46 protein-coding genes (1 of these 46 only partly in view) are annotated in these 57671 nt (G+C 46.9%); 25 read left to right on the plus strand and 21 right to left on the minus strand.

The genetic code is table 11. The annotated features are described in order from the left end of the window. The 3 genes from QUA58_RS05575 to murJ all read right to left on the minus strand — a co-directional run. Positions 1 to 1741 (minus strand): DUF4347 domain-containing protein (locus QUA58_RS05575; protein WP_333276434.1); only part of this gene is annotated, 1741 nt, incomplete at its 3' end. A gap of 249 nt (positions 1742 to 1990) precedes the next feature. Then, positions 1991 to 2878: a sulfotransferase gene (locus QUA58_RS05580; protein ID WP_333249371.1), complete on the minus strand. Its 888-nt coding sequence runs from the start codon at positions 2876 to 2878 to the stop codon at positions 1991 to 1993. A gap of 452 nt (positions 2879 to 3330) precedes the next feature. Beyond that, a complete protein-coding gene (gene murJ, locus QUA58_RS05585; protein ID WP_333249372.1) occupies positions 3331 to 4944 on the minus strand; it encodes a murein biosynthesis integral membrane protein MurJ in 1614 nt (537 codons plus the stop codon). A 67-nt stretch (positions 4945 to 5011) separates the two neighbouring features. Between murJ and QUA58_RS05590 the strand changes: the two genes are divergently transcribed. From QUA58_RS05590 to QUA58_RS05630, 9 genes are all read left to right on the plus strand, one after another. Then, positions 5012 to 6184 (plus strand): DUF3095 domain-containing protein, encoded by a 1173-nt coding sequence (locus QUA58_RS05590; RefSeq protein ID WP_333393279.1) that lies wholly within the window; start codon positions 5012 to 5014, stop codon positions 6182 to 6184. Positions 6185 to 6247: 63 nt separating this feature from the next. Beyond that, the gene (locus tag QUA58_RS05595; protein ID WP_333393280.1) at positions 6248 to 6916 is read left to right on the plus strand and encodes a glutathione S-transferase family protein; all 669 of its coding nucleotides are present in this window, start codon (positions 6248 to 6250) and stop codon (positions 6914 to 6916) included. Between the two features lie 290 nt (positions 6917 to 7206). Continuing rightward, the gene (gene sfsA, locus QUA58_RS05600) at positions 7207 to 7947 is read left to right on the plus strand and encodes a DNA/RNA nuclease SfsA (RefSeq protein ID WP_333393281.1); all 741 of its coding nucleotides are present in this window, start codon (positions 7207 to 7209) and stop codon (positions 7945 to 7947) included. Between the two features lie 302 nt (positions 7948 to 8249). Further along, positions 8250 to 8411, plus strand: a complete 162-nt coding sequence (locus tag QUA58_RS05605; RefSeq protein WP_333393282.1) for a hypothetical protein — start codon at positions 8250 to 8252, stop codon at positions 8409 to 8411. A 109-nt stretch (positions 8412 to 8520) separates the two neighbouring features. Next, the gene (locus QUA58_RS05610) at positions 8521 to 9843 is read left to right on the plus strand and encodes a 3-isopropylmalate dehydratase large subunit (protein ID WP_333393283.1); all 1323 of its coding nucleotides are present in this window, start codon (positions 8521 to 8523) and stop codon (positions 9841 to 9843) included. A 34-nt stretch (positions 9844 to 9877) separates the two neighbouring features. Further along, complete coding sequence (locus tag QUA58_RS05615) at positions 9878 to 10786, plus strand: hypothetical protein (protein WP_333393284.1); 909 nt, start codon at positions 9878 to 9880, stop codon at positions 10784 to 10786. Beyond that, positions 10783 to 11547 carry an HIRAN domain-containing protein gene (locus tag QUA58_RS05620; protein WP_333393285.1) on the plus strand — a complete coding sequence of 255 codons (765 nt, stop codon included), beginning with the start codon at positions 10783 to 10785 and terminating at the stop codon, positions 11545 to 11547. Before QUA58_RS05615 ends, QUA58_RS05620 begins: the two co-directional genes overlap by 4 nt. A 335-nt stretch (positions 11548 to 11882) precedes the next feature. Beyond that, on the plus strand, positions 11883 to 12581 hold the full coding sequence (aqpZ, locus tag QUA58_RS05625; RefSeq protein ID WP_333393286.1) for an aquaporin Z: 699 nt from the start codon (positions 11883 to 11885) through the stop codon (positions 12579 to 12581). Positions 12582 to 12710: 129 nt separating this feature from the next. Further along, positions 12711 to 13199 carry a gluconokinase gene (locus QUA58_RS05630; protein ID WP_333393287.1) on the plus strand — a complete coding sequence of 163 codons (489 nt, stop codon included), beginning with the start codon at positions 12711 to 12713 and terminating at the stop codon, positions 13197 to 13199. A 77-nt stretch (positions 13200 to 13276) separates the two neighbouring features. Here QUA58_RS05630 and QUA58_RS05635 read toward each other — a convergent pair whose 3' ends face one another. Then, positions 13277 to 14269: a carbohydrate kinase gene (locus QUA58_RS05635; protein ID WP_333249387.1), complete on the minus strand. Its 993-nt coding sequence runs from the start codon at positions 14267 to 14269 to the stop codon at positions 13277 to 13279. 241 nt (positions 14270 to 14510) lie between these two features. Continuing rightward, complete coding sequence (locus QUA58_RS05640; RefSeq protein WP_333393288.1) at positions 14511 to 14705, minus strand: hypothetical protein; 195 nt, start codon at positions 14703 to 14705, stop codon at positions 14511 to 14513. Positions 14706 to 14716: 11 nt separating this feature from the next. On the opposite strand from QUA58_RS05640, the gene QUA58_RS05645 reads away from it, so the two are divergent. The 7 genes from QUA58_RS05645 (at position 14717) to QUA58_RS05675 (ending at position 20368) form a co-directional block, all read left to right on the plus strand. Beyond that, a complete protein-coding gene (locus QUA58_RS05645) occupies positions 14717 to 14992 on the plus strand; it encodes a photosynthetic electron transport-dependent transcriptional regulator PedR (protein WP_333249391.1) in 276 nt (91 codons plus the stop codon). Positions 14993 to 15026: 34 nt separating this feature from the next. Beyond that, the gene (locus tag QUA58_RS05650) at positions 15027 to 15308 is read left to right on the plus strand and encodes a hypothetical protein (RefSeq protein ID WP_333249598.1); all 282 of its coding nucleotides are present in this window, start codon (positions 15027 to 15029) and stop codon (positions 15306 to 15308) included. Positions 15309 to 15431: 123 nt separating this feature from the next. Next, positions 15432 to 16709 carry a histidine--tRNA ligase gene (hisS, locus tag QUA58_RS05655; protein WP_333393334.1) on the plus strand — a complete coding sequence of 426 codons (1278 nt, stop codon included), beginning with the start codon at positions 15432 to 15434 and terminating at the stop codon, positions 16707 to 16709. Positions 16710 to 16981: 272 nt separating this feature from the next. After that, positions 16982 to 17731 carry a Uma2 family endonuclease gene (locus QUA58_RS05660; protein ID WP_333249393.1) on the plus strand — a complete coding sequence of 250 codons (750 nt, stop codon included), beginning with the start codon at positions 16982 to 16984 and terminating at the stop codon, positions 17729 to 17731. A 96-nt stretch (positions 17732 to 17827) separates the two neighbouring features. Beyond that, the gene (locus tag QUA58_RS05665) at positions 17828 to 18928 is read left to right on the plus strand and encodes a DNA cytosine methyltransferase (protein ID WP_333393289.1); all 1101 of its coding nucleotides are present in this window, start codon (positions 17828 to 17830) and stop codon (positions 18926 to 18928) included. Positions 18929 to 19154: 226 nt separating this feature from the next. After that, positions 19155 to 19580 (plus strand): deaminase domain-containing protein, encoded by a 426-nt coding sequence (locus QUA58_RS05670; protein ID WP_333249396.1) that lies wholly within the window; start codon positions 19155 to 19157, stop codon positions 19578 to 19580. A gap of 107 nt (positions 19581 to 19687) precedes the next feature. Then, positions 19688 to 20368, plus strand: a complete 681-nt coding sequence (locus QUA58_RS05675; RefSeq protein WP_333309588.1) for a hypothetical protein — start codon at positions 19688 to 19690, stop codon at positions 20366 to 20368. 26 nt (positions 20369 to 20394) lie between these two features. Here the strand turns inward: QUA58_RS05675 and QUA58_RS05680 are convergent, their stop codons facing one another. Both QUA58_RS05680 and QUA58_RS05685 read right to left on the minus strand, forming a co-directional pair. Continuing rightward, positions 20395 to 21600 carry a class I SAM-dependent methyltransferase gene (locus QUA58_RS05680; RefSeq protein ID WP_333393290.1) on the minus strand — a complete coding sequence of 402 codons (1206 nt, stop codon included), beginning with the start codon at positions 21598 to 21600 and terminating at the stop codon, positions 20395 to 20397. 227 nt (positions 21601 to 21827) lie between these two features. Then, positions 21828 to 23012 (minus strand): NAD(P)H-quinone oxidoreductase subunit H, encoded by a 1185-nt coding sequence (locus tag QUA58_RS05685; protein WP_333249402.1) that lies wholly within the window; start codon positions 23010 to 23012, stop codon positions 21828 to 21830. A 58-nt stretch (positions 23013 to 23070) separates the two neighbouring features. On the opposite strand from QUA58_RS05685, the gene rsmH reads away from it, so the two are divergent. From rsmH to QUA58_RS05700, 3 genes are all read left to right on the plus strand, one after another. Then, on the plus strand, positions 23071 to 23973 hold the full coding sequence (gene rsmH, locus QUA58_RS05690) for a 16S rRNA (cytosine(1402)-N(4))-methyltransferase RsmH (RefSeq protein WP_333249404.1): 903 nt from the start codon (positions 23071 to 23073) through the stop codon (positions 23971 to 23973). Between the two features lie 563 nt (positions 23974 to 24536). After that, on the plus strand, positions 24537 to 26207 hold the full coding sequence (locus tag QUA58_RS05695) for a SpoIIE family protein phosphatase (protein ID WP_333249406.1): 1671 nt from the start codon (positions 24537 to 24539) through the stop codon (positions 26205 to 26207). Between the two features lie 509 nt (positions 26208 to 26716). Then, entirely contained in the window at positions 26717 to 27139 is a 423-nt protein-coding gene (locus QUA58_RS05700; RefSeq protein ID WP_333249408.1) for an anti-sigma regulatory factor, read from the plus strand. Positions 27140 to 27494: 355 nt separating this feature from the next. Here the strand turns inward: QUA58_RS05700 and QUA58_RS05705 are convergent, their stop codons facing one another. Together QUA58_RS05705 and QUA58_RS05710 are read right to left on the minus strand one after the other, a co-directional pair. Continuing rightward, positions 27495 to 27920 (minus strand): ketosteroid isomerase family protein, encoded by a 426-nt coding sequence (locus tag QUA58_RS05705; protein WP_333249409.1) that lies wholly within the window; start codon positions 27918 to 27920, stop codon positions 27495 to 27497. A 339-nt stretch (positions 27921 to 28259) separates the two neighbouring features. Continuing rightward, the gene (locus QUA58_RS05710; protein WP_333249411.1) at positions 28260 to 29222 is read right to left on the minus strand and encodes an orange carotenoid protein N-terminal domain-containing protein; all 963 of its coding nucleotides are present in this window, start codon (positions 29220 to 29222) and stop codon (positions 28260 to 28262) included. A gap of 209 nt (positions 29223 to 29431) precedes the next feature. On the opposite strand from QUA58_RS05710, the gene queG reads away from it, so the two are divergent. Together queG and QUA58_RS05720 are read left to right on the plus strand one after the other, a co-directional pair. Next, the gene (queG, locus tag QUA58_RS05715; protein WP_333249413.1) at positions 29432 to 30400 is read left to right on the plus strand and encodes a tRNA epoxyqueuosine(34) reductase QueG; all 969 of its coding nucleotides are present in this window, start codon (positions 29432 to 29434) and stop codon (positions 30398 to 30400) included. Positions 30401 to 30600: 200 nt separating this feature from the next. Then, the gene (locus QUA58_RS05720; RefSeq protein ID WP_333249415.1) at positions 30601 to 31233 is read left to right on the plus strand and encodes an HAD-IA family hydrolase; all 633 of its coding nucleotides are present in this window, start codon (positions 30601 to 30603) and stop codon (positions 31231 to 31233) included. A gap of 549 nt (positions 31234 to 31782) precedes the next feature. Here QUA58_RS05720 and QUA58_RS05725 read toward each other — a convergent pair. The 3 genes from QUA58_RS05725 to QUA58_RS05735 form a co-directional block, all read right to left on the minus strand. Then, positions 31783 to 32610, minus strand: coding sequence for an SWIM zinc finger family protein (locus QUA58_RS05725; RefSeq protein WP_333249417.1), 828 nt, complete (start codon positions 32608 to 32610; stop codon positions 31783 to 31785). Between the two features lie 249 nt (positions 32611 to 32859). Further along, positions 32860 to 36213, minus strand: coding sequence for a DEAD/DEAH box helicase (locus QUA58_RS05730; protein ID WP_333393291.1), 3354 nt, complete (start codon positions 36211 to 36213; stop codon positions 32860 to 32862). 171 nt (positions 36214 to 36384) lie between these two features. Next, on the minus strand, positions 36385 to 36543 hold the full coding sequence (locus tag QUA58_RS05735) for a hypothetical protein (RefSeq protein ID WP_333393292.1): 159 nt from the start codon (positions 36541 to 36543) through the stop codon (positions 36385 to 36387). A gap of 76 nt (positions 36544 to 36619) precedes the next feature. On the opposite strand from QUA58_RS05735, the gene QUA58_RS05740 reads away from it, so the two are divergent. Next, entirely contained in the window at positions 36620 to 38773 is a 2154-nt protein-coding gene (locus QUA58_RS05740; RefSeq protein WP_333249422.1) for a polyribonucleotide nucleotidyltransferase, read from the plus strand. Here the strand turns inward: QUA58_RS05740 and QUA58_RS05745 are convergent. Further along, positions 38728 to 38982, minus strand: coding sequence for a hypothetical protein (locus QUA58_RS05745; RefSeq protein WP_333393293.1), 255 nt, complete (start codon positions 38980 to 38982; stop codon positions 38728 to 38730). The two genes, QUA58_RS05740 and QUA58_RS05745, sit on opposite strands and share 46 nt — an antisense overlap. 188 nt (positions 38983 to 39170) lie before the next feature. On the opposite strand from QUA58_RS05745, the gene QUA58_RS05750 reads away from it, so the two are divergent. Together QUA58_RS05750 and QUA58_RS05755 are read left to right on the plus strand one after the other, a co-directional pair. Further along, entirely contained in the window at positions 39171 to 39359 is a 189-nt protein-coding gene (locus QUA58_RS05750) for a hypothetical protein (RefSeq protein ID WP_333249423.1), read from the plus strand. 31 nt (positions 39360 to 39390) lie between these two features. Beyond that, positions 39391 to 39768, plus strand: a complete 378-nt coding sequence (locus QUA58_RS05755; protein ID WP_333393294.1) for a hypothetical protein — start codon at positions 39391 to 39393, stop codon at positions 39766 to 39768. A gap of 108 nt (positions 39769 to 39876) precedes the next feature. Here QUA58_RS05755 and QUA58_RS05760 read toward each other — a convergent pair whose 3' ends face one another. From QUA58_RS05760 to QUA58_RS05790, 7 genes are all read right to left on the minus strand, one after another. Beyond that, the gene (locus QUA58_RS05760; protein ID WP_333393295.1) at positions 39877 to 41142 is read right to left on the minus strand and encodes a Rid family detoxifying hydrolase; all 1266 of its coding nucleotides are present in this window, start codon (positions 41140 to 41142) and stop codon (positions 39877 to 39879) included. 144 nt (positions 41143 to 41286) lie between these two features. Continuing rightward, the gene (gene msrB, locus QUA58_RS05765; RefSeq protein ID WP_333393296.1) at positions 41287 to 41781 is read right to left on the minus strand and encodes a peptide-methionine (R)-S-oxide reductase MsrB; all 495 of its coding nucleotides are present in this window, start codon (positions 41779 to 41781) and stop codon (positions 41287 to 41289) included. A 252-nt stretch (positions 41782 to 42033) separates the two neighbouring features. Continuing rightward, positions 42034 to 47331 carry a response regulator gene (locus QUA58_RS05770; RefSeq protein ID WP_333393297.1) on the minus strand — a complete coding sequence of 1766 codons (5298 nt, stop codon included), beginning with the start codon at positions 47329 to 47331 and terminating at the stop codon, positions 42034 to 42036. Positions 47332 to 47382: 51 nt separating this feature from the next. Then, positions 47383 to 48201 carry an HNH endonuclease gene (locus tag QUA58_RS05775; protein ID WP_333393298.1) on the minus strand — a complete coding sequence of 273 codons (819 nt, stop codon included), beginning with the start codon at positions 48199 to 48201 and terminating at the stop codon, positions 47383 to 47385. Positions 48202 to 48342: 141 nt separating this feature from the next. Then, positions 48343 to 51438, minus strand: a complete 3096-nt coding sequence (locus QUA58_RS05780; protein WP_333393299.1) for a methyl-accepting chemotaxis protein — start codon at positions 51436 to 51438, stop codon at positions 48343 to 48345. Between the two features lie 147 nt (positions 51439 to 51585). Next, positions 51586 to 52119 (minus strand): chemotaxis protein CheW, encoded by a 534-nt coding sequence (locus tag QUA58_RS05785; RefSeq protein WP_190661936.1) that lies wholly within the window; start codon positions 52117 to 52119, stop codon positions 51586 to 51588. A 698-nt stretch (positions 52120 to 52817) separates the two neighbouring features. Beyond that, the gene (locus QUA58_RS05790; protein ID WP_333393300.1) at positions 52818 to 54059 is read right to left on the minus strand and encodes a response regulator; all 1242 of its coding nucleotides are present in this window, start codon (positions 54057 to 54059) and stop codon (positions 52818 to 52820) included. Positions 54060 to 55824: 1765 nt separating this feature from the next. On the opposite strand from QUA58_RS05790, the gene hmpF reads away from it, so the two are divergent. Further along, complete coding sequence (gene hmpF, locus QUA58_RS05795; protein ID WP_333249440.1) at positions 55825 to 57570, plus strand: pilus motility taxis protein HmpF; 1746 nt, start codon at positions 55825 to 55827, stop codon at positions 57568 to 57570. Here hmpF and tilS read toward each other — a convergent pair. Continuing rightward, on the minus strand, positions 57567 to 57671 hold the 3' end of the coding sequence (gene tilS, locus QUA58_RS05800; RefSeq protein WP_333393301.1) for a tRNA lysidine(34) synthetase TilS. The gene runs 1041 nt beyond the window's last position; the window shows 105 of its 1146 coding nt (coding positions 1042-1146); its start codon lies beyond the right edge, outside the window; the stop codon is at positions 57567 to 57569. The genes hmpF and tilS overlap by 4 nt on opposite strands.

The following is a 57671-nucleotide window of genomic DNA, read 5'->3' on the forward strand; positions in this document are numbered from 1 at the left end:
TCTCTGCGGTAGCGGTGACGGTGATGGCGGTTGTTCCTGCTTCTGTGCCTGCGTTACTGCTGACTGAGAGGTTGACGGGGTTGCCTAAAATCGTACCGTAAACATCGTTATTGTCTTGGTTATTGCCGACACCGTTGGCAGAGGTGGTGGCAGCGGGAGTGCCAGCTTGGTTGGCTGCGGTGTTGCTGGTGAAAGTTGCTCCTAATCCAAATGAGGTGACAATAGGTAGCGCAGTTGGCATTCCCTGGTTGTTGCCGTTAGCGTTGGTGAGGGACTGCATGGCGAAAATTGCCCCACCTTTGCCTTGACCGGGGCTCGCGCCTGTGCCGCCTGTGGCTGTGTTGTTCGTAAAAGCGGTGTTATTAAGCGTTAAAGCCCCTTGGCGGATGAAGATGGCACCACCTAAACCAGCACCGCTGCCGCCGTAGCGGTAACCGCTGCCGCCGCCGCCAAAGTTGCCGCCGTTGGTGCTGTTACTGCCGCCGCCGCCGCCGCCATAGCCACCTAAACCAAAACTGGTGTTGCCCCAGCCGCCGCCGCCGCCACCAAAACCGCCTCTGCCGCCCGCCAAGCCAGCGCCAGAGGCGGTGCCACCGCCGCCGCTGCCCACGTCACCGTTGCCGGCGGCGCCGCCGCCAAAGATGCCGCCGACGCCGCCCAAGCCACCGGTCAAGCCACCGTTGCCACCGGCTCCACCGGGGTTGGTGCCGTCAAAACCGTTGCCGCCAAAGCCGCCGCCGCCGCCGCCGCCGCCATCAAAACCGCTGATGTAACCGCCGCCGCCGCCGCCAATTGCTTGATTGCCATTAAACGCAATATTATTAAGTGCAACCGTGCCGTTATAAACAAACAAACCGCCACCCATCCCGGCAGCAGCACCCCCCCCACTACCACTACTTCGACCACCATTTCCGCCTTGGGCTCGTCCGTTAGTGATAGTCATGTTGGAGAAACTGACGATTCCCGAATTGACAAAGAAGGGACGAACATCACCCGCATCATTGATGCTGTTGTTATTGATATCCCCGCTTACGATGAAACCGCCACCAATAAAGGCAATATTGCTGTTAATGGGAACATTAGGAGTTCCTGTAAATCGGACATTTGTTTGGATAGTAATAGTGTCATCGCCACCTGCGGCATTCGCATCTAAAATTGCTTTGCTCAATGTGCCTGCTACAGTGCCGGTGCCATCATCGGTTGCGACTGTGACATCAAAGTTAGCCAGGGTATAGTCATAATCTTCCATCGCCTGCCGATTAAACGGCACGGCGGATTCAATCTGGCCCGTTACTATTTCTAAATCCCAGTCGCCGCCTTTAACGGCATTTCCTGTTAAGTCGTTAGAGGCTGCGACATCTGCTCCGGTGAGTTCGCTCAATCGCTTGACAAAATTATTGCCAGTTTCTCCGGCAGCTGCATCGCATCCATATAATAGGATGTCGCCGTTTTCTGTGAGGCCATTTCCCCACTGTTTTAGCTGAGTGTTGAAATTTTCTATATCATTCCCATTCAGTACATCTGAACCAAGTTTTAGACTGCCTTCGCTGCCGTGTGAAAGGATATGCACTGCTTCAATATCTTTTTGATTAGCCAAGGCATTGGTAATTTGCTCGATGCCGCTCAAATTTTCATTTAAAATGAAAATTTGAGCGGCATCGATGTTTTGAATCAGGCTTTGATAGTTCTGTACAGAAGGATCTACGAAAATGATTTGTTGGTTGGTGGTTGGTAAGTTCATGGTTGTTGAAATCCTTGAGATTTATGGTTTATATTTAAGTCCGGTGGCATTGGAATTGATATTACCCACAGTCGGGACATGACGCCGTGCCCATTGGTGTCAACTTAAGCTGTCAGCCCGCCAGTTTTCTCGCTCGCCCGCCAGTCCGCCAGGGAATGAATTCCCTGTCTCATAGCTAAAGTCCTCTAAAAGAGGACTAATGAGTTTTTCAGTCCTCTTTGAGAGGACTTGCGCTTTGAGGCAGGGGTTTCAACCCCTGCCGGAATGTGGCTTCGCGACAATGGCGCTGGCGCGGCTGTTTGTGGCATCTGTCCAAAAAGATAAGCTATCAAATCGCTCGAACAAATCGGGGGGTAAAATTGTTTTTCTCGGTTTAAACTCGACTTTGGCACGCACTTGATGCAATCCTTTTGTTTGTAGTCTCTTATCGAATTCTGGTTCGTGATATTGAACATTCTCGAAATCATGCTCGAAAAGTTCTTCGCCCAAAAATTGATAAATTAGCGACATTATTTTAGCGGGGTTTATAGTTAACAGCTCGTAATCTACCAGTAGAATAGATGCACTTTGTTCGCTGTAGAATGCTTCTTTGAGAGCGTTGTAAGCATAACCAACTAAACGGGAACCCTGACTTAATGCTTCGGTGCGGCTGTAGACTGTCGCCCGTTCCGCTGGATTGTTAAATAACCGGGAAATATCAAAGGCGTTGCGCCGAATCAGTATCTCGATGCTGTCCATAATCCAGGCGATGTTTCTGACGCAGCAGATGACTTTTGCTTCGGGAAATAGTTCCTGAACTAATGGTAATTTGCTGCACCACAGGCGATTGGTGTCGAAGATAATTTCTTTGTCGGCTTGCGGGTGGTAATAAGCCGAAAAGATGCTCATAATCAGCGCCCGTTTTTGTTCGGGGGAAATGAACGCGGAAAACTCGTTGTCTTCGCTCATGGCTTCCAGCATTCTCTCCACTAATCCCCCCACTGGGCTAGTCATAGCAGCGTGAAACCGGGGATTTTGTCGTAGTAGTGCAGCCAGCAAAGTAGACCCTGAGCGTGGTAGTCCTGATATGAAGTGGGATCTCACTGGCTTCGCGTAGGAATGAATGTAAATAACATAGATGCAATCCAAATGTATCATACTAAAGACATATCTTTTATAGCATATTTTTATTTATACTCCGCAACACAACTCTGCTGGTTTACGATATCTTTACAATCTAGACATCGTGGGTTTACTTTCCCTGTCTCTATCATTGCTTCGGGCCCCTGCCTCTGTAAAGTCGGAAAAGTCGGATCTTAAAGTCGGAAAAGTCGGATCTTTTCCATGTGGACATAATTTAGACCTCCCTCAGAGGCTGTGGGTATGAGGGCGTATTTTTTTTGTAAGAATTTTATTGGCTGTTTTGCCAGACAGCATTAAGGTTGACGATATCTTTACAATCTAGACATCGCCGTTGTTAATTATTGGGGAATTTTTAACCGCTGATGCGGGCGGATGGACGCGGATGGACGCGGATAATTGTTGATTTGGGTGTAAGGCCGATCGCACTTTGTCTCAAATTCCTGGAATCGGCCGCAAATTTCTGATATTTATTTGCGAAAACGTCCCCGAATGCGATCGACAAACATATCAACTTCCGGCAACTTCATCTGACTGACAAACACCGCAAAAACTGCTAACCCTACAAAACTTGCCACACTCAACTGCACTAATTGAATTACCACACCTTCAGTACCCAAAACTCTTTGACAGCCTTGCAGAGTAGCCAAGGTGACGAAAGCAGTTAGACAACTGCCAGAAGTTAACCCCAGAAAAGGCAAACTCCACTCCCCCCAAGGCAGACCACCCAGCTTTTTATCTAAAAAGTACAAAAGCATAATCATCGAAACAAGATTCACTCCCACCGTCGCCAAAACTAATCCGGGCGCGCCAAAAGCTCCTACCAACAAATAATCCAAAAGACCGTTTAAAAAGATATTGATAATACTGATGCGAAAAGGGGTTTCCCCGTCTCCCAAAGCGTAAAATACCCGTACCAAAACGTCGCGTCCCAAATACACAAACATTCCAATACTGTAAGCCATCAATATCGGCGTCACAAACTGCGATGCTGACCGATCGAAAGCATAGCGTTCGTAAACAACACGGACGATCGGGCCGGCAAGTGTTACCATTAAAGCGCTTAGGGGCAGCATCGTAACGCCGGTCAAAATTAAAGATTGACGAATTCGATCTTTTAATTCCGGCCAGTCTTTGGGTTCGGCAAGGCGAGAAAAGATTGGCAAAAATGGTACTAAAATTACATTAGAAATGATGCCTAAAGGAGTCATAACCAACAAGCCGCTGTAACCCATCGCAGATGCAGCTTGAGGGATGTAGGATGCAAAAAATAGGTCAGTATAGACATTAATTTGCAGCATTCCCGATGATAAAGTAGCAGGAACCATCACCTTAACTACTTCTTGTACTCCGGGACGTTTAAAATTGAACCGCAAACGCAATTTTCCCAAGCCCGCGCGCGACTGCGCCACCAGTTGCACCAACCACTGCAAAACTGCTCCCGCTAAAGTTCCCCAAGCTAACACTAAACCGCCCATTAGTGCGTACCCAGGCTGAGTAATTTTTTCTCCGAGTTGCAGGGCGAGAATCGCCAAACCGCCGACAAGTGCAACACTAGAAAATAAAGGACTAATCGAAGGCAACCAGTACATATCGGCGGCGTTGAGAGTGCCGAAACCAATACCGATTAAGCCTGAAAGTAATGCCATCGGTGCCATGATCCGAAATTGTTGGACAGCAATTGCTTTGATTGCTAAGCCTTCTGCTGTTCTATTTAATCCCGGTGCTACCAAATCTATCAGCGGATCGGCGAAAATAATTAAAGCGACTGTTACTAACAAAAGTATGCCGCCGACTAAGGTGGTGATAGTCTCGACTAAGGGTGCAGCTTCTTTTTTGTCGCGGCGGGCTAAAACGCTGACTATGGCGCTGTGAAAAGGCCCGTTGATGCCTCCGAGTAAAATAAATAAGAAACCGGGTATGACGTAGGCGTAGTTGTAGGCATCGACGGCGACACCGACTCCAAAGGCTGCGGCGATCGCAATTTGGCGCACCAACCCGAAGACTTTACTAATCAGAGTGGCGACTGCGACAATGCCGGCAATCCCTGCTAGGGAACGAGAGGGCTTCTGCGGTTCAGACACAAATAGTTACAAATGCTAGTGATAAAAGGCTTCACTAAGTTTAATAGCAAATCTGGAAAATCATAACATGAATTCAGAAAATTTCTATTCCGCATTACCTTTACTGGACAATTTTCTCAAGATTACCGATCTGGGTAATTTTGTTGACGTACCTGATGATTGGTACATTGTTGTCACAGATATTCGCGGTTCTACCAAAGCGATTGAAGCTGGAAAATACAAAGAAGTTAACTTATTGGGAGCTTGTTCGATCGCTGCTGTTTTGAATGTAGCAGGCAAAATAGAAATTCCCTTTATCTTTGGTGGCGACGGCGCTTCTCTGTTAATGGGGCCATCGCTTTTACCCGCTGCTAAGATTGCTTTGCTTGCCACTCAACAAATGGCTAAGACTGAATTTGACATGGATTTGCGAGTTGGGGCTGTGCCGGTTAAAGTTGTGGTAGCAGCTAATTACCCGGTTAAAATAGCTAAGTTTAAAGTTTCCGAAAATTACAGCCAAGCTGTTTTTATCGGGGGCGGCTTAACCCGTGCGACTGAACTTATTAAAGACCCTGCTGCTGGTAATATTTACAGTATTAAAAATCAGGGCGTTTCAGAAACAGCCGATTTTTCAGGATTGGAGTGCCGGTGGCAGGATATTCCCAGCAAGTACGGGGAAATAGTAACGCTGCTGGTAATGGTGCGATCGGATTTCGATCGGCAAAGTCATCTATTTTATAGAAATATTTTAGAAAAAATTGAATACATTTACGGCAAGGAAGATTGTTTAAATCCTATTAATGGTAAAAATCTTAATTTGACATTGAATAGCAAAAAGCTAATTAAAGAAATTCAAGTTAGGGCGAGCAATGCTAGTTGGCTAGACCGCCAGATAGATTTATCAAAAATACAGTTAGAGACGGCGCTTGGTTCGCTGCTAATGAATTTGAAAGTTAAGACAGAAGAGTTAGATTGGGGAGTTTATAAAGATATTGCGATCGCAGCTACGGATTACCGAAAATTTGATGATATGTTGCGAATGGTAATTTCGGGCAATGGGTGGCAGCGAAAAAAATTGACGGTGTACTTGGAAAAGAATTACCGAGAAGGCAAGCTGGTTTACGGTTTGCACGTTGCTGACAGAGCGTTGATGACTTGTTTGGTGTTTGAACGCAACGGCCGCCAAGTACATTTTATAGACGGTGCTGATGGAGGTTATACTTTAGCTGCAAAGGATATGAAACAAAAAATGCAGGATTAAAGTCTTTACTACAAATCTTTTATGCTATGATATTTCAATCTAAAATCTCAAATCTAAAATTGCATGACTGTGCTGAAACTTTATCACAATCCCCTCTCTACTAACTCTCGCCGCGTCTGGATTGCTTTGCTGGAAAAAGAAATTGAATTTGAATTAGTGCCGCTCAAATTAAACGGCGATCAATTTCAACCAGAGTTTTTAGCAATTAGCCCTTTTCACCACGTCCCTGTTTTAGCTGATGGCGATTTTCATTTAATAGAAACTCTGGCAATTCTTGATTATCTGGAAGCTAAGTATCCCGCGCCCGCACTGTTGCCGCCGGATGCTAAGGATTTGGCGATCGCCCGCATGGTACAAATGGTCACAGTCAACGAATTGTCACCCGCAATGAGTCCTTTGGTACGCCAGACTTTCGGCGGCGCAGGAGAGCCGGAAAAGCTGGAAAAAGCTGGGCAGCAAGTGGCGGCGGTACTGAGGTTTTTTGAGGATTTGTTGGGCGATCGACCTTTTTTTGGCAACAGCAGCGCGATTACCCTCGCAGATGTTGTGGCGGGTGTTTCCGTGCCTTGGCTGCCCGAACTAGGCGTGTCTTTGGACAATTACCCCAAATTGCAGGCTTGGTCGGATCGCTTAAATTCCCGCCCTTCTTGGCAGCAAACGCAAGCCAGTCCCGAACTTGTGGCAGCTTTTAAAGCGCAGATGAAACAGTTGATGAAACCTCAGCAAGGTTAGTTTGTGCAGAGATTTATTGCCGGAAATTTTGATTGACAATGCAGCCGCAGATGCGAGGCAAATAAACACAGATTAACGCAGATGCAATTCAAGATAAGTTTCATTTGTTGTAGCAGGTTTAATGGTCGATGATATCGTTTTCGGTAGCATCGGAATGATTTAACCACAGAGAACACAGAGTACGCAGAGGGAGAGAATATATATCTGAATTATTCCGCTGTTACCGGATTTTATATGACCAATGACTAATGACTAATGACCAATGACCAATGACCAATGACTAATGACTAATGACTAACTTAATTTACAAATATCCGCCTTTATTACCAGGCACTTTAATCAAGCGGTACAAGCGTTTTTTTGCCGAAATTGAATTAGATTCGGGAGAAATTATCACCGCGCACTGTCCGAATACTGGCCCGATGACTGGTGTTTTGATTCCGGGTAATCCTGTCCTAGTATCTGCCAGCGACAATCCCAAACGCAAGTTGGCTTATACTTGGGAATTAATTAAGGTTTGCGATACTGTACCTGTTTGGGTGGGAGTTAATACTGGGCTGCCAAATCGAGCGATTAAATTAGCTTTGGAGTTGCGATTGTTTCCTGAGTTGGGCAATTACAGTTTAATTCAGCCGGAGGTTGTTTACGGTATCGATAAAAAAAGTCGTGTTGATTTTTGGCTGACTGGTGGAGAAAAACAGATTTTTCTGGAAGTGAAAAATACAACTTGGGTCAAAGATACATTAGCTTTATTTCCTGATACAGTGACGGAGCGGGGACAGAAACATTTGAGAGAGTTGATCGATGTGGTGCGGCAGGGTTCGAGGGCTGTAATGCTGTATTTTATTAATCGGGGAGATTGTACGGATTTTGCTCCCGGAGATAGTGCCGATCGCCTTTACGGACAATTGTTCAGACAGGCTGTGGCTGAAGGTGTGGAAGTTTTGCCTTGTCGGTTTGATGTGACGCCGGAAGGTGTGCGCTATTTGGGCTTAGCAAAAATGGATTTACTAACCGCTAACGAAAACTGAAGTGCTGGATCGACTGCTGGTTTACAGCACAAAACGAGAATTCTAATCAGCCACCGTCTCCGAGTTATATCGTATCCGGTTGCATAGGAATGATCTTAACAGTTAACAGTCAACAGTTAACAGTCAACAGTTAACAGTTAACAGTCAACAGTTAACAGTTAACAATTAACATCATGTATAGCGATCCTAAATCATTTGCATAGTTCTTGTAGGGGCAATCCCCCCGTGGTTGCCCAATCTCTCGGAGGCGGGCACGGGGGCACCGCCCCTACATATCTGCATGAATGATTTAGGATTGCTATATGAGTGCAACCGGAATTGATATTATGGAGGAACACTGGTATTTTTGTATTGATAAATTACTGATTTATGGAAATTTGCAGAGACAGTATATTGCTGCTTTTGCACGAATTTATTATGGCTTAAAAAAAAATATAACTACCGCTATAGTTGGTGAAAAATAGGGAAATTGATTGTTATTTTAATGTTTGCTTAATAAATTAGCTGTCAGTATCAGGCGATGTTTCGTACAATACAGTTATGTAGCATCTAAATTAAAAGAGCGATCGAACTATGGGAATGACCCTGACCGAAAAAATCTTAGCCAAAGCATCAGGCCGCACTAAAGTCGAGCCCGGAGAAAACATTTGGGTAGAAACAGACGTGTTGATGACCCACGATGTCTGCGGGCCGGGCACCATCGGCGTTTTCAAACGCGAATTCGGCGAAAATGCTAAAGTCTGGAATCCAGACAAAATCGTCTTAATTCCCGACCACTACATTTTCACCAACGACGAACGCGCTAACCGCAACGTCGATATTCTCCGCGATTTTGCCGCAGAACAAGGGATAAAATACTTTTACGACATCACGGATCGATCGGACTTCAAAGCAAATCCCGACTACAAAGGAGTTTGCCACATCGCCCTAGCCCAAGAAGGCCACACGCGGCCCGGCGAAGTGCTCTTCGGCACAGATTCCCACACCTGCAATGCCGGCGCTTTCGGACAATTTGCCACGGGTATCGGCAATACGGACGCGGCATTTATTATGGGAACCGGCAAACTGTTAATCAAAGTGCCGGCAACTATGCGCTTTGTACTCAACGGCGAATTGCCCGATTATTTGTTAGCAAAAGATTTGATTTTACAAATTATTGGCGATATCAGCGTCGCCGGTGCTAACTACCGGACAATGGAATTTGCCGGCGATACAGTCGAACGTTTGACGATGGAAGAACGGATGACTCTGTGCAATATGGTGATTGAAGCTGGCGGCAAAAACGGCACGGTGGCTGCGGACAAAACCACCTTTGATTACGTTAATCCCCGGACTAATGTGCCCTTTGAGGCATTTTACACTGATGCTGATGCTAGTTTTTATAGCGATCGCACCTACGATGTCAGCAAATTAGAACCAGTCGTCGCCAAACCGCACTCCCCCGACAACCGCGAATTGGCCCGCAACTGCCGCGATGTCAAGATCGATCGAGTTTACATCGGTTCCTGCACCGGTGGCAAAACCTCCGACTTTTTGAATGCAGCCCGCATTCTCAAAGGAAATCAAGTCAAAGTTCCGACGTATTTAGTACCGGCCACTCAGAAAGTTTACGAAGATTTGTTTGTCACAAAATACGAGGGTCAAACGCTTTCGGAAATCTTCTTAGCTGCCGGCTGCATCGAACCCGCAGCCCCTTCTTGCGCCGCTTGTTTGGGTGGCCCGAAAGATACTTTCGGGCGGATGAACGAACCGGAAATTTGCGTGTCTACAACTAACCGCAATTTCCCCGGCCGGATGGGGAACAAAGAAGCGCAAGTTTATCTGGCTTCGCCTTACACGGCGGCCGCGTCTGCCCTGACTGGGTATGTCACCGATCCGCGCGAATTCCTGCGTTAGATAGTTGCTTTTAGCATTCTTTAAGGTTGACACAATGGCTGAAGAGTTCCCTATTATTGTAGTTCCAGAAGCAGCCTATGAGCTATCTGAAACCGAGACTATGGGAACTAAGTACAAGTTTTGGTTTGACCATCCAAATTTAGGGCGTTGCTTGTACAAACAGTCTCGACCGAATACAGGTGAAGATTGGGCGGAAAAAATTGCAGCCGAGTTGTGCAAATTGCTCGGACTGCCCCATGCTCAATATGAACTGGCAACTTGGAGAAGTCAACGCGGAACTGTCTCACCATCATTTTTGCCCGATGGTGGCAGTTTCATTCCTGGAAATCAAGTTTTGTCTGCGAGCGCACCGCACAGAGTTAATATTGTGTTGAATGCGATCGCAGGCAATTCTGTTAATTTGCCCCTCGATTGGGTTCCGCCAGTCGGGATAGAAACAGCAGTAGAAACTTTTATCGGATATTTGCTATTAGATGCCTGGATTGGCAATACAGACCGTCACTCAGAGAATTGGGGTGTATTAGATAAACCCGAAAGCGCTCCTACTTTAAATATCGCCAGATATCTAGCACCAACTCACGACCATGCCTCTAGTTTGGCAGTGCGGATATCTGATGAACAACGGCAAAATAGACTAATTACAAAAGATACTGGCTATTCTGTCCAAGCTTATGCTAAAAGATGCTTTTCTCAGTTATATGCTAGCGATAATAGACCAAAGCCTCTCAAGACTTTTGAGGCATTCCGCTCCGCAGCGCTAGACTATCCCCAAGCAGCCCAAGTTTGGCTTAATTGCCTTACCAGGATTTCAGCTAATGATCCTCTAGCCATTTTTAACCGGATACCGCGCGATCGCATTTCACAAATTACGATTGACTTTTCTCAACAACTACTTAAATTTAACAGAGAAAGGCTACTTGAATTGACAGGAGATTTGCTTTGAAAACACTATTTTTGGCTTGGCAAGACCCGGGCAGCAGTTCTTGGTTTTCGATCGCAAAATTGACATTTAACGGTAAAGAATACCAGTTCAATTATACAAATGGTGTTCTAGAAGCTCAACATAAGTGCAGGTTTGAACCCTTGCCATCTTTCCCTGATTTCAATAAGGTTTACACTTCACAAAAACTGTTTCCCTTGTTTTCCAATCGAGTGATGCCGCGATCGCGCCCTGACTACCCTGAATTTGTACAGTGGTTGAATATCCCTCAACACGAAGATGACCCAATTGCTTTATTGGCCCGCAGCGGAGGGAAACGGGTAACTGATAATTTTGAGGTATTCCCCTGTCCCGAACCGGATGAAAATGGACGTTACCGCATCCATTTTTTTGCACATGGACTGCGACACCTTCCCAAGCCGGCAATTGAACGGATTAATGGGCTTCAAGCGGGCGAACTTTTGTATTTAGCCCACGAATTTCACAATCCGCACGATTCCTCTGCTTTGCTTCTGTGTACTGAAGATCGCTGGATTGTAGGCTATTGTCCGCGCTATCTTTGCGGGGATATTTTTCAAATTATCTCGCAGCATCAAGAATTGGTTCGCGTAGAAGTCGATCGCCTCAACCAACCCCCAACGCCGCTACAGTTCCGCTTGCTGTGCAAAATGACCGCCGATTGTCCGACAGACTTTCGCCCCTTCCAAGGTTGGAGATACCAGCCGTTTAGCAGTGATGTTTTAGCTGAAAGTGCGATGAGATAATCAGCAACAATAAGTAAAATTATCATCACAAAGTTACGGAAGAACCCAAGTTAATTATTCTGAATTGAATACAGAAAATTGCACAATTTATAAAAATAATTAACTAAATGTTGACATTTTTCCCCGAATGGAGTATGTTTGAGCTAATTTATCGATTCCCAATTCCGCATTCTCAGTTAATTCCATACAATTTCTAAAAATTAGAGCTATACATTGCTAATGCTTTGTATTAGGATTGTTGCGCGCTGCATGAAAGAAATTGGAACTCTAATTTTTAGAGCTAGAATTGGTCTGGGTGCGAAATTGACCTATCTAAAACTTCCGAAAGTGTGAGTATGAACAAAAAAATAAAGATTGGGGTTGCTGAAGCTTTTGGTACTTTTGTGTTGGTATTAGGTGGATGTGGCAGTGCGGTTTTAGCTGGAGACAAAATCGGATTTTTGGGAGTTTCTATCGCCTTTGGCCTGTCTCTCTTAATCATGGTTTATACGATCGGGCCTATCTCTGGATGCCACATCAATCCAGCGGTAAGCATCGGTTTAGTAGTTGCCAAACTGATCGATGCTGTTTTGCTTCCTTATTATATAGGAGGTCAGATTGTAGGCGGAATTTTAGGCGGTCTTGTTTTGTATGTGATAGCATCAGGAAAACCAGGTTTTGATGCGGCCGCTTCGGGATTTGCTTCCAACGGTTTTGGAGAACATTCTCCCACAGGTTACGGGCTTTTAGCAGCAGCTTTGACGGAAATTGTACTGACGGCTTTTCTGTTATTTACCATCATGGGTACTACCGATCCCCATTATCCCGTGGGTTTGGGCGGAATTCCCATCGGCTTGGTGCTGGTGTTGATTCACTTAGTCGGAATTCCCGTAACCAATACTTCAGTCAACCCGGCTAGAAGTATCGGTGTGGCACTTTTTCAAGGCGGATGGGCAATTCAACAGTTGTGGGCGTTTATTGTGTTCCCGGTGATTGGTGGAATTATCGGGGTTTTGGCTTATAATTTAATTAAAAACACGAGGGAAGAAATTTGATCTAGAATTAGAAACAGACTGGGTTTCTTGAACTTTTTATGCGTTGTAGGATTTATGAGAAAATTTAAGAAACTCGGTTTGTCGATCGCACAACTCGATCAAATTACAAATATTTGGTAAATAGGCGCCATGATTGCGATCGTGATGGGAGTTTCCGGTTCGGGAAAAACTACTGTTGGCAAGTTGCTGGCGCAATCTCTCAATTGGGATTTCAGCGATGCCGACGATTTTCACTCGCCAGCCAACATCGAAAAAATGAGTTTGGGCATTCCTTTAGAAGATGCCGATCGCATTCCGTGGCTTTTGCAACTGCAAAGTCAAATAGACACCTGGTTATTAGAAAATAAAAATGTTGTGTTGGCTTGTTCTGCCTTAAAAGCATCTTACCGCGAAATGCTCTGCCGAGACCAGCAGCAAATGAAAATAGTTTATCTCAAAGCTTCTTTTCAGCTATTAACAGCCAGGTTAAAAACTCGCGACAATCATTACATGAAAGCAGACTTGCTGTCAAGTCAGTGCGCTACTCTCGAAGAACCCGAAACTGCAATTATTATAGATGCTTCGCAGCCGCTAGAGGTAATGGTGCGCCAGATTGAAAATTATCTAGTTTGCAGTTAATTTCCTACAAAAAACAGGTTCGTAGTGAGGATTTTAGTCCGCCTAAAGAAAGACTAAAGTCCGAAGGATCGAACCTATTAATGTTTGGCGGGATGTTTTTTGTACAAATACAAGAAAGCTTCTACTTCAGCGGCGGTTGGTTGAGCTGCAATTGCTCCAGGCTTCATCGCTGTCATCGCACCCACCGCGCTCGCAAAGGTAACAATTTGTTTTGCTATTTCTGAATCTGCTAAATTCTTAATTCCGTGCTTGCACAACTGTTGCACAAAACCAGCGACAAATCCGTCACCGGCACCTGTTGTATCCTCAACATCTACTGTAAAGCCGGGGATTTTTCCTTCATTTTCCGAGATACAATAAGCGCAACCTTTCTCGCCCGCAGTCACCAAAACGCCTTCTACAGAATCGAGGCGGTAGGTAATAGCTCCAGCGTCGGTAGTTGCAAACAACCATTCTGCTTCTTCCTCAGATAACTTGACAAAATCAACTTTTTTTAAGAGTTTTCTAATATGCGCTTTTGCTTCGTCTGGATTTGGCCAAAACACGGGACGCCAATTGATATCAAGTATAATTTTAACGTCGTAACGTTCTGCTAGTTCGATCGCTCTTGCGATCGCCTCTCGACTTTCAGGATAAGCTAATTCTAAAGTGCCTAGCACTAAATATTCGGCATTTTCAAACAGCACTTCGGGTAGTTGTGCAGCGAGGAGGCGGGTGTCGGCAAAATCCGCAGTATCAAATTTGCCAAAACCGGCAAAATTTCGATCGCCCGCTTGATTCCGCAAAACATAAACTTGCCGCGTCGGCGCACTCAGATGGTGCTGCACTCCAGCGGTATCAACCCCTACTTCTTGCAATACCTGCACTAGGGAATTCCCCAATTCATCCCCACCTACAGCGCCGATAAATCCCGCCGCCGTCCCCAATTTAGCCAAAGCACAGGCAACATTAGCAGGAGCACCGCCGGGATATGCAGTCCAAGATTCTACCTCTTCGAGAGATACTCCTGATTGGTCTGCTAAACAATCAAATAAAATTTCACCCAGACACAGAACGCGAGGATAAGTCATATCTATTTTAGATTGGAGATTTGAGATTTTAGAGCAGCAGTAGACAGCTCAATAATTATTTTTAACCCATCCCAGAAAAATTGCAAGCTATTTTTTAATGGCTGCTCCTATAATATCAGACTTACTGATACTGGCAGTTACTCCTTCAACGCACAAGTGCAGTGCGGGCGTATTAGTTGTTTTACCTGAAAACATCTGCGGGTTTGGCCCGGATGTCTGATGCGCGCAGGTAAAGGGGGGCTCACGCGCCACCGGAACGGTGCCAGCAGTGCAAGTCGTTGCGGGTCATGCTGTGTCGGCGCTGAGTTTGCACTTTTTGCGATTCTGCAAGCGAGTTGGTGCTTCGGGCCCGAAATAGTAGCACAGCAAATTTAATTTTCTCTTCATACTTCATCCCTAATCCTCTAGAATTGTAGATAGGTAAATATGCAGACATAGGAAAAATTTATGAGCGGGATCGTCTCTGGTACCCCTGTCACCCTGTCGGACAGAGAATTGCAAGTGGTAGAGTTAGTAGCGGCGGGACTGACTAATGAGAAAATAGCCGAAAAGTTAGAGATTAGCAAGCGTACAGTTGACAACCACATTAGCAATATCTTGAACAAGACACGCGCTGACAATCGAGTTACGCTTGTACGCTGGGCTTTGCAGTGGGGAAAGGTATGTTTGGACAATATTAACTGCTGCCCTTTACCGCGGCCGATGGATAAAGAAGTATCTTAAGTAGGGGATCTGGTTGGGGACAGGCAAAGAAATGATGCAAACGGCACAAGAAAAACAACTCCGCTATCAAATTCAATGCCCTGGATTGCCGCTGGCGGTGTATCGCGAAGTGGCGGTCCATTTGCGTCAAGTTGAAGGGGTGCAAACCGGTTTAATTCCGCAGCTGTCGCAGCGGTTTGATTACTACGACAGCCAAGTTGGGGGTTTGTGGATACAGTATCCTGAAGGGTTCGATTTGGCAGGTCGCGAGCGGGTCGATCGCATTTTGGCTTATTATGGCGATCGTTACGGAGTTTGGGAATTATTAAGTCATTAATTAGGGGAAATTGTTAGGTGTTGACTGTTGACTGTTGACTGTTGACTGTTGACTGTTTACTAACAACTAATGACTAATGACTAATGACTAATGACTAATGACTAATGACTAATGACTAACAAAATGAGTGCAATTAAAACTTTACCGGGAACGCGGGATATTTTGCCCGCTGAAATTCAATACTGGCAAAATATAGAAGAAGTCGCTAGAACAATTTTGAAAAAAGCGGCTTATAGAGAAATTCGGACGCCAATTTTTGAACAGACATCTTTATTTGAACGCGGCATCGGCGAAGCTACCGATGTTGTGGGCAAAGAAATGTATACTTTTAAGGATAAGGGCGATCGATCGACTACTTTGCGCCCAGAAGGCACCGCCGGAGTAGTCCGAGCTTTTATTCAAAACAGTTTGTACGCGGCTGGTGACGTGCAGCGTCTGTGGTATGCTGGGCCGATGTTTCGCTACGAACGCGCGCAAGAGGGAAGACAGCGGCAGTTCAATCAAATTGGCGTGGAAGTCTTGGGGAGTGCGAATCCTCGTGCGGATGTCGAGGTAATTGCGATCGCCTGCGACATCCTGCAAACCCTCGGTTTAAAAAATTTGCGCCTCGATATTAATTCTGTCGGAAATAAGCAAGACAGACAAAATTACAGGCAAGCTTTGATAGATTATTTTACACCGCACAAAGACGAATTAGACGCGGATTCTCAAGACCGCTTGACTCGCAATCCGCTGCGGATATTGGACAGTAAAAATCAGCGCACTCAAGAAATTGTAGCTGGTGCGCCTAGCATTTTAGAATATTTGGGAGAGGAATCGCGAGATCACTTCGAGCAAGTGCAGCTTATGCTCACAAATTTAGGAATTAGCTATCAGTTAAATCCCAGATTAGTGCGCGGTTTAGATTACTATACCTACACCGCATTTGAAATTATCTCCGACGATTTGGGAGCGCAAGCAACAGTTTGCGGAGGCGGCCGCTATGACGGTTTAGTCAAGGAATTGGGCGGCCCAGATACGGCGGCAGTCGGTTGGGCAATGGGTATCGAAAGGTTGATTATCCTGCTGCAAAAGTTGCAACCTTTGCCCGCGCCCAAGCAGGATTTTTATTTGGTATCCAGGGGCGAAAAAGCAGAACAGCAATCGGTATTGTTAGCTCAAAAATTGCGAAGTGCGGGGTTTAGCGTAGAGATAGATTTGAGCGGCAGTGCTTTCGGGAAACAGTTTAAAAGAGCCGACAGAAGCGGTGCAGTTGCGTGTTTGGTTTTGGGTGATGCGGAAGCTGAAAATGAGACTGTACAATTGAAGTGGTTGGCGAGTGGTGAACAAAGTGCGATCGCACAATCAGAACTACTAGCAATGACAGACGAGCTAAAACAGAAGATCATAGCTGCATATTAAGTCCGGCAGGGAATGAATTCCCTGCCTCAAAGCTAAAGTCCTCTAAAGAGGACTAATTATTTTAACAGTCTTCTTCTCACTCCTCTTAAGAGGACTTTAGCTATTAGCCAGGGGTTTCAACCCCTGGCGGACTGTCGGCTTAAGTCATTACTAATTGGCCCTGCCCGGTAACGCAGATCCAGAGGCTCTGCCTCGTCATTAAGCCATTAACATTAATCCCAAAAACCAAGAGATATAATTTAAGCATTAAAACATTTAACCTCTGATAAACTATGTCTGTAGCAACTAAAAATTATGAAACACAACTCACAATCACCTGGCCGCTACTACCAGAAGATTTCCAACTACCAGACGACCCCGTGGAAGACGAAAGCCAACCATTGTTAGCAGCAGCTTTGCGCCAGCCCCTAACAGCATTTCCTGAATTAATGCAGGATGCCTTAATTGTTTCCAACTTTGCCCTGTGTGCCGGCATAAGTTTCCCAGGTTCAACCAGCGACGAACAGCGTATTATCTGCAAAGCGCCAGATTGGATGTACGTGAAACCCGTCAATCCAAAAAATGTCTCTCAAGTCCGCCGTAGTTACACGCCACACACAGAAGGAACCATCCCCCAAATCGTGATGGAATTTCTTTCAGAAACCTATGGAGAAGAATACTCCGTTGAATTTACCTCGCGGGTGGGAAAGTGGTATTTTTACGAGCAAGTAATTAAAGTACCCAGATACGTCATATTCCGAGCCAAAACTGCTCATTTAGAAGTTTACGCTTTAGAATCAGAGCACTACAACTTTCAAAAACCAGATGAAAACGGACGTTATTGGATACCGGGATTAGACTTGTTTTTAGGAATGTGGCAAGGAACTCAGGAAGGAAGGACAGGCTGTTGGTTGAGGTGGTGGGATGCAGAAGGCGAGTTGTTGCTTTGGTCAGAAGAAAGAGCCGATCGCGAACGACTCCGCGCTGAAAAATTGGCAGAAAAACTGCGTCAAGCCGGGATCGAGTTAGATGATGAAGAGTGAAATATCAATTGATGAGTCGAATTCGATCGCGTTTTGGTATGATGGCACTCTTGTGGTGCGGGCATCCAGCCCGCCCTTGCGTCACTTTGCACTCCTATGTTAATCGAACGTCTCCAGCCGATCGCCTGGACAACAAAACCGCAACTCATATCCTTATTTTCTGGTTGCGGCGGCATGGATTTGCCATTCCACCAAGCCGGATTTGAGGTAGTTTGGGCGATCGACTCCAACAAATACGCCTGCAAAACATTCAGCAGAAACATCGCCGATGTCATCATCAACGACAGCATAGAAAATATAGACATTGCACAAGTTCCCCAAGCAGAAATATGTATAGGAGGGTTCCCCTGTCAAGATTTCTCCCTAATTTGGAAGCGCCCCGGACTTGAAGGAACCAGAGGCAATTTATATACATACTTTCTCGATTTTGTCAACAAAAAAAAGCCCAAAGCTTTTGTAGCAGAAAATGTCAAAGGCTTATTAAGTGCAAATAATTATCAAGCAATAAAACAAATAATTTCTGACTTTGAAAGTATCGCTCCGGGCTACTTAGTTAAACCTAAACTCTACAACTTTGCTGATTACGGAGTTCCGCAATTTCGGCAAAGAGTGTTATTAGTTGGCATTCGGATGGATACAGGATTTAACTTTGTGCATCCTCAGCCCAAATACGGTCAAAATCGAGAATATCCCTATCGAACAGCGGGCGAAGCACTCAAAAATGTGGAAGCAGTTCTGGACAATAACCAACATCATAAAATTCAACCCCGCACCGTTGAAATTTTAAATAGAATTAAACCGGGAGGCAATTTCTCTGATATTCCAAAGGATAGTCCATACTATGTCAAAGGCATGATCAGTCACGTTTATCGGCGAATTCATCCAGATAAACCATCATCGACAATCATTGCAGGTGGAGGTGGCGGAACTTGGGGTTATCATTATTTAGAACCGCGTTCTTTGACAAATCGTGAAAGGGCAAGATTGCAAACATTCCCCGATGATTTTGTTTTTGAAGGTTCTACTACTGAAGTGCGACGGCAGATTGGAAATGCAGTTCCGCCGCAGGGAATCGCGGCTGTTGTTGAGTCTTTGATTCCGCTATTTAAGGGGGATTATCCGCAAGTAGATTTATATGAAATGAGTAAAAAGTTGCAGGTAATGTCAATTCAGGAACGATTAAAATGGGCTGAATAAGAGGGGCTAGAGCAGAGTTTTTCGTTAATTTAAAAGTGTGGTATAATCAAAATACCTGAGTCTGACGAAGCTTAAATCTTATGTCTAAGTCAGGTTATATATTTTTATTTATCGGTGTGTGACATTAATTATTACTCCCGTGAACAAAAACTTAACTAGAGGAAACCCCTCTAGAAACACACGTCATTACCAGTATCCCCAAGAGATACTTGATTGCCATCGGGATATGGTAGAGGAACTGCGGACTAAGGCTAAAGAGGTTCGATCGACTCATATTAGAAAAGCCAGTTCTGGTAATGTTGCTGTTGCCAAACTAGAACTCCCAATGGGTGGAGTTTATAGCCAAGAAGCTACTAGCAAGCGAGATCCTCTAAATATTCCAGGTAAAGAGGATGGGCCAAAGTTATTCTTTGAGCCAAGGCTTAACAGAATAGCATCCTGCAACAACAAAGAACACGCCGAGTACAAGCTTTTCAATAAACTTGCAGAAGATTTAGAAAGAGATGATCTTTCCTTGGATGCAGAAGGAATACTCTACCTCTACACTGAGAGAGATATGTGTTCTGGTTGCAACATTACTTGTGATGAGGACTTTAAGATGAGGTTCCCGAATATTCAAGTGCTTATCTTCTACGAACGTCCATATCCGTAGACATATCAGTATAGACAGCCAGTAAAGGCTATCAAGGCTTTACTGGCTTCTGTACCCAAAGTAAAATTGAGGTGATATGAAGGTGACAATGAACTGGCTCATAGTTTATGATTAATGAAAAACATAAGGAGGGAAAGTCAATGATCGAGTTTGACATAGGCTACTACAGAAATTTTCAATTGCCCAGCAACTCAGATATTCCTGAGCAATTACAGGAAACTCTTCACAGGGTTTGGGAAAGAAAGTATCGTGATTTATACGAAACGGGTGGAAAATGCAATGTAGAAGAAGCTTTTGTAGAAGTAATGACAGCTTTTGGAATGCCTAATGATGCAATATCCCATCAGCGATATGTCTACATGGCTTATGGAATAGCATTAGTGGCTAAACCGACCATTAAACATTACTTTCCTGAAGAACACAAAGCTGATATCGTTGAAGGAATTGTATCTTGTTGGCTGAAGGATAGCTGTGAAATCCCAGAAACTTGGGCTGATACCTTGTTTCCTAACATCAACAAAATCGGAAAATATCAAGCTACTGACGAAGCTTACAATATCTTTTACGGCTTGCTGCAAACACTCAATACGAAAACAGCTTATAATGCCATCTTAGATATTCTGTATGATGGGATTACTGGTGATGCCATTTCTGGTTTTACTGAAGCCAGACGAGATATGTTTAATTGGTGGCTGATCGAAGTAATTCCTGCTGCTTATTGTTTAAAGCTGCCATCTACTTTATATTCGGGAACATGGGAATTTCCGCCGTTGAGTAAGCTTGCGTAATCGATATAAGCAAATCGATCGAATAACTAATCAGGCACCATCAAACCCTTCAAAATTCTCCCCTTCTCCTCCTCCCTCAACCCCTTACACTGCACCAAAACCCCAAAACCACCCAAACCCATCGGATCGATCGCTCGATGCAAAGCCTCCCTGCGCCGCAACAGCGTTGCCACATCCAATACAGTTGTTGATAGAGCAGCAATACGATCGCCCAAACCCAACGCCATCAAAAACAAAGCCTGCTGAGTAAACCCTACCACATCCAAACCGCACAATTCCCCCTGCTTTTCCAGCGCCGTAAAATCAACATGAGCCGTTAAATCCTGCCGCCCCACATTAATATAAGGATTGCTGTGATATCGGTGGCGATAATAACACTGTAGCGTCCCCTCCCTGCGCCTCGGATTGTAATAGCGGTGCGCCGGATGGCCATAATCAATAGTTAACAAATATCCTCGCTGCAACTTTTGAGCAACTGTACTCATCCAGTCCAAAGCCGCCAAATTTACCTCACTGCGATATCCATCCCCATAAACACTCGCCGACAAATCGATGCCCACCCAATCCAAATATTCGGCAATTTTAGGCGTGGAAACTTCGCCAATTACTTCAATAAATTTTATCTCTTTTTGTTCATTATTGGGCGTTTCTGCGGCCACGTAAATCTCCCTAACTTGCCCTTCTTCCAGAATGAATTGATGTACTGGCAAAGCATCTACTAACTCGTTAGAAAAGAAACAGCCGAGTATTGAATTATTAACTATCTCATCCCAATCGCACCACTTAACACACTTGATATCACTTAAAATTTGGCGTTGTTCCGCTTGAAGTATTGGCGAAATTTCAACAATTATGTATGTTAAACTTTTAAATAAGTCGGGATGTTGCCGTTGCAGATACTGCAGCACATTTTCGGCAAAATTTCCCCGTCCAGCGCCCATTTCTACGATCGCGAAATTGAAAGGGCGATCAAGAATTTCCCACATTTCTACAAACTGATCCGCCAAAACCTCCGCAAAATCAGCACCCCAATGAGACGACGTGATAAAATCGCCTTGTTTGCCGATCGACTGTCGATCGCTATTATAATATCCGTGCTGCGGATGATATAATGCCAAATTCATATATTCAGCAAAAGTAATTCGCCGCTGCGGACTCGCGACAATTATTTCGCAGATTAAAGCGCAGAGTTCCGGGTTGCTGTCATTGATATCTGATTGCTGAACTTTCATAATTTATCGAATCAAAGTTGATGTTATTTGATTTGTGAAGGAGAGATTTTTTTTTATTAACCGCAGAGGGCGCAGAGGGCACAGAGGAAGAGAGAAATAAGGTACATTTTAGCGACGTTAATAGCAAAATTAATCGATATCTATCCGCGTTTATCTGGGGTTTAAAAAAAATCAACCCGGTTCCATAAAAAAACCGGGTTAAGTTCTCAGATAAAAACCGACAAAACCTACCTGTCAACCGAGCCCATAATAATGTCGATACTCCCCAAAATTGCCACCAAATCCGCAATCTTCACACCGCGCACGATGTGGGGCAAAATCTGCAAATTATTGAAATCCGCAGCTCGAATCTTCCAGCGCCAAGGAAACACACTATCATCCCCGATAATATAAATTCCCAACTCACCCTTGCCGCTTTCAACCCGCACGTAATGTTCGCCCTTGGGAATCTTAAAAGTTGGGGCTACTTTTTTGCCAATAAACTGATAGTCGAAACTGTTCCACTCAGATTTTGGCCCGCTTTCTAAGCGCTTGGCTTCTAAGTTTTCGTAAGGGCCGCCGGGGAGTCCTTTCAAGGCTTGATAGAGGATTTTAACTGACTCGCGCATCTCGCGAATTCGGACTAAGTACCGGGCTAAACAATCGCCCGCAGCTTCGGTGCAAACTTCCCAGTCGAATTCGTCATAACATTCGTAATGGTCAACTTTCCGCAAATCCCAATTTACCCCAGAACCGCGCAACATGGGGCCGGAAAGTCCCCAGTTAATCGCTTCGTTGCGGGAAATCGTACCCAGGCCTTCAATCCGGCGGCGAAAGATTGGATTGTTGGTGATTAAACGTTCGTATTCGTCAATTTTGGGAAGGAAGTAATCGCAGAAATCTTCGCACTTATCTACCCAACCGTAAGGCAAATCGGCGGCAACTCCGCCAATGCGGAAATAGTTATTATTCACCATGCGATAACCTGTGGCTGCTTCCCACAAGTCGAGAATTGGTTCGCGATCGCGCATAGTATAGAAAAAAGGAGTTTGCGCGCCCACGTCCGCCAAAAACGGCCCTACCCACATCAAGTGGTTAGCAATCCGGTTCAACTCCAGCATAATTACCCGAATATAACTAGCCCGTTTGGGGACAGCAATATTTGCCAACTTTTCCGGTGCATTCACTGTCACCGCTTCGTTAAACATCCCCGCAGCGTAGTCCCAGCGGCTCACGTAGGGCACGTACATCACGTTGGTGCGATTTTCGGCAATTTTTTCCATCCCGCGGTGCAGATAGCCCAAAACTGGCTCGCAGTCCACCACATCTTCCCCGTCTAGGGTGACAATTAACCGGAGTACCCCGTGCATTGAAGGGTGGTGCGGCCCCATGTTGAGCACCATCGGTTCGGTTCTAGTCTCAATTCTTGACATAATTAAATGAATTAATGATTACTGACTATTGTTGATTTTTGTTTCGCTGTTATAGATTATGAAGGATATCGAGCTCTGTGAGAAAAATACCTCTGGATCAGATGTCAGTATTGACACCTATCACGTTCCAGTTTTGGGTCAAGAGTTAATTGCGGGTTTGGCTGTGCGTGCAGGCGGGCACTATTTGGACGCGACGCTTGGGGGCGGCGGACACACGAGTTTGATTTTAGCGGCGGCGCCAGATGTTACAGTGGTGGCGATCGACCGCGATGAACAAGCCATCCGTTTTTGCGGGGCCCAATTTGCCAACTCACCCGTTGAGTTTTGGCACGGCAACTTTGCTGAATATCAGTCCTCAGAGGCCGAATTTGATGGTATCATAGCAGACTTGGGCGTCAGCTCTGCTCAGTTCGATACACCGGAACGAGGATTTAGTTTTCGCCACCCAGCTCAACTAGATATGCGTATGAACCAGCAGCAATCTTTGACGGCAGAAGAGATTATCAACCACTGGGAAGAAGTTAAACTAGCAGATATTATTTACAAGTACGGCGAGGAGCGACTGTCGCGGCGCATCGCAAGGCGGATTGTGCAAGGGCGTCCTTTTCAAACTACAACAGAACTTGCAGGGGCGATCGCCTCCAGCTTCCCTCCCAAGCAGCGCAACGGCAGAATCCATCCGGCCACCCGCACTTTCCAAGCTTTAAGGATAGCCGTCAACTCCGAACTAGCTTCTTTAGAAACTTTCCTCAACCAAGCGCCAAGGTGGTTAAAACCAGGTGGGAGAATCGGAATCATTACATTTCACAGTCTGGAAGACCGACCAGTCAAGCACCAACTCAGAGGAACACCCAGTTTGCAGGTACTGACAAAAAAGCCGATCGTGCCGCAATCCGAAGAAGTAGCTAGAAATCCCCGCTCTCGTTCTGCTAAGCTCAGACTGGCAGAAAGATTAGCTTGATTCGGCAGTAGTAATATGCTTGCTGCAAAAAGTTCAGAGATTAGAGGGACTTGAATGCAGCAATAAGCGTGCGCTTCGGCACAGGTGTAGGGAATAGCGCCAACAACCCACGGCTAACCCTCCGGGTACAGTGGGGCTTGAAATACAGCCGGTGTTGACCAGACTTAGGTAGCAATACCTGCGTTAGTAGTAAGTGTTAAAATTCACACCGAGGTCAGTACCCAGCTAGTTAAGAACTCTGCAATCAGAGCATTAATTAGCCGTTTTGAATGCTGGTGTGTTTAGAAAAGTACCGACTGCTAACAAGGTCATTACTCGTATCAAAGCGCAAAAGCTGACTCGGGAATTTTCCCTATTGAAGCGGCCTACCGAAGCGGGTTACAGTATCGAAAGCCTCTCATCTGTGCGAACAGATGGTGCGAAAGGAATGCTCACCTTGAGGTAAAACGGGTTTCTTTAACTCAACTTGACGTAACTGATATGTTGCATATATCCAGCCCTCCTTTTCCTCCCGCCACCTTGCTGATTACAGCTATGGTGGGGGTTTTCAAGGGGGAAGAAAGATGAGTCGGGGAGATGGAAGCAAGCTGAAACTGATGGTAGTCGATGACGAACCCGACAACTTGGATTTATTGTACCGGACGTTTCGACGCGACTTTCAGGTTTACAAAGCAGATAGCGCCCTCAGCGCCCTGGAAGTTCTAGACGAACAGGGCGAGATGGCAGTGATTATATCTGACCAGCGGATGCCAGAAATGAATGGCACCGAGTTTTTGGGGAAAACAGTCGAGCGATTTCCCGATACGATTCGGATTCTGCTAACGGGATACACAGATGTTGAAGATTTGGTCGAGGCCATCAACTCAGGTCAAGTTTTCAAATACATCACCAAACCGTGGAATCCAGAAGAACTCAAATTGGTGATCAATCAAGCCTCAGAAACTTACAAATACTACAAGCAGCGCAGCGTTGCATTGCGCCGCGCTTTACGCAAGGAATCTCTGTTCAATGAGGTAATGAGCGTGATTCGCGGGTCGCTAGATTACTCTAGTATGGTACAAACTATTGTTCAAACCGTAGGTCAAACTTTTGAAGCCAACTATTGTATGCTGCGGCCGGTAGAGACCGATCGACTATTGCCGAGTACCTTCCCCTACCAAGCCCAAACCGACGAGGCCATTCACTTTTCTTTTGATGAAAATTTGCTGGTTCAAGCCGTAGCCACCCGCCAAACTCAAGTGAACCCAAACAGTGGGGGGGACGGTAAATCGGTTGAGATTGCCGTGCCCCTGACTTACCAGCAAGAATTGCTGGCGGTACTGGCTTTGTGCCAGATTGGCGGAACTAACCCTTGGTCGGCAGAAGATATAGAGTTAATAGAAGGTGTAGCAGCTCAAGCTGCTCTCGCCCTGTCTCAAGCTAAGCTATACCAGCGCACTCTGGATTTAGCCAAGCAGATGCAAAACGAGTTGGAAGTGGCCCGCCAAATCCAAACAAACTTGTTGCGTCAAAGTTGGCCGGATTTTGAAACTGTCAGGGTGCAAGCTTGCTGCTATCCCGCGCGGGAAGTTGGTGGCGACTTTTTTGAAGTCTACGTCCACTCCCAAGGGGATATTTGGATAGCGGTGGGAGATGTGTCGGGTAAGGGAGTTCCGGCTGCTCTATTTATGGCGAGCGCGATTTCGGTGATGCGGCGGGAACTTTCCCAAGAAGTTTCTCCAGAACCCGCTCAAGTTATGCAGAACATGAATAGCAGTATGTCTGACGACCTGATCGGCAACAACCATTTTATTACAATGGTTGTAGCTCGTTACACTCCGTCAACGGGACACCTTGCGTTTGCTAATGCCGGTCACATTTACCCGATTGTTTGGTCTCACTCGGAGGTGAAAGCTCAAGCCGCTAGCGGTAAAACGCCAGCCGAGCCGAATTTCCTGAAAGCTCGTGGCATTCCTTTGGGGATACTACCAGTTTGGAGAGGCAAAGCAGGTGCGATCGAATTAAAGTCAGGAGATGTATTTCTGCTGACGAGTGACGGAATTACTGAAGCTAGCGTGACCACTGAAGTCGCAGGGGGTGTACCAACCCGTTCTATGCTACAACAAGAAGGGCTTTGGCAACTCTTGATTCAGGAACCGGGTTCCTTCAGCTTGGACAATTTGTTGGCTTACATCCGAGCCGACAATCCAGTTCAGGAAGACGACCAAACCATACTCTCTCTGGAGGTTCTTTGAATCTGTCAGCGACTCCCGACGCATAGTCGGGGGTGAGAGCCGAAAAAACTTAAGCCCTGCAGGTTGACGGGCCACAGAGTAGTCCTGCAAAGGACGGCGTTATCGTCAACAGTCAAAAACCACAGTAAAAAACCTAGCCGGCGATGGCGCAGCTAGTTTCCTGAATCGCTTTCCTGGGGGATTAAACACCTGTAAAAGGTTAAGGTAGAAGGCATTGGTCAGAAAAAACCAAAGCTTAAAAGTCAGGGATTGAAACAAAGATTTTTTATACTTCGCTGCTTGCAGTCTCGGTATAATTATCACTTGTTAATGGGATTTAGACCCATAACTAAAGTTTTCAACAATACTCTTAACTTCTGCCTTCTACCGAATGACGAATGCCTGATTTTTAAACAGAAAAGGCTAGTATCCCCCGAGTAGCGACAAGTATTGAGGCCGAATCCATTCGGCGCGTCGTGTTTCATACCTGGTGTGAAGACACAGGGTTTTCAAACTTACGGGATTTTTTTATGAATACTGAGCTTCATGTGCCAAGCGACTTGCGGTTTTTAACAATTGTTGAAAATTGGTTGCTGAGCAGTTTGGAAGTAGAGCTAGGAGAGCACGTCGATTGGCCGCGTCAGTCGAATCGTTTGCGCTTGGTGTTAGCAGAAGCCTATTCTAACGTGATCCGCCATGCTCACAAAGATCAACCCAATTTGCCCGTGTTAATTCGCTTGAATTTAAAAAATAGGGATATTGGTTTAGAAATTTGGGATTACGGTAAAGGTTACGAAATGGATACTTACAATCCCCCGAGGCCGGAAGCTAAACAGGAAAGCGGCTACGGCTGGCTGATTATGAGCAGACTTATGGATCGGGTGGACTACACTTTGCAATTAGACGGTCGCAACTGTCTGAAGTTGGAAGCGAGTTTGCCGGAAAAATCTTAATTAGTCGTTAGTCATTAGTCATAAGTGATTAGTGATTGACAATGCACTTTGAGACTCGCTTTGGCTGTCTGTCGCACGCTGCGGTGACAGCCACTTTTTCGTGCAGTAGCGTCAGCCCAACGCGAGACTGTAAGATTGTAGGGGTAAAGTCCCGATCGCACAAATACCGCAGAAACGGGATTTTTATACCGTGAGTGGCACTTCACTAAAGATTTGGATAAAAAACCCGGTTTCTGCCTCATTCTGGCGATAAAAAGCCGATCAACCTGTCGAACTCAGGATTTTAGCTATTACGTGCGATCGACAGGTCAAACTGCAATAGGCAATTTAAATCTGAAACAGATTATCAAACAGCTTATTTCTTATGTGACCGCAGATTTAGCAATTCTTGGGGAGAAGCTAACAGTTTGACTGTGACAGAAAGGATTTTTTGGTCAGAATTGAGCAACAACAGCCATCCGACATTAACACCAAATGCGGAAGTCTGCACCCGGCCGCTTACCTGAACTTCTACTTGACCATCTTCTAAAATTTGGCTAACACCTTTCTGGGGTTCTAGCTGCATTCCTCGCGCTTCTTTTTTAAGATAAGTGGCGATCGAGATGTTGCCGATAATTGGATCTTCAAACGGCGCGTTTAGAACCCCATCATCGGCAAATAAATTAGCCGTCGCTTCAAAATCGCCCGCGTTTAAAGTTTCAAAATATTGCAGTACGGCTGGAATGGTTATGCCTGCAATCTTTATAGAGGTAGTTAAAATAGGTCGAGTTGTTGCGGTCATAAAACAAGTAATTTCAAATGAATGAGTATACTTTAATCATTATCTTTGCCGCAGCAAATCCCTCAAAAGATATAAGTAGGGCTAGGAAAATAATTCTCCTAAAAAAGGAGAACCGGAGAGCGTCAATCGCAGCTTTCAGAGCGATCGACCAAAATCAATATTACTTCCAAAAAATCCAAGTGTAGCCAAGCTGCAAACCCTGATAGCATCAGTCATTTCCCATCCTTCAATTCTTGAATCTAAAATTTAAAATCTAAAATCTAAAATGATATAAACCCAGACACCTAATGGCATCTGGGTTTTTGGGCAAGCCTGTTTAACAGAGCCAACCAGAATATTCTATTTGCGGATCAAATTGAGCAATTCCTTCGGAGATGCCAACAAGTCGATCGCCACAAAGAAAATTTGACCTTGGGGATCGAGCAAAAACCGCCACGCAATGTTCATTCCCACATTCGCGCCGAACCAGGGAGTTTCGACTTTGCCCGTGACTTTCACTTGGCGGTAGCCATCTTCGGCGGGTTCTGACACGCCTTGCTGGGGCATCATTTTCAGTCCGATGCACTCTTCGCGCATATAGTTGAGGATAGCTTCGCGACCAACGATCGGCTTTTGGAAAGGTGGTTGCAGGGCACCTTCTTCAGCAAATAAACCGACGGCTGGGGTGAAGTCGAAGGCGTTCATGTAGTCGATGTAGCTGAGCACAGTCTGCTCGGTGATACCTTCAATCTGTGTTTTCACCCGCTCTTCTGGAGCGGTGGGAGTGCTGCGGGGGGCTGAGCGTTTGCCGTACTCTTGGTTAAAAGCAGGGTCATAGCCCATGTTAACTACGGTATTCCGAAGTACGGTAATTTGCTGACCCGGATCGAGTTTTTTGATGGTTTCGAGAACTTGGGTGGCTTCGGGAGACATTTGATAGCCAGCCGGGATCGGAGCGACAAGGCCCTGTTTCATCAACTGTCCCAACTCGTACCAGAAACCGAGTTTGGTGTTGACGCGCAAGGAAGTGTAAATCCGGCCAATTGTTGTGTCGGCGTTGCTGGCTAGGTCAAACATGGTTTTGCTTTGAGCAGCCGGCGACATCTGCTTAATTTCGTTGAGGACACCTTCGACAAGCGCCATGCTTGCTACTCCCGGTGCTGCTGCGGTGATGGAAATGCCCATTTCGGTGTAGGCATACCAGAGCAGTGCGAGTTGGTCTTCAACACTGAGTTTGTAGAACGCTTCCGTGGTAGCCGGAACAACGCTAGCAATCTCGGTGTTTGAGAAAATAGATTGAGCTGATTGAATACTAACTGCCATATTTATGCTGTGGGATTCGCTGTCGGTTTTACTTGCGTACTTGAATTAGCGAATCGAATTCTCCCTAAATTAAATTATGTAACATTTTTGACATTTGGGAGTTCAAACTTATAAATATAAAGATTGTAAAAGAATTATCAATACTGTTCCAAAATTACTCTTAAAGTTACTAGACTTATGGCACAAATTGTGCAGTGGTTTCTTACCCGATGAAAAAATCAATTAATAGCGATCGCATTAAGCAAAAAGCCCTTGAGTTGGGCTTTCACAAAGTGGGGATAGCCTCAAAAGACCCGGATTTCGATCTAGAAAAACAAAGATTGCAAGCTTGGCTGGACAAGGGTTATCAGGCGGATATGGCATGGATGGCAAACCCAAAGCGGCAGGATATTCAATTGGTGATGCCAGAGGTTCAGTCAGTAATATGTGTCGCCATCAACTACTACACACCTCACCAACGCCCCTCAAATCCCCCTTGTGAGGGGGGGGTTGAGGCAGGGATCGAATATGCTAAAATCTCTCGCTACGGTTGGGGGCGGGATTACCACAGAATTTTGCACAAAAAACTGAAGGTTTTGGCAAATTGGGTGCGATCGCAAGGCGAGGGAATTGAAGCGCGGTATTATGCTGATACCGGGCCAATTCAGGATAAAATGTGGGCGCAGCGTGCCGGGATTGGCTGGATTGCCAAAAATGGTAATGTAATTTCGCGCGAATACGGTTCTTGGGTGTTTTTGGGCGAAATCTTGACTAATTTGGAGTTAGCGTCGGATGAGTCTCATACGGAACATTGCGGTACTTGTACTCGCTGCATTGAGGCGTGTCCGACGGGAGCAATTACTGAGCCTTTTGTGGTGAATGCCGATCGATGTATAGCTTATCACACGATCGAGAATCGAGCCGAAAAATTGCCCGACGAAATTGCATCTAATTTACAAGGTTGGGTAGCAGGCTGCGACATTTGTCAGGATGTTTGTCCTTGGAATCAGCGATTTGCTAAACCAACTGATGTGGCAGAGTTTGAGCCTTATCCTGAAAATATAGCACCGACACTTGCAGAATTAGCCGACATTTCCGACGAGGAATGGAACCGCAGATTTACCGCTTCGGCGCTGCGGCGCATTAAACCCGAAATGCTGCGGCGAAATGCCAAAGCCAATCAAATCAATAGTTATTAGTTAATTGGTATTGGTTATTGGTTATTTGTTATTTGTTGTTGGTTATTTGTTGTTGGTTATTTGTTGTTGGTTATTTGTTGTTTGTGATTGGTTATACTCAAACAGATTTAATAAATCGGAGAGCTAACAAAGAGTGCATTTTACGTTTGATTAGTAGGTAATATAGAAATGATGACCTATTCCTGAGTTGTTTTTACTCAATGCTAAAAGTAATTATTTTTGATTTTGACGGTACTCTAGCAGATACGATTGATATTCTTCTGAATATAACTAATCGTTTGTCAGCAGAATTCGGCTTTAAGTCTGCCACAAAAGAAGAACTCGCTCAACTGAGCAATTTAACTTCTTGGCAAATCCTGAGATATTCTGGCATTTCTATCTTCAAATTCCCGCTGCTGATTAGAAAATTGAAAGCAGAGTTACATAATGAAATTCCGAATATTCAATTATTTCCGGGAATCAAAGAAGTTTTACTGGAGTTAACAAAACTTGGCTTTCAACTGGGTATCATCACCTCTAATTCCAGAGAAAATGTCTTAGCATTACTGGAAATCAACGGTTTGCAAGGCACTTTTACATTTATTTATTCTGGCTCAACTTTTGGCAAACATAAAGTTATTAAAAAATGGCTAAAAAAAGAGCATATAAATCCTGAAAAAGTCATTTATGTCGGAGATGAAACGCGAGATATAGACGCAGCTAAAAAAACTGGAATTAAGATAATTGCTGTAAGTTGGGGTTTTAATTCTAAATCAGCTTTGGCTGCACAAAATCCTGACTTTTTGATTGAACGTCCCCAGCAATTGATCGAGATTATGAGTAATCTGGGATAAATGTAAACTTATGTAAAGAGAAATTACAAAAGTTAAAGTAGTAAAAACTTTGTGTGCGTACCGATTGAAAAAATTGATTGATGTTGATATAAAGATGAATGAAAAGATTTACTCGATCGCTCAAATAAAGAGGAACAGTATTATGTCAGCCTTTGAAACTTTCTTGACGTTCGGCTTCGCTTCAGTTTTCGCGGTAGCTACTTTGGCGACTTGGTTGCGTTTCACCTATCCACCTTCTGTTAAACGCAATTAGTTGTAAGTAGGTGGGTACAAATAAACAGTAGATGGGGAGGAGGGCGGGTTTAGCCTTCAAAAACTGGCTGGTATCATATATTCTTAGCTAAACCCGCCCCTACAAAATACTATTGTTTTTTCGCAATGACCTACTTATTATTTTTTCAACTTGGTATCAGAAGTCGGGTTTCTTAGACTTTGCATGATACCCAGAAACCCGGTTTCTTCGTAAATATTTCGCCACCCAACCGATATTTTCTGAGAAACCGGGTTTCTTAGACTTTGCATAATTAAGAGAAAGAAAAAATCAATTTGTTAGTCTCCTTCGCCCCGTTTTAGTGCGGCTAAGACAGCTTGCTGGCTAACTGCTTGGTAGATTTTGGCAAAATGTTGCTTGAGTGCGTCTGATGCAGATGATGATTTGGTAGCGGTTCCCTTTCCGTCTGTTGCGAGGGGAATTGGGCCTAAAATATCTAAGACTGTTTCGCTGCTGGGGGGAGGTACAATTACTACTAGAGATGATTCTAGTTCCTGGTTGTATTCCCAAAAGCGATCGACCTTCGGCAATTTAGCATTCGCAATAGGGGAATTTTCGCCCGAGTTTAGCAGTGTATTCTCCTCTCCTTCGGTACCCCGTCTTTGGCGGAGTGCTGTCAGGATTTGCTCTTTGGTTCGGCCCCGCATTTGAAACAGTACGAAGGGGTCTTCGCTGAAGCGATCGCCCAATAAGTAGTATACTGCACTGATATGCTTGCAAGGATTTTTTGGGTCAGGACAGCTACAGCGTGATCGAATATCAGATAAACTTAACGGAAATAGCGTTTTGCCGGCCGCTGCAAATACATCTTCAATATTGTGCGGCATTTCTCCTGCTAATAATTTAGCTGAAAACACCGCTCTTTGCGACATATTTTCAATCACATAATCCCAATCTTCATCGGTTAATGTATCAAGTCCTAAAGAAACTTGATAAGGTTTGGGATCAGTGCCTTGAACTACGGCAATTACTTCTTGGTTAGGAAATTTAATGCTGAGAACTTTACCTTCGCGCGCGTACTGCCAGCCGCGTTCTAAGCGCTTTTTGAAGCGGTAGGTATTGATTAAATCGAGCCACTGTTGTGTCCACCATTCTCTGTCTATCATAAGTAGAAGGAAGTTCGGCAACGGATTTTGTAACGGATGTAACGGATGTAAGAAGGAAGTTCGGCAACGGATTTTGTAACGGATGTAACGGATGTAAGGAAGAAGGAAGAAGGAAGAGGGAAGGAGGTATATATTAGATTATGTCCAATAAATCAACCCTAATTATTGTAGGAGCGTGTTCACCAATATATATGATACAAACGATGGATATAGTAAACCCGCCCCGCCCCGGCGACCAACCAATAAATATTATTCTTCTTCTGTTTCTATAATAGCATCGCGATCGAGAATTAGTAAATTGCGAAGTTGGTCAGTATCAAGTTCAGTTAGCCAGTTTTCGCCCGCGCTGACCACTTGTTCAGCTAGAGCTTTCTTACTCTCAATCATATCGTGGATTTTTTCCTCTAGCGTACCCGTGCAGACAAATTTGTGGACTTGCACGTTGCGAGTTTGACCGATGCGAAATACGCGGTCAGTTGCCTGATTTTCTACTGCGGGATTCCACCACCTGTCATAGTGGAAAACGTGGGTAGCCCTGGTTAAGTTCAAACCGGTGCCACCAGCTTTTAACGATAATATCATAATCGGTGGGCCTTGGGGATCGTGCTGGAAGCGATCGATCATTTCTTCCCGCTGCTGTTGCCGAATTCCGCCGTACAAAAACAAAACTTCTCGCCCTAAATGCTGTTCTAGATGCGGTTTTAGGAGTTTTCCCCATTCGGCAAATTGAGTAAAAATCAAAGCCCGATCGCCCTCAGCGACAACTTCTTCTAACATTTCCACCAACCGCTGCAATTTCCCCGATTCTTGGCTGTTAATGCTCAATTCTTTGGGCTTAGCTTCTGCGTTCACAAGAGCCGGATAGTTGCAAAGTTGCTTGAGTTTTACCAGCAAAGCCAGAATCATTCCCCGGCGCTGAATGCCCTCGGCTGATTCCAAATTAGCGATTGACTCTTCGACTACTTTCTGATAAAGTGCGGCCTGTCCAGCCGCCAGACTGCAAAATACAGTCATCTCTTGTTTTTCCGGCAAATCTTGGATGATTTCCTTGTCAGTTTTCAGGCGGCGGAGGATGAAAGGCCGAACGAGCGATCGCAAAGTATGCAATGATTCTCTATCTCCATATTTCTCGATCGGAATTGCAAATCGGCGCTGAAAGAAATTGCGCGGCCCCAAATAGCCGGGATTCAGAAATTCTAAAATTGACCACAATTCTTGCAGTCTATTTTCCACCGGAGTTCCCGTCAGCGCAATTCTAAAAGATGCCTGGATTTGCCGCACCGCTTGCGACTGCTTAGCCTCGGAATTCTTAATATTTTGGGCTTCATCTAAAACCAATCCTTGCCATTTAGTGCTTTGAATTTCCTTAGCATCGCGAAACACTAGCGCGTAACTGGTAACTATTAAATCCTTGCCCTTAATTGCCGCCGCAAATGCTTTACCTTTAGCGCGTTTGTCTCCGTGGTGAACTAACACTTTTAAAGTAGGGCCAAATTTCTTGACTTCGCGCTCCCAATTGCCCAATACTGATGTCGGACAAACCAGTAATGTTGGCGCTTCTAGGGCATTTTGTTCTTGTAAGTGCAGGAGGAAAGTGATTAACTGGATCGTCTTCCCTAGCCCCATATCGTCCGCGAGACAAGCACCTAAACCCCAGCGTTCTAAGAATGCTAACCAGCCCGCCCCTAGCGCTTGATAAGGCCGCAATTCTCCCCGGAAACTAGCCGGAGTCGCGATCGCACTTACGGCCTGATTATCGCTTAAAGTATTCAACAATTCCTGAAGTTGACCCGTTGCTTCAAAATTCACCACAGGCAACTTTTCAATCATCTGAGAATCGCCAGAAGCCAAACGCAAAGCATCCTCCAAAGAAAGAGTCATTTGCTCTTTGCGACTAGCAAAAAAAGTTTTAGCAGCCTTCACATCGGTTGCGCGCAACTCTACCCACTCGCCGTTAATTTCCACCAAAGGCGAATTCAACGCGATCAAGCTGTCAAACTCAGCCTTAGAAATGCGCTGTCCGCCGATCGTCAATTCCCACTTAAAATTTAGCAGACTTTGCAAGCCCAGCCCACCTTTCGCCGGATTCACCTTCGGAGTTTCCGCTTGAATGCTCAAACCCAAACGACTCGCCCAACCATCAGCCTTAGTCAAACTAGGCGGCAAAACAACGCCCAACCCGCTATCAGCAAACCGCCAAGCCACAGACTTAATAAACTCGTAAGCTTGCAGCGGATTTAATTGACAAGATTGAGGGCGCTGGGTTTGCAAAGTCGGTTCAATTAAAGGATAAAGTTTCGATGCTAAACCCAAGCCACTGAGCAAAGTTTCTTGAGGTAATTCAATTGTCCGCCCCGCATAATTAAAACGCTCGACTGAGTTATTCCAAACAGTTGTCGCGTCCACCAAAAAGTCGATTTCATCTACTGCTTGCAAGCAATAATTTAAGCTCCAGTTAACTTTACCGGGAGACGGCGGTAGGAGTTGAAAGCAAGTGTGAAATTGATTTTGTTGAGACAGTTGGTTTTGCAGCGGTGAACTCCAAGCACTCAGCTTGGTTGCCAATTTTTCCAAGGCTGCTGATTCTACTTGCACAATTCCAGATTCCTGTTGCAAAGCTTGCAGCCATTCGCGGGTTGGAGAAACTGTTTTGATGTCAAAATTTGAGCTAGCAGCCGTTAGCGCAGCCCTCGAAGAGGATCGCACTTCACAATCTACCACACTACTCAAAAACCCCAACACCAACTCCTGGGCCCCCACAGGCAAATCCACCGCTAAAGCCTTTACCAAATCCGCAGCCGAATTTCCATCTCTTAAATCCGTTAAATCCGTTAAATCCGCTACAAAATCCGCTGCCAATCTTCCATCCGCTAAATCCGCTGCCGAACCCTTCTGATATGTTCTACAAGCCGTCGGCATTTGCTTAGAAAAAGTAGCGAGACGGAGAATATCAGTAGAACTATCTAACAAAGGTTGCCATTTAGCAATAGCAGAACCGTCCGATAGTTGCTCTAATGCTGGCAAAAATTTGCATCTCGCCAATAAATCCAAACTCCACCTAGCAAGATGCGACCAAAAACGCAAATCCGAGCCGACAAAAGAGTCAGTTTCTGTGCTATTGAGCGGTAGCGATTGCAAGAAAACAAAAGCTGCTTGAGGATTAAGTAAATAGCCCTCGACTTGCCAAGGATAAAGATAAATTTCCTCAGTTTGGGCCGGTTCTGAGAGTGCGGCTGCTGAGTGCTGCGGCATCAGAGTTGCGTTGTCTGCGGAGATTTGGGTGGGAAGTGCGATCGCCCGAATTTGCCTCTGAATCGATAAATCTTCCGTGGGAATCGCTGCGTTTTGAGTTTTGGGCGATCGCCTAGTTTTCTTACTTTTTTCCTGAATCTCTGCGGTTTCCGGCAATTGCCAGTTTAGTTTGCCCGACTGCTGCAAGGAAGTTACGAAAATCTTAAATTCAGCTTCCGTCATTGCTAAGGGATGCCGAATATTTATCGATTCAACGATATCGATGGTTCCAATTTTTCGCCAAGTTTCTCCCCAAATAAATAAGCCACTTTTTTCGCTTTCGAGCTGCCAACTGCCGTGTAAAATTGCCATTTTTTAATCCGGATAATTTTATTTAATTGCGAGGTTAACTACAGCATTTATATGGGATTTATGAAGAGTTTTTTAACAAACAGAGGATATTTTGAGCCAGACAGGACTTAGGTATAACCTCTATATGTAGGGTGCTTACGGCGCACCTTACCAATTACCGATTACCAATCTCTAAATCGAAAATTCATCGTACCATCTATGGAAGGCGTTTGGCGGGCGATCGACCGGATCATCAGATCGCAGAATGCCAAAAATAATTTCCAAGTATAAATGCTTACAATCGAGGCGCAGACAGTCGATCGCCCGCCGATGATCTCTCTCTTTTGGCATTGGAGTCTCAAACATCCTGTGGTAATGTTACGATCCCGACAGAGAAAGAATGTGGTAGATAAGGAAGCAGTCCTACATGGTAGAGATAGACAAGTCAATATCCTTCGATGGAAGGGATATTAGACTGAAGATTGGTTTACTGGCGCCTCAAGCAGGCGGTGCAGTTTTGATTCAGTCGGGTGACACGGCGGTTTTAGTCACGGCGACTCGATCGCAGGGGAGAGAGGGAATTGATTTCCTGCCCCTGTTGGTGGATTACGAAGAGAGACTGTACGCAGGCGGTAAAATTCCCGGTGGATTTTTGCGCCGGGAAGGGCGTCCCCCAGAAAAAGTGACTTTGACTGGGCGTTTGATCGATCGCCCGTTGCGCCCGCTATTCCCAAGCTGGTTGCGAGACGACATCCAAGTCGTAGCAACAACGCTGTCGATGGACGAACAAGTACCCCCAGACGTTTTGGCGGTAACAGGCGCTTCCGTAGCGATTCTGCTGGCGAAAATGCCGTTTTACGGGCCAATGGCTGCCGTGCGAGTCGGTTTGGTAGGGGACGATTTCATCATCAACCCAACCTACAGCGAAATCAAAGAAGGCGAATTGGATCTCGTGGTAGCCGGTTCTCCTGATGGAGTAATCATGGTGGAAGCCAGCGCGAACCAATTGCCGGAACAGGATATCATCGAGGCGATCGACTTCGGCTATGAAGCAGCCTGTGACTTGATTCAAGCCCAGCGCGAAATCATGGCAGAATTGGGCATCGATTTCGTGGTAGAGGAACGCCCACCGCAAGATTTCGCCCTCGAAAACTTCATTCGCGATCGCGCCCAAGAACCAATCCGCATCATTTTGTCAAGATTTGAAAAAGACAAAGCAATACGGAATGCAGCTTTGGATGAAGTTAAAGCCAATGCAGTCGAATCGGCGATCGCCGAACTCGCCGAAGACGATCCGATCAAAGTAGCCGCCAGCGCCAACGGCAAAGTAATCGGCAACGTTTTCAAAGACGTTACCAAAAAAATGATGCGGAAGCAAATCATCGAAGATGGCGTCCGTGTAGACGGCCGCAAGCTAGACGAGGTGCGCTCCGTTTCTTGTCGCGTAGGCGTGCTGCCGTCGCGAGTACACGGCTGTGCGTTGTTCAATCGCGGGTTAACCCAAGTCTTGTCCGCAGCTACCCTGGGAACCCCCGGCGATGCCCAAGATTTAGGAGACGACTTGCACCCGCAGCAAGACAAACGCTACTTGCATCACTACAATTTCCCGCCATTTTCCGTGGGAGAAACTAAGCCGATGCGATCGCCCGGACGCCGAGAAATCGGTCACGGAGCCCTCGCAGAACGCGCTTTGCTACCCGTTTTGCCATCCAAAGAAGATTTCCCCTACGTGATTCGCGTAGTTTCAGAAATCCTTTCTTCCGACGGTTCAACCTCAATGGGTTCAGTTTGCGCCTCAACGCTAGCATTAATGGATGCAGGCGTTCCCATTTCCCAACCCGTCAGCGGCGCGGCAATGGGCTTAATTAAAGAAGGCGATGAAGTCCGAATTTTGACTGACATTCAGGCAATTGAAGACTTCTTAGGCGACATGGACTTCAAAGTAGCCGGTACCGACACCGGAATTACTGCTTTGCAAATGGACATGAAAATCAAAGGTTTGCCCTTAGATGTAATTGCCACAGCCATCCGCCAAGCCAAACCCGCGAGACTGCACATTTTAGAAAGAATGCTGTCAACTATCGACACTCCCCGCAAGGAAATGTCGCAGTTTGCACCGCGTTTGCTAACGCTGAAAATCGATCCAGAATTCATTGGTTTGGTAATTGGGCCAGGTGGCAAAACGATCAAAGCCATCACCGAAGAAACTGGTGTCAAGATTGACATCGAAGACGACGGAACCGTGACAATTGCTGGTAACGACAGCGAAAAAGCTCAGCGGGCTTACAATATTGTCCAAGGCATGACGCGCAAGTTGAATGCTGGAGATGTGTATGTCGGCCGCGTGACTCGAATTATTCCGATCGGCGCTTTTGTCGAAATTCTGCCAGGAAAAGAAGGAATGATTCACATTTCCCAGTTAGCGGACTACCGCGTTGGGAAAGTGGAAGACGAGTTAGCTGTGAATGATGAAGTGATTGTCAAAGTGCGAGAAATTGACAATAAAGGTCGAATTAATTTGACCCGTTTGAACATTCATCCTGATGAAGCGGTAGCCGCCCGCGAAGCGCTGAATAAATAGTTGACGGTTGACAGTTGACGGTTGACAGTTGACGGTTGACAGTTGGTAATTGGTAATTGGTAATTGGTAATTGCTAATTGGTAATTGCTAATTCCTAACTGGTAATTGAGATTAAATCTGATTGTTTCAGATTGATTTGGGAGTAGAGTGCGCGACAGCGACAGATCGAGTTTGTGCGATCGGCTGTGGAAGTTAATACAGTCGCGCACTTTACCCTCGGCGGTTGAAACCGCAACTACCCAAATGAAGTCCGTGCAAAGCGGGGACTCAAGAAAAGATAAAATATTCTTAGATAGTTACGATAAATGGTATGATCTAGGCTTGTAAACCGCAGACATCGCAGGTGAAGATAGCAGGTTTGATTTTCATCAGCGTCTGTAGAAAAACGCAGATAAAGATGACATCAAGACCTCGCTACGATCCAGACGAGAATATTAGCCGTCATAGTGCAACTGATCCAGAGAAATGCGATCAAATGGCCAAGCGTCAGGGATGGGAATTAATCCGATGGGAAAAAACAAACGATTCCATACTTAAAGTTGATTGTGTCTTTGAAGGGTTGACAGAGTTTCCACCGAGTCCATAGGAACCCGAACACGAGAGAAAGGAATAAATCAATGCCGAAACGGTTGATCGTTTTCAAGACTGAATCGCTATCTTCCCCTGGATGGGAGGATCGATCGCTTTCTCATACAGGTGCTCTAACCAGTATCCTCGCAGAACATTATGATTACTCAAGCAAACCTCTGCCTCAAGCGGGCGATCGCCTGCGAAACTTTGCCCAATTTAAGGAGAATGCAGATCCTAAATCCCCTGCTGTCAGCACTCACGTTCGCTGGGGAGATTGGGAAGTATCGCGCGTAGAGGAGTACGCTCCCAAGATTCCGAATGCTGAGTATGACTGTTTAGCAGTGTGCTATTGTCGCTACTCACCCATTGAGCCTGAGTGGAAGGAACTGCCGAAGATTCAGGTTCCCGAACTACAAGAGCATTAACGCGCCCGTTGGCCTAAAATATGCTTGTCGGGCGATCGATTTTACTCTTAGTCCGCGGAGGCGGACATTGTTTGTATAGACGCGGTTTCAACCGCCGAGTCCCTGAAATCAAATAACCGCAATACAGTCAATCTCAACTAACACATCCTTCGGCAAACGCGCCACCTCCACACAAGCGCGCGCCGGTGCTGTTTCCGCATCAAAATACTTGGCATAAACCGCATTCACAGCGGCAAAATCATTCATATCTTTGAGGAAAACCGTAGTTTTTACCACATCCAACCAAGTCGCGCCGGCTTCTGTGAGAATGGCTTCGAGATTTGCCATAACTTGTTGGGTTTGTTTTGCCACATCGTCGGTGTAGACAATATCGTTTAGTCTAGTGTCGATCGCAATTTGACCTGCTACAAACAGCATAGTGCCCGTAGCGGCGATCGCTTGATTGTAAGGGCCCACGGGTGCCGGTGCTTTGTCAGTACGAATAATTTTGCGCGTCATAGATGTCACTTTTTGGGATTCTTGTTGAGAGGTTTCCGGTTTGTAGCCGATTTCTGGTTCTGAGATTTCTGGTTCGGAAGTGTCAGGCTCGTAGATTTCTCCATCGGGCATTATAGCACCAGTGAAGTCTGCATTTTTAATATTCCAACCATAGGTCTTAGCATCAGTTAAGTCTGCTTTCTGAAAGTTTGCTCCCTCCAAATTTGCTAGCATTATACTTGCTTGTTTAAGGCTAGCTTTTTTGAGATTTGTCCTTTTCATACAGGCTTTTTTCAAATTAGTCCCTGTGAGGTCTGCTGCACTAAGATCCGCCTCAACCAGATTCATTCCTGATAAGTTAAATCCAGATAGATTGACACCTCGGAGTTTGGCTCTCTGAAAATTGACATCTTGGAGACTAACACCCTTTAAGTTCACTTGACTCAATTCTGCCCCTGTCAAGTTGGCTCCAGTTAATTTTGAGGTTGTCAGATTTGCTCTACTTAAGTTTGCTTCCTTCAATGAGGTTTTAGTTAAGTCTGCCCCGAATAATTCCGCATCACTCAAGTTTGCATTGTTTAACTTAGTATTAGTTAAGTTAGCACCATACAAATTTGCCCTACTCAAGTCAGCACCGCTGAGGTCTGCTAAACTGAAGTTGGCATTACCTTTCACCCCGACTAAGTTTGTTTTTAGCAGAGATGCTCTACTGAAGTTTGCTCCTTCGATGTTTGCATTGTTCAAATTTGCCTCATTCAAATCAGCTCCCGACAGATTTGCATTCTTTAGGTCTATTCCACTCAGATTTGCACCTTTGAGGTCTATCCCACTTAACTCTGCTAGCCAAAACTGGCGTTGTCCTGCTGCGTATTTTTCTAAAAGTTCTTCAGCGTTCATTCATAACCTCGATCGCCCTCACGTCCCACAAATCACTATACCATCCGCGTGAATCAGCGTGCACCTGCGGTTTGGCAATAGAGAGCCGTCTGGGGCGTCGATAATTATGGGATTCTTTACCACAGGAGTACCCGTGAAAGAATGTCAGCCAGCAATAAACTTCATAGCAACACCATTCATGCAGTAGCGTTTCCCAGTAGGTGCAGGGCCGTCATCAAATACGTGACCCAAATGCCCCCCGCAGCGATGGCAATGCACTTCAATTCTACTCGCAAACAGCGAATTATCTACCGATGTGGCGATCGCCCCTTTGATCGGTTCATAAAAACTTGGCCAACCAGTACCGCTATCAAATTTGGTTTGCGACGAAAAAACTGGCAAATTACACCCAGCACACGCATAAATTCCCTTCCCGTATTGCTTATCGAGAATGCTAGTGTGAGAGCGTTCAGTACCGTGTTTTCGCAACACCTCAAACTGTGCCGGAGTCAAAATTTTGCGCCACTCTTCCTCAGTTTTAGTAATTTCAAAAACACCCTTAGAAGCGGCCATAACATCTGACTTTCCAGGCAAACAGGACGATAACCATGCCATGCTTACTGTTGCTAGACCCGCTTTCAAAAATAATCGTTTTTTCATGATAGATATTCCACTTGTTGCTAATTAACTACATTATGACTTATATTATATGGCGATCAATTAGCATAACAAAAACGGTTCGTATTACGGACGACCGTCCGTAATAATAGCGGACTAAAGTCCGTACTACGAACCTTACTTATTGCATGCAGTAAATCTTTGTTCAGAAATGCTGTAATCGATCGCCATATAATACAATTCCTGTGAGAGTTTAGCCCCCACAGGACTCACTGCCTTTCAAACATCAACGGCCTAAGCCATAGCCGGAGCACCAACAACTTCACCTTTCAACATCCGAGAAGCAGCATCAAGCAATTGCTCCTCCAAATAAGGCTTAGTAAAATAACCTTTCGCGCCCAAACTGTAAGCCATTTGGCGGTGTCTATCAGCACCGCGAGAAGTCAACATCGCGATCGGCAATTCACACAAAACCGCATCCTTCTGCATCCGAGAAAGCAGCTCCAAACCGTCCATTCTCGGCATCTCAATATCGCAGAAAACGATATCGCAAGGCAGACCAGATTTCATCTTTTCCCAAGCTTCCTTACCGTCGCGAGCTTCTTCCACACGATAGCCAGACTTCTCAAAAGTAATCGACAACAGCGATCGCACCGTAATCGAGTCATCCACAATCAGCACAGTCGGCTCAGTCTTCTCGATTTCCGCCTCCTTAGTAGCCCTCTCGCTCTCATCCCAAAGCGTACCGCCAGTTTCCTTCCGCAGCCTTCCGGTAGCCAAATCGATCAGTTCCAGAACGTCTGCAATCGCCACGATTCGACCGTCCCCGAGCACTGTGGCCCCAGCAATCCCGATCGGCTTCGGCACCGGCCCCTCCAACGGCTTGATCACAATTTCCTGTTCCGTCGAAACCTGATCCACCTGCACCGCCAAGAAATTGCCAGCAGACCGCAGCACGATCACCGAAATCATGTCATCGTCAGTATTAAACCCGTAAACACTGCCCCGGCCCAAATGGCGGTTGTAAGCCAGCAAATCCCGCAGCGGCCGGAACGGCAAGCTTTGACCCCGCCACTCAATGCAAGGCAAACCGTCCGCCCCCGTCGTCACCTGATCGCGAGGCACATCGATCATATCCTCGACCCCATCCATCGGGAAAGCAATGCGAGCTCGATCGCTAATGCAAGTCAGAGCCTTAGAAATGCTCAACACCAGAGGTAAACGGATGGTAAACACAGTCCCTTTGCCGATGGTTGAATCAATGGACACAGTTCCCCGAATCTCCTGCAAGGAAGTCTGCACCACATTCATACCGACCCCCCGGCCGGCATACTCCGTCGCCTGTTCCTGAGTGCTGAAACCCGGCATAAATAGCAAATCGTAAACTTCCGAGCGAGACATCCTCTGAGCCTGAGCCGCCGTCAGCATACCCTGCTTAATCGCCTTCGCCTTCACCCTTTGCGGGTCAATTCCCGCCCCGTCGTCAGAAACCGAAACCACGGTTTGGTTCCCTTGGTGGAAAGCCCGAATCGTAATCCTGCCGACTGCAGGCTTCCCAGCCGCCAGACGCACCTCCGGCGCTTCGATCCCGTGAGTAATCGCATTGTTCACCAAATGAGTCATCGGGTCATATAGCTGATCCACAATCATCTTGTCGATCAAAATATCCTTACCCTCAACCTGCAACTGAGCCTGCTTCCCGCACTTAATCGCAATTTCCCGCACCGCCCGGAACAGCCTGTCCGTCGTCTCCGCAAACGGCTTCATCCGGGCGCGAGTCAAACCTTCTTGCAGTTGAGTCGTAACTTGCCGCAGTTGGCGAGTCACCTGATCGGCCTCATCCACCAAAAACTCAATGTCCGCGGCCGACTCCCGCACCCGCACGATCAGCTCGATAATCTCCTGAGCCAAACTGTGGAAAGGAGTAAACCTGTCCATTTCCTCCGGTCTCCAGGCACTTTCCCGGGTGTGGGATGACTCCTCAGAGCGCCAGGCCGATCGGTGTCCCTGACGGTTTGCCAGCAAAGCAATCTCCAAAAGACTCCGCTCGTAGAAATCCTGAGTCCGCTGGCTCACATCGCTCAGCAGCGTTACCTGGTGCAGCAAATTGTCCAAAAACTGTCGCATCCGTTCTTGGTCTTGCTCCAAACTGTTGCGGTTTACCACCAGTTCCCCCATCAAATTGCTGAGGTTATCCAGTTGCTTGATCGGCACCCGCATTGTCTGGTCGCCGAACCCGCCCGCGCGGGCATTCCGCCTGGGTCTGTTGATCGCCGACGGCCCCATATTTGCTTCCCCTTGGCGGCCACTGTCCTTGGGATCTTCCAGCAGTTTTTCCAAATCGCCAAATTCGTCGTCGCTCTCATCGGCCGCAGCGCGCGGACCTTTACTAGCAGTTGTCGTCGGTAGCCCGTGAATTTCCGGCATAGTTGCGCTCTCGCTGAGGAGCTCTTCGAGATCCGAGAAAACTTCTGTATTTACCGGACTCTGATTTGTGCTCCCAGAAGCTGCTATGACAGCGACCGCACCCCCTGCAATTAACAGTGCTTCTAAATCGTCAAAATTGCCTTCGTCGTCCTCATCACCTGATTCGCCATCGGCAAAAAAGTCTGCCAGCGACCCCTCTTCCAACTCCGAGGAATCGGCCTCGCCCGACTCGTCCTCAGCGTCCCAAAAGCCCGTTGTCAGTTCCGAAGTCACCAGAACCTCAGCATCGATCGAATCCAACAAATCGTCAAAACCCTCCAACTCCTCGTTGTTGAGAGTAGCCCCGGTTTCCATCGCCGAGAGCAAGTCAGCATCGCCCTCAAACATACCATCGAGAGATTCTGCCGGCAGTAGCTCTAAATCCGCACTCAAAAAATCCGTTTCCAGGGCATCAAACAAATCATCTTCGCCCTCAGACTCCCCGGCGCCATCTGTTTCGGCTCGATCGAACAAACCATCGGGAGGCTGAGCAGACAACTCCTTCACAGCCACAGCCGCGCCGTCATCTGGCGCCGATCCAGCATCGCTCTGCTGCACCATGCCTTCGGCAAACATATCCCCCAAGAAATCGAAAGCTGCGCCCTCATCAAATTCGACATTTGAAATTTCCGACTCATGATGATCATCGGACAAAGCCCCAAGTTCAACCTCTGCCGAATTTCTCAAGCCTTGGTCGGAAACAGCCGCACCATTGTTCTCGAACAAACTCCCCAACTCGCCCTCATTAACTCCCACACCTGCACTGAGCAATTCTGAATCCCCATCATTCCGCCAACCCCCACGGGCTTGCCCCGAAGCTTCTCCGTCATACTCAGTACCGGTAGGTACAGAACCGAACAGATCAGCCAAATCTGCGGCTTCTCGGGAAGTAGCCGCTCCTTGCCGATCCCGCGCAGTCTGTTCATCCTCAGAAATCGAACCCGAGGTCATATCCCCAAACAGCGCATCTAAATCCGTATCGTCCAGTTCTAGGTTGAGCGATTGCACAGACTCGTCTTCCATGCCGAAAGCATCTTCTAGCCAGTTTTCATCCGCAGAGATATCTAAATCAGAATTTGATGTCATGTTAAGAACGTTGCCCATTTCCTCATTTTGTGCGATGCCTGCAGCTTGATCTCGATCGCCCCCGTTCTCCCCAGCTTCGTCTTCTGAAGAAAGGAAATTAGAAGTAATCCCCAACAGCTCGCTCAAATCCGAATCCTCGCCCAGCTCAGAGAACAACTCGAAATCATCCATTTCATGGAGAGCAAGCGCTTCGGCATCCGCTGAATCATTATTGCCCCCCCCTGCTGCAGACTCCTTCGATCCTCCGTCTAAAGCCTCCGACTTCAGGGAATACTCCGAAGAGACTGCCGGCGGCACACCCGTTGCCTCAGATAAGCCTAAATCGCCGAACAAGTTATCGAAATCAGCATTGTCCGTAACACCAGCAGAAGTTTGGGCAGCCACTTCGTCCAAAAGCGTACCGAGAGCATCTTCGTCCGCTTGTCCCCTGGCTGGGGCCACCGTGTCGCCTCGCCGCTCCAAACCGCCCCTACCGTTACCCGTTTTAAGCTGTTTGCGAGTTAACCGCTGGCTCGAACCCCCATTTTTATGACCGGCAGCTACTGCCGAGCCCTCTGCCTCCTGTCCAAACAGCAAATCCTCCCCAAACAAACTCGTCAGGTCATCAATCGGAGGCTTCGTGTTCGTTTCGGAACTTTCCGCATCGTATTCGTCAAACAACAAATCAGTAAAATCGCCGGAATTGTCATCATCGTCTGACCCCAGCATTCCCGTCGCCGATATCCCAGAAGACTGTGCATAGTCGAGGTCTTCTTCTTCTTCCCAAGCGCCGTCGAGCTCCGGGGACTCGCCGTCAAACAAGTCAGCTAAGGTGTTGAGTTCTGCAGCGCCCACTTCCGGGCCGGTGCGGGTCGAGCCTCTAAAAGCACCCGTCTCCATATCCGATTCTGCGAAGGCGGAATCTTCGTCGAACTGGGACGATCGAATGCCACTGTCATCGTTGCTGTCGCCACTGTCTAGTTGGTCGAACAGCTCGTCTATACTCAGCCCAGAAATAGTCGGCAGCAACTTGTTCAATCCATCCGGGGCATCGCCCGATCCCACCATATCCCAGGCCTCATCCTCAACAGAAACCACATTTTTCCCGGATTTACTCGGTTGAGCGAAGGCCAGCAAATCTTCAAAATCCGTTTCTGGAACCAGAACAGCCGGCTGCAGCGCCAGAAGTTTTGCGCTTGGTGCGATCGACGATTCTAGACCCGAAATTACCAGTTCTTGCGCTTGTTTGATGTCTTTGATCACCGTTGGGGCTAAGGTACGGTAAGTATTTTCTGAGTTGGCGATCGCCTTGGATACAGCTTTGATCAATTCTATCCAGCAGGGTAGTTCAAATTCTTCCCCTGCCCTGAGCAAGTTCCGACAAATGTTCTTGAGTTGCCGCCTGCTTTCTGGCCCCTCGGGCTGTTTGAACTCTTGCAGGAGTTCCCGCATCCTCGCCGGCACGTCTGAGTCAAATACTAGCAGCAGCGCGCTGTCTTCTGTTGCTCTGGCATCAGGTGCGTAAACTGACCGCGAATCCGGAAAACTCCTTGATGAGGCAAACGCCCCGACTCCCATCCCCGCCATAACTTGTTCGGGTACGGCCAGAGCGCTGCTCTCGTCTGCATGGTGTTCTCCGTGTCCAACGAGTCCCCCCAAGTGCCCGTTGAGCTCTTCAAATACTGGTTCTAATTCTCGAACCATCTGTTCTCCCAATTCTTCTGTCAGTCCAAAAGGCCCCGACAGTTGCTCTAAGAGCCCTTGCAATGTGTCAAAAATTCGCAGAAAAAGGGACTCTAGCTGTTGGTCTACTTTAACGCTGCACTCTTTTAAAACTTTAAAACTATCTTCTAGTCGGTGAGCTGTTTGCTGAATGCTGGTCAGCCCCAGCATTGCTGCTCCTCCTTTGACAGAGTGAGCGGCCCTAAATACTTCGTTGACCAGTTCTGGGTCTTCGATCGTGGTTTGCAGATTCAGCAAGCCTTGTTCGATCGTATTGAGGTGGTCTTTTGCCTCCTCAATAAAGTAGCCCATTATCCTCTGTTGTTGCTCCGGCAGCATAGTTTTATTCCTGATTTTAAGCGTTATTGTATTGGGTCTATGTTAGTAGTTCTAGAAAAGGTCTCTGTATATCTCGCCCCTTGCCAAGAGAATAATCTGGCTGCGAGATATGGCAAATGTCCTGGCTATTTTTGCTTTCGATATGCCCTCACTTAAAAGATAGCGAATCTGCTGCACTTGTTCGGGTTTGAGTTTGCGGTTAGGGCAGATATTGCCGGGAACGAAAGGAAAGCGGTCTTTTTCTATGGCATCGCGGGAGTTATCGGCGGGAGTTCCTTCCCACAAATGGTCAGGATTGACACAACCGCGATCGTCGCAACTGTGACAAGCAAAATAACCTGATTTTACAGGTCGTCCCAGTTTGTGTTCCAGTACCAGTCTGTGAGCGTAGAAACTTTTTGTTTTGCCATTAATTTTAGTACCCTTAATGGCGTAACCATCACTTCTTTTAGCCAAGGTACAAATCATGCAGCCGTTCGGCTGTATTTCAGCGCGAATACCGGGAATTATTTCTCTGCCTAGCAGTTGTTTTTGAGGTGTCGGGGCCGATGTACTTCCTACATCCTTAATACGTCCTTTTTTAAACCTGTCTTGAGAATTTTCCAGTCGAGAACCTTCCCATAAATGGTTAGGATTGATGCAGTTGCGGACATCGCAACTGTGGCAAGCAAAGTATTCCGGTCTAATCGGACGACCTAATATATTTTCTAATACTAAACGGTGGACTGTAAACGTTTTCCATTCACCGTTAATGCGAAGTCTTTTGTTCGCATAGCCGCTGCTAGATTTTGTTAGGGTAGAGATAATACAGCCCGTCGGCTGAATCTCACCAAATATGCCAGGAATTACCTCTACTATGTTATCGTTCATCTGTACAACTCCTAGTTTGTTTAGGTGCTGGATTGGCATCCCCGCAGCGGTTTCAAGACTGCGAGGTTGCTTTTTATCTATCATTGTTGCCACACTAATGTGCTTGTAAGTCAGCAAGTAAAAAAAGCATTAAACAATCAATTATTGTCTTTCTGCTGTTTCTACTCGGAACCTTTCCACCGATGTCAAAAGGTCGCGAGCAACACCTACCAAATTTTGCAAAGCACCGGAAACTCGCTGCGCTTCTTGGGATGTTTCCTGAGCAGTTAGCTCGACTGCTTGCATCACACTGGCGACCGAGCGAGCTGTTTCATTCTGCTCCACAGTGTCCGCAGTAATCGATCGCACCAGCACGTCAATTCGATTAGTAACTTGAATGATATCTTCAAGCGATCGCTTCGCCTGTTCTGCCAATCTTGTCCCCTCAATCACCTGCTGCGTACCTTCTTCCATCGCCGTCATTACCGCGCCGGTTTCGCTTTGAATTTGCATCACGATCTGTTCGATTTCTTTCAAAGACTTAGCCGATCGATCTGCCAACTGTCGCACCTCGTCTGCCACGATCGCAAAACCCCTGCCCGCTTCCCCAGCTCTCGCCGCCTCAATACTGGCGTTGAGGGCCAACAAATTCGTCCGAGAGGCGATCGTCGCAATTAAAGCCACAATCTTAGAAATCTCTTGAGAAGCTTCCGCTAACCTCTTGACTTTTCTCGTTGTTTCGGCTACGGTTTCTCGAATTTCCAAAATCCCGGCCACCGTCCGCTCCACAGCCTCGCCCCCTTTCAGAGCCGTTGCCGCGGCACCCCGGGCAACTTCTTCCGCCTCTCTAGCGCTCTCTGCGACCCGCTGAATCGCATCGGTGAGGACTTGTACCGAATTCAGCGTTGCCGCCAGTTCCTCAGCTTGCCGCAGCGCGTCGGAAGACAAATCGCCCGCAAACTTAGCACTATCCGTAGCGCCTTTACTGACCTCCCTCGCCGCCTGCTTCACCTGATGGACGATTTCGCGCAGATTTTGAATTGTCAAGTTAAACGAGTCAGCAACAGCACCCAAAACGTCTGCGGTCACTTCCGCAGTCACCGTCAAGTCACCCCTGGCCGCTCCTTCCACGTCGTCTAGCAACCGAATCACTTGGCGCTGCAAGTCTTCTTTTGCCTGTTCCTGCTCGTCCGACTTGCGCCTGGTATCGCTAATCGTGGTTTGGATGACCTTCGCCATGTGGTTGAATTTAGCAGCCATTTTGCCAAATTCATCTTCCGAGTAAACCGTAGCACGAGCATCCAAAGTTCCTTGAGATACCGCATCGAACTGAGCTTGCAAATTGTCCGACGACTTGCGTACCTGCTTGGCGATCAACTGGCCGATGCCCCAAGAAGTTAAAAAGCTGGTAAAGCCTGCGGCTGCGGTCATTACCCAGCCTGTTTGGCGCAGGTAAACGATCGCCTCCGGTTTGTCTTGCCGCAGAGCTTGATAGGAGGCAATGTTGGTGACGAAAGCCACAGCTACCAGAGAAACCAGTCCCGCCCCGATTGCCGTGTACAACTGTTTTGTAAACAAAGGGGCATTTTCCAAGAAAGCCAGTCCCCCCTGTTCTACTGTTACCGAAGTATCGAGCGCTTCTGTTTCGGTGGGAGCAAAAGTCGGCATCGACCCATCACTCGCGCCAGAAATGGGAAACATCTCGTCGTCTCGAATTGCCGAGCCGTCGCTGTTGTCAAAGTCCAGGCTGCTGCCGGTCGTTCCCATCATGCCGCTGGTCGAGTTGCCGAAATTGGTGTTACCTCTAGTCAAGCTCGAACTGGTGGCATCTTCTGAGATATCAAAGTCCGGCAAATTGCCTAAATCGTCAAACTCGTCAAATTCGTCTAAAAAGTCGCTGTGTTCTTGAGCGTTCCCAGTTTTTGACGACCAGGCGCTGTTGTTCTTGTCGGACGCTCCGAAAGCTGTCGCTTGTTCGTTTTCGTCGAAAGAGAAAGAATCGCTAAAAGCGTCGTCTTCAAAAGCATCTAACTCGAAGTTGTCTCTTGAGCCAAATGCCGGGGGTTCCGAGTCGCTGTAACCGTTGCTGTTGGCGGAGGCTGGATCGACTGAATTAAATTGTCCCCGGCTCGATCTTTGACTTTGAGAGTTGGGGACAGCACCTCCCATCAACAGCGTTTCGTCTTCCGCCAGCGAATAGTTTGACGAGTAGTCCGACCCGTTATTCGGCTGTTTGTTTTGAGGTCGAGAAGACCCGAAACCCGACGAGGGCATCGCCTCAGCAAAGGGGTCTTCCTCTTCGGCCGGAGGTGCGTTATGACTGTGATTTTGGCCGCTCTGGGGCGGGAATTGGTAGTCGTAGTCGGAGTTATCGTCGAATTCGTCTGGCAAATCGAGCGCAGCAAAAGGTTCGCCAAAATTGTCCGAGGGCCCGATGGGGGAGTCTAGTTGGTTCGAGTCGAAGGAATTCCCGGTTTCTGAAGAGGCAAAACTTTGACCGTTGAGCATCTGAGTCGGAGCTTCTGAAAACGAATCTCCTGAGTAAGGTGCGCTTTTCCCAGACACTTTGCTGCTAGACAAGTCAGCAGCATCAAACCCTCCATCATCTAAGGCAAAAGGGTCTCCAAAGTCCGAGTCGGCAAACTCGTCTATGTCGTCTAGCGAGTCGGATGTCTCAGCATAAGCTGCCATTCCGCCACTGTCGCCACCAAACGGGTTAGAATGTGAGGTTAAATCTGGGACTAAGCCTGCGCGATCGTCGTCTTCTGCTTCCCACCCCAAGCCACTCATGCCCAAGTCGGCCAAGTCCTCGTTTTCCATGTCGTCTGGGGATTGACTTCTATAGGAAAGGGATGGGGAATTTCCTTGAAAAAGTCCCAAATCCGGGTCTTCTAACCCTTCATCAAGAGATAAGTCTGGATAGAATTCTAATTCAGTTTCAGCAGACAAAGCCTCGAAATTTTCCGTTTGCAGTTCTCCAGATAAAAATTGGTCTGTGTAGGTAATTCCGTTGTGAGCGTGTTCCACCAAACTCGGGTCGTCACTCAGGCCTAGCACAACCGTGTACTGTTCCCGCGCCACCTCATGCTGTTGCAGTCCGTAGCAGTAAATGTGTCCGCACAGCAGGCGAGCGCTGGGGTCTTCGGGAAAATCTTCTACTAATTGATAAACTAGGGCTGCGGCTTCTGAATAATTGCCATCCATGTAGGCCGCTTCTGCCCGTTGGTAGTCCTGCTGAAAGTTGGTACTTGTTGCCATTTGCCGCCCTCTTTGGATTTTAGATTTTAGATTTGAGATTTTTGATTTTTATCTTGAATTGAATGTTTAGATGCGCGCCTCAAGTCGTGTGACTGTTGATGGTTAGACCCCAATCGAAAATCGCAAATCGCAAATCTAAAATCGATTTCACGCTGCCCACCGCGCCGAGCGCAGAATTTTCACTTGATCTAGCAGTCGGAGCACTTTCTGAGCTTGTGCACCTAACATCCATTCTCCCCTCAGAAATGGAATCATGCCGTCTGGTGCATTGTTCTGAGAGTGCAGTTGCTCTACGTCGAGCCAGTCCATCCCCACAATTCGATCGACTGCCAGCCCCAAAATCGTGTCTTGGTCTTCCACAGCCACGATCGGGATTTCGGGTCTATCTGTGTTCAGAGGTGTTTGGTCTCCCAGAAATTGGCCGAGGTCTGCCACCCAAATCACTCGTCCTCTCATATTTAGAGTACCTAAAAGCAAAGAGGAAACGTTGGGGATCGGTGTCATGCGGTCTGGGGACGGGGATAGTACCTCTCTAATCCCTGTCGCTGGCAGTGCGAACTCGTTCCCCGAAGGAACGTAGAACCGCAGGTGCAGCTCGCCTTCGGGAGTTTCTAGTTCTTGGAATTCCGGAGCCGGATCTACCCCTAGTCCTGGTAATATAAAGTCTGGGCTACCGCTAATCATAATTCTGACACCTGCATTTCTAGCAAATTGTTGAGGTTTCCCGCCAAGAATAACCCGATCGAAACTTCGATGGTCGAAACTTGACACAGCCAAGCTTGACACAGCCAAGGGGTGAATGGCGCGACTGCCGGAGGTCCTTGGCAATAAATTTGCTCCGTCAATAATTGACTGCCATCAATAAATTCGCGCGACCTTTGCTGGCACATTAGCTCAAATCGACTACGAACAATTAATTTGAAACCCCTAAAGCTTCACTTTGTACTCCCACCGCCGTCTCAATTGGTAAAACTCTAGGTAATTTCTGCGATGAATGCTAAACCGATACTCGGATTAGCGAGGAGTTGTTGACATGGCTGGTGTCGCGACAATCATGAACGGAGTCACTTAAGACTGACAATTGCACTCTCTGACTTTGTACAGAAATACCTAGCAATAAGTAGCCCTGTGCATCAGTTTTTCGGAGCGGCTGCAAGTGGAGAACAAGTATATTATATTTGCACTTTGAGCGTGTTAGACCCACTTGGGCCTAGAAATTGAACAGAGTTTTACCGACGCCCTTATGCCAGCGCGCGGATTAATACATTCTAGTTTATGGTGCGATCGCCAATAGTACCCCCAGCTTTCTCTTTGTGGCGGCCGAGACTTGATCTAACCGCAGGTACAAAAAAGCTCCCATCATGGCATGGGTGCGAAATTTATTTTTCTTCTAATTGGTCTTCTAGCGAGCGGTCTAATAATCTTTCCGAGAGATTGACCCGAGGGTAGCCGGGGCCCACATATTTTTCTACCAGCATCAATAACTCGCTTTCACCAAAAGGTTTGGTGTAAAAGTCTGTAGCTCCTGCCATGCGGGCTTTAACGCGGTCGATAAAGCCGTCGATACCCGTCAGCATAACGATCGGCGTCTGCCGGAAAGCGCTAGAACTCCGCAGCATAGCGCAAACTTCGTAGCCGTCGAGTTCCGGCATGGCGATATCGCACAGAATTAAATCGGGTTTGAGTTGAAAAACCAAACTCAGGGCTTGCAGGGGATTGCCGATGGCAGTAGCTTCGTAACCGTGTTCGTTTAAAATTGACTCGACTGTTTTGCGAATAGTATTGTCATCGTCAATGCAGACAACTCTCTTAACCTTGGTTTCTTGATACGGCGGCCATTCTCTTCTGTCGCCTGCCGGCGCAACAGATGGCTCGTAAAATACTTGCACCAATCCCTGCTGCACGAAGGGGTAAATCGCCTTAGCAACAGTCAGCACGTCTCTGTTGAGGTAGCGCGACATTTGGCGGATCGAAGTGTGCCCGTCGGCCCAGCGTCTGAGAGTATTAAAGGTATTCACAGGCAGCGCGACTCGCAGCTCGGAGGGGTCTGAAATCACCGGACATTGGTTTGGCGACTGAATGTGAGGGTGAAACTGCTTCCACTGCTGCACCTGTTTGACAATCTTGGCCAGCAGCGAGCTAATTTCTAAGCTGGTCAGTTGAGGAGCCAAAGCTGGGCCCATTTCAAAAGTGAAGGAACCCTGGTGGAGACTGAGCAAGTCAAACAGGGTTTCGTGGATCATGCTCTGGATGATGTTGCGCCCTTGAGCTGGGGTGAGGATGTGGTTTTCTAGCAGGGCCCACAGGTAGCCGTATTCTGGGGCATTGGTAGATGCCATATAGGGAACTTGGATTTTGTCTAGGGCGGTATCTGCTTTGTAGCGGCGCAGGTAGTCGCGTAAGCGCAACAAACTGCCCGCACTCTGGGTAGCGTAAATAATCTGACCGTTGAAGCAGAAGACATACCAGGATTGTCCTGCAAGGGAGCGCTGGGTAGGTTGAGTACCCGTGCTGCTGCCGGTGGAGGTGTAGGCCTCTACGAACAGTTCTCCGGTTCGCTGACCTAACTCAATCAATTGCAGGATGCTGCGGATGTCTATTTCACTCAAATTTCCCTGCATGCAGCTAAAGTGTCCTCCTTAAAACCGTTGGCGTCTGAGATCGGAAAGACTGTGTGCTGGCGAAAAGATTGACTTTAGTTTCCGTCAATAATTTACGCGCTGATGCCGATCTCACAATTGGGAATTGACGAAAGGGCGATACTTGCTGCCGCTCCTCGGCCGCGCTACCAGTCCACAAGCTGAAACCGCGAAACTCGGGGCATTCTCTAAGTGTAGAGTTTCACCTTAGTATTCCCACTGTTGCCTAAACTCGTAGAATCCACATCGCACGATTGCACGGGTTCTTCGAGTGTGCAAGGCTGGCATTCCCGACTGGTTCAAGTCTTCGATCGCCAAACTTTTGAAGTTTTTGGCTGAGTATGCCGTCAGTTTATCCAGCACATTTTGGCGTAGGTCAACTTCAAAATACCGAGGATTCTCTGGTTTTACCGCTGCTACCAGCAGGAAGTGCCGATCAAGCCCCGATGGGAACTTGAGGCTAGTCTGTTGGGTTGGATGAGTTGCGATCGAGGTTTTTTTGGGTTTGCCACAGCCCTAAAATCAGGTGCAGTCAAAATGAACTTTTGTTGGCAATTGTCAGCAAAACCCTCAGTGCCGATCGACCTTTTTGCTCGCCCGCGGCGAGCGCCATAGGCTCGCGTCATTACCTTATTCTAAGGCAGCGTGGTTCAAAACCCTAGTCCGCCGGAGCAAGGCGCCAGCTTGGGGGCAGCAAAGGCTTTTTTCACGATCTACTCGCAACTAAAGCGTGGTAGAATCAATCGAAAGTTTTTGACCGAAACGCCAGACGCAAGCCCCGGGCTACCGACATGGGGATTCAGACCTGGGGATCAGTCGGTAGGGACTTTGACTTTTAAGTCTCGTGAAACGATTGTATTGCTAAAACCACAGTGGTATAATAGGCAGAGAGCGATTCGCCAGATTCAGTTGACAGTTGACAGTTGACAGTTGATAGCGACCTCTACCTGGAAGGAAGAGGATTGGAGTAATGAATAGTCTTCTTTTAATTTCTCCCGATCCGGCTTGGGGCTTTAAACCAATTCTTTCTGGTAAGAATAACTTTCAACCCATTGAAATATCCTAGACGGCGAGCAACCCCGGCAACGCACTAATCCGATTAATTCGGAATAGTTAAAGGGCAAATAATTGCAGCATAGGTCACGTTCAACCTTAAAAATATGAAGGACTCAGCAAGTCTGCGCTCCGCGAGAAGTAAAGTTCTTTGAGTGAGTAGAGCGATATTTGAATGTCCCATTGTCGTCTAGAAGGTGGGCAAGAATCCCCCGGCTTTAGACGTGGGGAGGTTCAAGGACTGACCTTTTTCAGGTTTGGGCTATGGCAGTCTCCGCAGTGAGAGCTAGTCTTTAATCAAGCGGCATTGGTACTGCTCTCTCATTCCTCCAGACAACTGGCGGCGGCCGTACTTTCTGGAGGTTCTCCCGTGAGAACATGCTATGCGTGAGTGCTGAAGAAAAGTTAGAAAAAAATGCTATCCCCCGATTGGGCAAACGATACCAAAAAGTAAGACTTAAGTGGCAAAAAGTTATCCTTACTTGCCTATACTTGTTTACTTTAGGTAAGTTGACTAAAGATCACACGCAGTGTTATGTTTAGTCAAGAACCTTTGGCTTAAGGGGGATAGCCTACTTATCTTGGGATTAGCCGTCTACCAAACAGCGTAGGAAGTAAACACCACTTATCTTTTAGGCCTTTAAGTAACTTAAAGTAAGTTGGGATAGGTTTTACGAAGCAGAGGACTATTAGTGTGCTGTATCTAGCGGAAGTACAAAAACAGAGAAGCGGCTTTGGTCTCGGTGGCGGTAAGGCTGAACTGAAACTGCTAGCTTGTCAGCGGGGCGAACATAACTGGAGCGCCGTACCAGGCGATGACGCGATCCCAGTTGAGGAAGCTAATAAGTTTAACGACGGCACGCTGGTGCTGGTTGAGTTGAGCGCTAGCAAGCAAGTGCAGCGGATTCAGGAGGCAGCCCGCCAGTTGGTGAGCATTCTGCAAAATTTCTCGCGATTGCAGGACAAGTTTAAGGATAAGGAAGAGGAAATTGAACAGTGGAAGGCTTCTCTGACGTTTTCGAGTCAGGAACTCAATCGCCGGGAAATGGAAATGCAAGCCCGCGAAGAGCAGTTGGCTCAAATGGAAGAAGAGTTGGAGCGACTGGAGGCTCAGCGCTCGGAAATTGAAAATACTCGAGATGAAGCTAACCGACTGCGAGAAGAAGTCGATCGCAGTCGTGTGGAAATTGAGACGGCTTGGGAACAGTTGCGGGGCGAGCAGCAACGGGTGGCCCAGCAGCAGTCTGAGGTTCCGCAGGGGGCAGTAGTTGATGAGCAGCAGACCCAGAGGATTCAGGAGTTGATGCAGAAGCTGGGAGGGGCAATTGCTTCGGCCCAAGGGGTGCGGGAACAACTGAATCAGTCTTTTGGTGCCGTGGGCGCTCAACAGGCAATTCTGGATCAGCACTGGCAGCAGTTGGAGCAAAAACAAAGCATAGCTCAACAGCAAGAAGAAGAGGTCGATCGACAAAATCAGAGCCTCCAAAACCGCTGGCAAGAGTGGTACCAATCTCAAGAAGCTTTGGCCGGGGCTCGGGCGGAGCTTAAAGGGCAGCAAAGTACCCTCAGCGCTAAGCAGGATCAGGCTCAGTCCGTGTCTTTGCAGGTGCGGGCTGTTGAGGATCTTTACCAGCAAGTTTCCAGGCTCGCATCTGCTTCGGGTACTGCGGGTACGGAGCAAAAAGTAGATGTGTCAGCTTTGGAGAAGATGCCTGTTGATGAGTTACAGGGGCTGGTGCAACACTTGCAACAGGATTTGGAAAAGGTGTTCCGGTTTGTTAACGATCAAGAGGAGGAGTTGACTCTGCAGCAGGAGACAATCGAGGAGCTGCAAGGGAAAATTCAAGCTGCTAGCGAGTATGATCGCATGGCTTTGGAAAATGAAATGGCAGATGAACTCGAAAGTTATCAGATGTTAAACGAAACTCTGGTGGGACAGCGCCTCCGGTTGCAGGAACGGGAAGATGTTTTAAAGCAGCATCAGGCGGTGCTGTGGCGGCGGCTGGGTACTGCTAATGCTCCAAAACAAGAGCGAGGAGATATTGATTTGGGGCCGATTGTCGCACAGCTCAATACTCAGCGGCAGCAGCAAAGCCAAGAATTGCAAAGACTGGAAAACGAAATTCAGCAGTTGCGGGAAGCAATATCCCAAATTGAGGCAAATGTCAACCGCAAAAATGGGGAAAGTGAGGCGAAACGCTACGAACTCAAGCAGTTAGAGCAGAATTTGTTCAACCAGAAAGGTACAGTGGCGCAACTCTGGGGCAGAGTGAATGTTTATCAAGAAATGTTGCAGCCCGTGCAGGACAATTTGAATGCGCTACGCCAAAAGCTCGAAGCGGTGGCGGGGGAACTCGATCGCGTGCAGCAGACTGGGGAGGAGCAAGATCGGGTAGTTTCGGATCTACGACAAGTCCTTTCGGGTTTGATGACTGCTTAAAATTTAAGATCTAAAATTATCCAAGGTTTTTCAACTCGGGCGATCGCTCCTCCTGGAACTGGATCGGTTTGCGATCGGTTGGGCGCTACGATTAAGCTGGT

It is taken from the genome of Microcoleus sp. N9_A1, from assembly GCF_036701795.1.
In the GTDB taxonomy this organism is placed as follows: domain Bacteria; phylum Cyanobacteriota; class Cyanobacteriia; order Cyanobacteriales; family Microcoleaceae; genus Microcoleus.

Bases quoted from the DNA above. Each gene is read 5' to 3' on its own strand.
- QUA58_RS05705 (WP_333249409.1), bottom strand. From the start codon at position 27,920: ATGACCGCAACAACTCGACCTATTTTAACTACCTCTATAAAGATTGCA.
- QUA58_RS05640 (WP_333393288.1), bottom strand. From the start codon at position 14,705: ATGTCTGCATATTTACCTATCTACAATTCTAGAGGATTAGGGATGAAG.
- QUA58_RS05740 (WP_333249422.1), top strand. From the start codon at position 36,620: ATGGTAGAGATAGACAAGTCAATATCCTTCGATGGAAGGGATATTAGA.
- QUA58_RS05750 (WP_333249423.1), top strand. From the start codon at position 39,171: ATGACATCAAGACCTCGCTACGATCCAGACGAGAATATTAGCCGTCAT.
- QUA58_RS05630 (WP_333393287.1), top strand. From the start codon at position 12,711: ATGATTGCGATCGTGATGGGAGTTTCCGGTTCGGGAAAAACTACTGTT.
- QUA58_RS05665 (WP_333393289.1), top strand. From the start codon at position 17,828: ATGTTAATCGAACGTCTCCAGCCGATCGCCTGGACAACAAAACCGCAA.
- QUA58_RS05760 (WP_333393295.1), bottom strand. From the start codon at position 41,142: ATGAACGCTGAAGAACTTTTAGAAAAATACGCAGCAGGACAACGCCAG.
- QUA58_RS05770 (WP_333393297.1), bottom strand. From the start codon at position 47,331: ATGCTGCCGGAGCAACAACAGAGGATAATGGGCTACTTTATTGAGGAG.
- QUA58_RS05735 (WP_333393292.1), bottom strand. From the start codon at position 36,543: ATGCCAAAAGAGAGAGATCATCGGCGGGCGATCGACTGTCTGCGCCTC.
- QUA58_RS05580 (WP_333249371.1), bottom strand. From the start codon at position 2,878: ATGATACATTTGGATTGCATCTATGTTATTTACATTCATTCCTACGCG.
- QUA58_RS05635 (WP_333249387.1), bottom strand. From the start codon at position 14,269: ATGACTTATCCTCGCGTTCTGTGTCTGGGTGAAATTTTATTTGATTGT.
- QUA58_RS05720 (WP_333249415.1), top strand. From the start codon at position 30,601: ATGCTAAAAGTAATTATTTTTGATTTTGACGGTACTCTAGCAGATACG.
- QUA58_RS05710 (WP_333249411.1), bottom strand. From the start codon at position 29,222: ATGGCAGTTAGTATTCAATCAGCTCAATCTATTTTCTCAAACACCGAG.
- QUA58_RS05615 (WP_333393284.1), top strand. From the start codon at position 9,878: ATGGCTGAAGAGTTCCCTATTATTGTAGTTCCAGAAGCAGCCTATGAG.
- QUA58_RS05755 (WP_333393294.1), top strand. From the start codon at position 39,391: ATGCCGAAACGGTTGATCGTTTTCAAGACTGAATCGCTATCTTCCCCT.
- QUA58_RS05605 (WP_333393282.1), top strand. From the start codon at position 8,250: ATGAGTGCAACCGGAATTGATATTATGGAGGAACACTGGTATTTTTGT.
- QUA58_RS05790 (WP_333393300.1), bottom strand. From the start codon at position 54,059: ATGCAGGGAAATTTGAGTGAAATAGACATCCGCAGCATCCTGCAATTG.
- QUA58_RS05675 (WP_333309588.1), top strand. From the start codon at position 19,688: ATGATTAATGAAAAACATAAGGAGGGAAAGTCAATGATCGAGTTTGAC.
- QUA58_RS05650 (WP_333249598.1), top strand. From the start codon at position 15,027: ATGCAAACGGCACAAGAAAAACAACTCCGCTATCAAATTCAATGCCCT.
- rsmH (WP_333249404.1), top strand. From the start codon at position 23,071: ATGAAGGATATCGAGCTCTGTGAGAAAAATACCTCTGGATCAGATGTC.
- QUA58_RS05595 (WP_333393280.1), top strand. From the start codon at position 6,248: ATGACTGTGCTGAAACTTTATCACAATCCCCTCTCTACTAACTCTCGC.
- QUA58_RS05700 (WP_333249408.1), top strand. From the start codon at position 26,717: ATGAATACTGAGCTTCATGTGCCAAGCGACTTGCGGTTTTTAACAATT.
- sfsA (WP_333393281.1), top strand. From the start codon at position 7,207: ATGACTAACTTAATTTACAAATATCCGCCTTTATTACCAGGCACTTTA.
- msrB (WP_333393296.1), bottom strand. From the start codon at position 41,781: ATGAAAAAACGATTATTTTTGAAAGCGGGTCTAGCAACAGTAAGCATG.
- aqpZ (WP_333393286.1), top strand. From the start codon at position 11,883: ATGAACAAAAAAATAAAGATTGGGGTTGCTGAAGCTTTTGGTACTTTT.
- QUA58_RS05695 (WP_333249406.1), top strand. From the start codon at position 24,537: ATGAGTCGGGGAGATGGAAGCAAGCTGAAACTGATGGTAGTCGATGAC.
- hisS (WP_333393334.1), top strand. From the start codon at position 15,432: ATGAGTGCAATTAAAACTTTACCGGGAACGCGGGATATTTTGCCCGCT.
- QUA58_RS05780 (WP_333393299.1), bottom strand. From the start codon at position 51,438: ATGGCAACAAGTACCAACTTTCAGCAGGACTACCAACGGGCAGAAGCG.
- QUA58_RS05660 (WP_333249393.1), top strand. From the start codon at position 16,982: ATGTCTGTAGCAACTAAAAATTATGAAACACAACTCACAATCACCTGG.
- QUA58_RS05775 (WP_333393298.1), bottom strand. From the start codon at position 48,201: ATGAACGATAACATAGTAGAGGTAATTCCTGGCATATTTGGTGAGATT.
- QUA58_RS05645 (WP_333249391.1), top strand. From the start codon at position 14,717: ATGAGCGGGATCGTCTCTGGTACCCCTGTCACCCTGTCGGACAGAGAA.
- QUA58_RS05725 (WP_333249417.1), bottom strand. From the start codon at position 32,610: ATGATAGACAGAGAATGGTGGACACAACAGTGGCTCGATTTAATCAAT.
- QUA58_RS05670 (WP_333249396.1), top strand. From the start codon at position 19,155: ATGGTAGAGGAACTGCGGACTAAGGCTAAAGAGGTTCGATCGACTCAT.
- QUA58_RS05680 (WP_333393290.1), bottom strand. From the start codon at position 21,600: ATGAAAGTTCAGCAATCAGATATCAATGACAGCAACCCGGAACTCTGC.
- queG (WP_333249413.1), top strand. From the start codon at position 29,432: ATGAAAAAATCAATTAATAGCGATCGCATTAAGCAAAAAGCCCTTGAG.
- QUA58_RS05610 (WP_333393283.1), top strand. From the start codon at position 8,521: ATGGGAATGACCCTGACCGAAAAAATCTTAGCCAAAGCATCAGGCCGC.
- QUA58_RS05590 (WP_333393279.1), top strand. From the start codon at position 5,012: ATGAATTCAGAAAATTTCTATTCCGCATTACCTTTACTGGACAATTTT.
- QUA58_RS05685 (WP_333249402.1), bottom strand. From the start codon at position 23,012: ATGTCAAGAATTGAGACTAGAACCGAACCGATGGTGCTCAACATGGGG.
- QUA58_RS05730 (WP_333393291.1), bottom strand. From the start codon at position 36,213: ATGGCAATTTTACACGGCAGTTGGCAGCTCGAAAGCGAAAAAAGTGGC.